This window comes from Brucella tritici (assembly GCF_902825325.1).
In the GTDB taxonomy this organism is placed as follows: Bacteria; Pseudomonadota; Alphaproteobacteria; order Rhizobiales; family Rhizobiaceae; genus Brucella.
Genome location: NZ_CADEAR010000006.1, coordinates 1 through 57,317, shown reverse-complemented (window position 1 = coordinate 57,317; position 57,317 = coordinate 1). Strand labels below are relative to the sequence as shown.

Sequence of the window (57,317 nt, the reverse complement as noted above, 5' to 3'; positions counted from 1 at the left end):
GCTGGCAGACGTCCTGGTCGCAAGAGAGATAGTGTCGTTGCAGCCGACACTATTCGTTGGGGACTGCCAATCATGCGCTCGGGCATTTCAACCATCACGGATGGTCGGCTTCTCTATCGTGGGTTTGACGCTGCCGAACTATCTGAAACCGCTACATTGGAAGAAGTGGCGGCATTACTATGGCAGATGGATTTCGACAACATAACTAGCGGTGACAATGAAACGAATTTGGATGGCCACCAAATCGGCAGTACACCACTAGAACGGTTGTTTGCTGTTTTTGGCCTTCGCGCTGCAAATGATCTGCCGAGTTCAGGACGTTCAGCAGCAATTCTGCAGCACGAAGCTTTCGATTTGCTGCGGCTGTTCCACAATACCGTTCTTGGTGTTTCTGCATCCAGTATGCCAATGCATGAGCGCATTGCGCTGGCCTGGAAAAAGCCGCAGGCAAGCGATGTTATCCGACGCATTCTGGTGCTTCTGGCGGATCATGAACTCAATGCGTCGGCATTCGCCACCCGCGTTGCCGCTTCAACAGGTGCGCCGCTTTCGGCGACAGTTCTCGCAGGATTATCAACATTGATCGGCCCTCGGCATGGCCGTGCCGCAGCCGCGGCGGCTGCGATAGTTATAAAGACCCGACAGATCGGAGCGGAAGCGGCAATCAAAGACAAACTCAGACAAGGCACGCAATTACACTTCTTCGGTCATCCGCTCTATCGCGAAATGGGGGATGCTCGCGCCTCCGCATTGCTTGAACATCTGGAGCTACCTGCACCCTACCGCGATCTGGAACAAAGCGCAGCGAACATTCTTGGTGAGAAGCCGAATGTCGACTTCGCGCTTGCAGCCGCAACAGAAGTCTACGATCTGCCACCGGACGCGCCACTGCTTCTGTTTGCGCTTGGGCGTATCGTCGGCTGGCTGGCCCATGCATTGGAACAGGTGGATAGCGGATCGCTGATACGACCAAGAGCGGAATTCACTCCGCCTCTTGAATAGAGAAGTTCACTAAATCTTGTTCGCAAGGCCAGTATTTTCCGCCTGTAAAAAGTGGACATATGCACCCATGAACCAGAATCCGGTTGATCGGACCGCTTGCTTGGTGGCATGTCTCTAAAACTTGAACAAAATGCGAGGATCGAGCTGTGGACTTGGGCCTGAAGGGTCGAAAAGCAATTGTGTGCGCTTCGAGCAAGGGGCTTGGACGGGCCTGTGCGGAGGCGCTCGCCGAAGCCGGATGTGATCTCGTTCTTAACGGACGAAATAAAGAAACCCTCACTGCAACAGCGGAGAGAATGCGCCATATGTTTGGCGTGAAGGTTGAGGCGGTTGCTGCGGACGTATCTACTGCTGAAGGACAGGCTGAACTGCTTTCCGCCTGCCCTGCACCAGACATTCTCGTCAACAACAATGGTGGTCCGGCTTTCAAGGATTTCCGTCTTCTTGATCGCGACGCCATCCTTCAAGGTGTGACGCAAAATATGGTTACGCCCATAGAGCTGATCAAAGCGGTTATCGATGGGATGGTCGAGCGTCGTTTTGGCCGCATCGTCAACATCACATCGACATCCGTATACGCTCCTATTCCCGGACTGGATCTCTCATCGGGAGCCCGTGCTGGCTTGACGGCATTTCTTGCTGGTGTTGCCCGCACGGTCGCTGCCTCGAATGTGACGATCAACAATATCCTTCCTGGCGCCTTCGATACGGATCGTCTGCGCGGTGGTTTTGCATTCTCGGCCCAGAAAAATGGTACGACACCGGAGGCAGAGGCTGCGAAGCGGGCATCGGCGATTCCCGCAGGAAGAATCGGTCAGCCAAAAGAATTCGGTCAGGCCTGCGCTTTCCTTTGCTCGGAACATTCCGGGTTCATTACCGGGCAGAATCTCGTTATCGATGGCGGCGCGTATCAAAGTGCGTTTTAACAGCATCAAACGATAGATCTGCAAATTTGGAAAAACTCATTCTCGAAAACGGGCCTACTGAGATTTGAGCTAATGGACTAATAACAATAATGGCCCAGTGTGCGGAAGTCGTGTGCGGAACTTGTAAGCAAATACCACACCCGCCGAGTGCAAACGAGCTTTTGCCCTGCACAAAAGATTTTGGAAAGCGATGCGACCATGACCAAGAAAACACCTTCCACTTCCCGTTCGGATTTTGATGAAGCAGCTCTGTTCTTCCATCGTTATCCGAAGCCCGGGAAGCTGGAAATTCAGGCGACGAAGCCGCTTGGCAACCAGCGCGATCTGGCGCTGGCTTATTCGCCCGGCGTAGCCGCTCCCTGCCTCGCAATCCACGAAGATCCGGCAACTGCTGCTGAATACACTGCCCGCGGCAATCTCGTTGCTGTCGTATCAAACGGCACCGCGGTTCTTGGCCTTGGCAACATTGGCGCTCTCGCTTCCAAACCGGTGATGGAAGGCAAAGCCGTTCTCTTCAAGAAATTTGCTGACATCGACGTATTTGACATCGAAATCGATGCTCACGAAATTGATCGCATTGTTGACGTTGTGGCTGCTTTGGAGCCAACTTTCGGTGGGATCAATCTGGAGGATATCAAAGCGCCTGAGTGCTTCGAGGTTGAAGAACAGCTTCGCGCAAAGATGAACATTCCAGTCTTTCATGATGACCAGCACGGCACGGCGATCATCGTCGCATCGGCGGTCTTGAATGGTCTCGAACTTGCCGGCAAGAAAATCAGCGACGCCAAGATTGTTACGTCAGGCGCCGGCGCTGCGGCCCTTGCGTGTCTCAACCTTCTCGTCAATCTCGGCGCGAAGCGCGAAAATATCTGGGTCTGCGATCTTGAAGGCGTTGTCTACGAAGGCCGCAATACGCTGATGGATCGCTGGAAGGAAGTCTACGCACAGAAGACCGACGCGCGCGTTCTGGCCGATGTCATTGGCGGCGCTGACGTTTTCCTCGGTCTTTCGGCTGCCGGTGTGTTGAAGCCTGAACTTCTGAAGCAGATGGCTGAGAATCCGCTTATCATGGCGCTCGCCAATCCGAAGCCGGAAATCATGCCGGAAGAGGCTCGTGCGGCGCGCGCCGATGCCATGATTTGCACCGGACGTTCGGATTATCCGAACCAGGTCAACAACGTTCTCTGCTTCCCGTATATCTTCCGCGGCGCACTCGATGTTGGTGCGACTGCAATTAACGAAGAGATGAAGCTGGCGGCTGTTCGCGCAATTGCCGCGCTTGCCCGCGAGGAGCCTTCAGATGTTGCTGCACGCGCTTATTCCGGCGACACGCCAACTTTCGGGCCAGACTATATCATTCCGTCGCCGTTTGATCAGCGCCTGATTCTCCGTATAGCCCCGGCAGTGGCCAGGGCGGCCATGGATACTGGCGTGGCCACACGTCCGATCGAAGACATGGAAGCCTATCTTGATCGTCTGAACCGCTTCGTTTTTCGCTCCGGCCTCATCATGAAGCCGGTTTTTGCCGCAGCCCGTGCGCAGGAAAAGCCGAAGCGTATTATTTATGCTGACGGTGAGGATGAACGCGTGCTCCGTGCTGCGCAGGTCGTGATCGAAGAGCGCATTGCGGCTCCGATTCTCGTTGGACGCCCGCAGGTCATTGAAACCCGTCTGCGTCGCTACGGCCTCAAGATTCGTCCGGGAACGGATTTTGAACTCATCAATCCTGAAGACGACCCGCGCTATCGCGATTATGTCGACCTGTACCTCTCATATACTGGCAGACAGGGCGTAACGCCGGAGGCGGCACGCACTATCGTCCGCACGAATTCCACTGCGATTGCAGCTCTTGCCGTTATGCGCGACGAGGCGGACGCCATGATCTGTGGTCTTGAAGGTCGCTTCGAACGCCATCTGCGTGTCGTGCGCCAGATTATCGGCAAGGTTCCCGGTATCCGTGACTATTCCGCTTTGAGCCTGCTCATTTCGCAACGTGGCGCCCTCTTCCTCACAGACACTTATGTAAACGTCGAACCGAGCGCAAACGAAGTGGCTGAAATGGCAATTCTCGCTGCAAAGGAAATCAGCCGCTTCGGCATCGAGCCAAAGGCAGCTTTGGTATCGCATTCGAATTTTGGGTCGAAAGAATCTGCCAGCGCAGAAAAGATGCGTGAAGCTGCGGCAATTCTCGCAGAAAAAGCGCCGGAACTCGAATCCGATGGTGAAATGCATGGTGATTCCGCTCTCTCGCAGGCGCTGCGTGATCGCGTGTTCCCGAATTCGCGATTGAAGGGCGAAGCCAATCTTCTTGTTTTCCCGAACCTTGATGCGGCAAACATCACGCTGAACGTGGTCAAGATGGTTACGGACGCCCTGCATGTGGGCCCAATTTTGCTTGGCGCGGCACGCCCCGCACACATTCTGACCCCTTCGGTCACTTCGCGTGGCGTCGTCAATATGACTGCGCTGGCGGTGGTAGAGGCCTTGCAGAAATCAGGCGAAACACTTCGGAAGAAAAGGTAACCTCAAATAAATTAAGTTAGTAATACCTAATATAAAATTCCTTCGGCGAGTATAGTTGAATATACTCGCCGTTAGCATTTAATTTACTATATTTTTCAAACATGATATCGCCAGCATCGATTTCGAGGTTATCATGTTTTTTATTTCAATTAATTCTAATAGAACGCTGTTTTATTCAACACTCTTGATATTATCTGGAGCATTGGCTGGCTGTACGACTATACCGCCCGCAGAATTGTGCACGCCTGCAGAACAAAAACAGCTTAAGAAGCAACACCTCATCACCCAGTCAGCTCTTGATCGCAAAGAAGCGGAACTTTCTCGCTTGAAAAAGACCTCCGCACAGAATCGTTGCGTGGGCAGCTTGTTTACCCCTGCGGTCAAATCAGCGCAGTGCAAGGAATTGCTGACCAGAACAGATCGTGTGGTAACTGAATCCCAGACTTTGCGCGAGCGCCTCAATGAACTGAACATGGCGCTTGCTGGACGTCCATCCCTATCCAAATATGTTAAATCGTGCAAAGCTTCCTGGGTCGCATCCCCTAAGAAACCTCAATCGAAAACTGTCCTCGTACCACGGCAGAAATTCAAAGCGACAGCCAGGCCGCACGATGAGATGGCCAGCACCATTGCAATGCCTGCCTATGAAACTCCTGCTTCTGCCGAAGTAGAGAAAGTGGATTACACGTCGTCTGCGACGGTGCAGACCTCGAATACTACACCGGCCTATGTTGCGCCTGTCAAATTAGCTCCACCTGTGGAACGCCCCTATACGGCGAACGCAAAAGTCAGGGTTGTCGGGTCAGAGTTCTTTCCGGACCAATCAGTACCAGCAAGTCAGCCAGTTCCGGACCATGCGCCTGCCCCGTAAGCGCCAGTCGCAAGGGCATGAAAAGGTTCTTGCCCTTGCGTCCCGTTGCAGCTTTCACTGTATCCGTCCAGAGCCTCCAGGTTTGATGGTCCCAGGGAGCAGGCGGCAGCAAGGCAAAAGCCTCTTTCAGGAAAGCACGATCCTCTTCCGGAAAATCCGGTATTTCTGGCAGGTCGTCATCAACGATAGACCACCAATGAGCCGCATCCTTGAAACGATCAAGATTTCCCCGTACCGCCAGCCAGAAGGGCTCAGCCTTGTCGCCAGAAATGCCCAATGTTGCCAAGCGTGGCTGAGCTTCTGAAAACGGCATCTCGTGCAGAAGAGCGCGATTGAGCGTATCCAGTTCGGCAGGATCGAATTTTGCCGATGATTTCGATATGGATGCCAGATCGAAGCGCTCTGCCAAGCTTTCCATATTGGATGCCGCCGATACACTTTCCGATGTGCCAATCAGGATCGCCAGTGATGCCACTGCCATGGGCTCGAAGCCAGCTTCGCGCAATGATCCGACGGACAGAGCGCCGGTTCGTTTTGAAAGCCCCTCGCCCGAAATTGTCGTCAGCAGATTGTGGTGTCCGAAAATAGGAGCCTTGGCCCCCAGCGCCTCGAAAATCGCAATCTGTACGCCGGTATTGGTCACATGGTCGTCACCGCGGATGATGTGTGTAACACCAAGATCGATATCATCGACGACCGATGGCAGCGTATAGAGATAAGTGCCGTCTTCGCGCACGAGTACAGGGTCGGACATTGAGGCCAGATCGACAGTCTGCGGACCGCGAACCAGATCGTCCCAATGGACCTCCGTGCGTTTGGTATCGAATGGATCGGTTTCGAAATTGGGTAACAGGAAACGCCAGTGTGGCTTGCGTCCCTCAGCTTCGAAAGCGGCCCTCTCATCTTCGGTCAGCTTCAGTCCCTCGCGGCCATATACCGGTGGCAAACGACGCGCGAGACGTAGCTTGCGACGGCGCTCCAACTCATCCGCCGTTTCATAACAGGCATAGAGCAACCCGGCCTGTTTGAGCTTCTCCACTGCCTTACTGTAAACATCGAAACGCTTCGACTGATATTCGATGCGATCAGGTTTTACACCGAGCCAGTCGAGATCGACTGCAATTGCCTGCGCATATTCTTCCCGGGAGCGTTCAACATCGGTGTCGTCATAGCGCAGAATGAACTTGCCACCATTCTTCTGAGCGAACAGCCAGTTTGAAAGTGCTGTGCGCGTATTGCCAATATGAATATAGCCCGTCGGCGACGGAGCAAAACGAACGGTTACGGTCATTTTATTGTCTTTCAGCGGTCGCGGAAGCGGTTCGTTATAGGGTAGCGGCGATCGCGTCCGAAATTCTTCTTGGTAATTTTGACACCCGGCGCCGATTGTCGGCGCTTGTATTCAGCCAGATAGAGCAGATGCTCGATCCGCTGAACGGTCTCCAGCGGATGCCCGCGTTTGGCAATCTCTGTATTGCTCATTTCATTTTCGACGAGGCATTCAAGAATATCGTCGAGAACCGGATAAGGCGGCAAGCTATCCTGATCCGTCTGATTTTCACGCAGTTCAGCGGATGGCGCCTTGGAAATGATATTGTGTGGAATCACCTCAGCCGACGGGCCAAGCGCGCCGTTCGGTACATGGCTGTTACGCCACGCCGACATCGCGTAGACCTGCATCTTGTAGACATCCTTGATCGGATTGAACCCGCCATTCATGTCGCCATAAAGCGTCGCATAGCCGACCGACATTTCAGACTTGTTGCCGGTGGTGACAACCATCGAACCAAACTTGTTCGAAACGGCCATCAAAATCGTGCCGCGTGCACGGCTCTGCAAGTTTTCTTCCGTAACACCGCTCTCGGTTCCTTTGAAAAGCGGATGCAGTGCTTCAAGAAAGCCTTCAACTGGCGCAGAAATAGGAACAATATCGTAACGAACGCCGAGCGCCTTCGCACAATCAGCCGCGTCTTTCAGAGATTCATCGGATGTATAGCGGTAAGGCAGCATGATGCAGCGCACGCGATCCTTGCCCAATGCATCGACACCCAGAGCCGCACAGATTGCCGAGTCGATGCCGCCCGAAAGGCCGAGCACAACATCCTTGAAGCCGTTCTTGTTCACGTAATCCCGCAAGCCCAGCATGCAAGCGGAATAATCAGCTTCAAGCCCTTCTGGAAGAATGGCCTTCTCACCTTCTTCACAGCGCCAACCGCCATTCTCTCTGTGCCAGACGGTCAGCGTGATCTGCTCCGCGAATTGCGGCATTTGCAGGCAAAGCGACCGGTCAGCGTTGAATGCGAACGATCCACCATCGAAAACCAGCTCATCCTGGCCGCCAACCTGATTGGCATAAACCATTGGCAATTCGGTTTCGATCACCTGCTTCAGGACAACCTGATGGCGCCGGTCCATCTTCGCACGGTGATAGGGAGATCCGTTCGGTACAAGTAAAATCTCCGCGCCACTCTCGGCCAGCGTTTCCGCCACACCGAGTTCACCCCAAATGTCTTCACAGATTGGAATCCCGATGCGAACGCCACGGAAATTGATTGGTCCTGGCATTGGGCCTGCCTGAAATACGCGCTTCTCGTCGAACTCGCCATAATTCGGCAAGTCGACCTTGAACCGTTCGGCAATAATCTCGCCGCCATCCAGCACTGCAATGGAGTTATGCAGTCCACTTTCACGGCTGAGCGGTGCTCCTATGATGACACCGGGACCGCCATCGGCGGTATCGCTTGCAAGTTCGCGCACGGCCTGTTCGCATGCCGCAAGGAAGGAAGGTTTCAGAACCAGATCTTCCGGCGGATAACCGGAGATGAACAACTCTGTAAACAGAATGAGATCGGCCTTCATCCTGGCGGCCTCAGCGCGTGCCGCGCGTGCCTTGGTCAGGTTTCCGGCGATATCGCCCATGACGGGATTAAGCTGCGCAACGGCAATACGGAGCATGGCAAGATTCTCGTGAGAGGCTAACATGCCCAAGCTTTAGCGCGCTTGGGTAAGCAAATGCAACGGATGCAATCAATCGACCGCTTTGTTTGTCAGACCAGATATGTCTTGATGAGGATATAGCCCCATACCGCGGCGACGAACACGATGGAAATCAGAACAGCGAGCGACCCGCAATCCTTTGCAATCTGAATTTCCTTATGAAAATCCCGCGAGACGGCATCACAAGTCGCCTCGATGCCGGTGTTCAACACTTCCACGAGGATAAGAAACAGGATCGATCCGGTCATAAAAAGGAAAGCAAGCCCGGTCGGCGCAAGGAAAAAAGCCACTGGCAGAGACAGAAGAAAAAGCACCAGCTCCTGTTGAACTGCCTTTTCATGTCCTGCGAGGTACTTCAGTGCTCGCATGGAATTAAGAAAAGCCAGGAAAATCCGCTGCATCATTACCCTCAATCAAAATGGTTACAGCTTGGCCCGAAAATCAAAGCCGATTTTCAGAAAGCATAAAGCGTTCCTCGTGCATCCATTCGGACACATGCCGCTCCAAGGCAATCAATAGGTGAGTTTCCCCGAAATGCAACAGGGCGGAGATCGAAACCTCCGCCCTGCAAGTTCTGGAATGTTGGAAACCGTCAGGCGCTCGCGACCTGCTTGTCCGTACCGGCATCGCGCTCCTTCTTGAGGAGTTCGGCCAGCAGAAACGCCAATTCCAGCGCCTGATCGGCATTGAGACGTGGATCGCAATGCGTATGGTAGCGATCGTGCAGATCTTCTGCTGAAATCGCGCGCGCGCCGCCCGTGCATTCCGTCACGTTCTTGCCGGTCATTTCAACATGGATGCCACCTGGATGCGAGCCTTCGGCGCGATGAATCGCGAAGAAGGACTCCACTTCCTTGAGGATACGATCAAACGGACGCGTCTTGTAGCCACCGGCAGTGATCGTGTTGCCATGCATCGGATCACATGACCATACGACCTTGCGACCTTCCTTTTCGACAGCACGAATGAGCTGCGGCAGGTGATCGCCAACCTTGTCGTAGCCAAAGCGTGCAATCAGCGTCAGACGTCCTGCTTCGTTTTCCGGATTCAGAAGATCAATCAGGCGAATGAGATCATCCGGCTGCAGCGACGGCCCACACTTGAGACCGAGCGGATTCTTGATGCCGCGGCAGTACTCGATATGCGCATGGTCAGCTTGACGTGTGCGGTCACCGATCCAGATCATGTGGCCGGAGGTGCCGTACCAGTCGCCGGATGTCGAGTCCACACGGGTCAGCGCTTCTTCATATCCAAGAAGCAACGCTTCATGGCTGGTGTAGAAATCGGTTTCACGCAGCGAATGATTGCTATCAGCTGTGATTCCGATTGCCCGCATGAAATTCATGGTTTCGGAAATACGCTGCGCCAAAGCTGCATATCGTTCTGCCTGCGGGCTCTTGCCGACAAAGCCGAGCATCCACTGGTGAACGTTCTCCAGATTAGCGTAGCCGCCCTGGGCGAATGCACGCAGCAGGTTAAGCGTCGCCGCCGACTGACGGTATGCCATGTCCTGGCGCTGCGGATCAGGAATGCGCGAGGCCGCGTCAAATTCGATCCCGTTGATGATGTCACCACGGTAGGATGGCAGTTCCACGCCATTTAACGTTTCCATGTCCGATGAGCGCGGCTTGGCGAACTGACCGGCGATACGGCCAACTTTCACCACCGGCTTCGAAGCGCCAAATGTCAGCACGACGGCCATCTGAAGAAATACGCGGAAAAAGTCGCGGATGTTGTCCGCGCCATGTTCAGCGAAGCTCTCGGCACAATCACCGCCCTGAAGCAGAAATGCCTTGCCTTCCGCCACTTCGGCCAGTTGCTGCTTGAGCTTGCGCGCCTCACCTGCAAAAACCAGCGGCGGATAGGTGCGAAGACGGGCCTCAACGTCGTTCAGAGCCTGTGCGTCCGGATAAAACGGCACTTGCTTGATCGGTTTGTTTCTCCAGGAATGCGGGGTCCAGTTCTTCGTCATTTGTGCACCTGTTTGCTTCTATCCGCTCGATTTCTCTCGGATTATATCCTCCTTACACGAAAGCCGGAATCCCTTAACGGACAGCCCACATCTGACAATGATGGCAGCCTGCCCCGGAAAACCGGCGTGCGTGGTCGCGCTGATATAATGCAGGCTGAGACTTTATGCCAGCAATATTCGTTAACCGAAGAAACCGGTTGCGAAAGATTTAGCCGTCGACTTTCTCACCGTTCACGACACGATAGGTCGGCTTGTACATGGTGACCAGTTCTTCGGCCGCGGTCGGGTGGACCGCCATGGTGCGATCGAAGTCATCCTTGGTCGCACCAGCTTGAAGGGAAATACCCAGAAGTTGAGCCATTTCACCGGCATCCGGCCCCATGATGTGAGCGCCGACGACCCGACGGCTTGCTGCATCAACGATGAGCTTCATCAACATTTTCTCATTGCGGCCGGAAAGCGTGTTCTTCATCGGACGGAACAGCGCTCTGTAAACCTCGATTTCCGGATACTTCTTTGCAGCCTCATTCTCCGGCAAACCAACCGTGCCGATCTCCGGCTGCGAAAATACGGCGGTTGCAATCAGTTCGTGGTCAGGTTTCGTCGGATTGTCCTTGAAAGCCGTTTCGAGGAAACACATGGCTTCATGAATTGCCACCGGCGTAAGTTGAACGCGGTTCGTAACATCGCCCACGGCCCAGATATTCGCAATATTGGTACGCGAATAATCATCGACCGGTATAGCGCCGAGTTCGTCCGTCCTTACACCAGCTCTTTCCAGACCGAGACCAGTCGTGTTGGCCTTGCGCCCAATAGCCATCATTGCCTGGCCGACTTCCAATGTTTCGCCGTTGTTCAGCGAAATTTTCAGATTACTGTCGGACTGCTTCTCTATTTTCTCGAAAACCGCTTCACAAATGATGCGGATACCTTTTGCTTCCATCGTTTCATGCAAAAGATGTCGCAAATCCGGGTCGAAACGGGAGAGGATTTCCTTGCCTCGATAGACAAGTGTCGTTTCTACGCCAAGGCCATGGAATATGTTTGCGAATTCAACAGCAATATATCCGCCACCCGCAATGGCAATCGCTTTAGGCAGTTCAGCAAGATGGAACGCTTCATTAGAGCTGATGCAAAATTCATGTCCGGCCATAGTTTCAGGCATGCTCGGATGACCGCCGGTGGCGATCAGTATTTGATCTGCAGTGACGCGACGACCATCGGCCTTCAGTTCGATAGTATGCTCGTCAATCAATTCGGCACGGCTCGAAAAAATTTCAACTTTGGAATTCTGGAGACCCTTGGTGTAGAGCCCCTCAAGCCGGGTTATTTCCTTGTCCTTGGCATCGATCAGCTTTTTCCAGTCGAATGTTGATGCGCCAACATCCCAGCCATAACCGGCCGCATCTTCGAAATGCTCAGGAAACTGCGAAGCATAGACGAAAAGTTTCTTTGGCACACAACCGCGAATAACGCAGGTCCCGCCCATGCGATATTCTTCCGCAAGACCGACCTTCTTACCCATCGCTCCGGCGAGACGAGCTGCCCGCACGCCGCCGGAACCGCCGCCGATAACAAATAGATCATAGTCGAAGCCGGTCATGGGATTCTCCAATAAAACATTACGTTGGCCGATATGTAGGCAAAAGAAAAAGCCCGGCCAAGAGACCGGGCTTTCAAATTCAGCGTTACCGCAACAAATTACTGCTGTGCAGGCTGTGCTGGAGCTGCTGTTGCCCCCGCCTGAGCGGCCAGAACTTCAGCCACGCTGGTTGCCAGGTCTCGAGCGATGCCGTTCTGCCAGATATTTGCGGCTTTTACGACTTCACGCGTTACAATCGGGCCTTCCGACAGAAGCTTCTTGCCTGCAGCCGACGTATAGAATGCTGCAATGGCCTTTAGTTCGTCTTCTGAAAAAGCCTTCGCATAGGCGCGCGCGGATTCGGTTTCGAGGTCCGCGCGGCGAGAAGCGAGAGCCAAAGCCTTGTCATCGACAGTCTTGGTGATCAAAGCCTCCAGATTCGGGTCCTTCTGGATCAGCTCACCCTTCAGGGAGCGCGCTGCATTCGGCAGAATTTCGTCGAATTGCTCGGTAGCGTTAATTGCAGAAATAGCAGCACGAGCAGCTTCCAGGTGAGCTTCAGTGATTTCCTGTGCCGATGCTGCATGAATGCCCGACATCAGTACGAGCGCGGAAAACGGTGCAATCAGACGGCGAAAGCCAGTTGCCGGGATCATAAGGACAGTACTCCGTTCAATCAGTTCAAGACCGGTTCATGGTGCGGATGCCGTCGTTGCCGGCAATCACTGCCGCACGCGCCAGTCCGATGAAAAGTCCGTGCTCGACAACGCCTGGTATTGCGAAGAGAGCGTCAGATAGTGTCTTTGGATCGGGAATGCGGCCAAAAGATGCATCCACGATATAATGCCCACCATCTGTTACGAAGGGTGAGCCATCTTTTAAACGCAGTGCCAGCGGGCCCGCAAGACCACACTTTGCAGCTGCCTCTTCAATTGCGCGTATGGTTGCGCCGAGACCGAAACGGTTGACCTCCACGGGCAGTGGAAAACGTCCTAGCGTCTCGACCACCTTTGAACCGTCGGCAATAACGATCATCGCATCCGACGCGGCAGCAACGATCTTTTCGCGAAGAAGAGCACCACCGCCGCCTTTAATGAGCGAAAGATCGGTGTCGACTTCATCGGCACCATCCACAGTAAGATCAAGATGAGGCGTTTCATCAAGCGTTGTAAGCGGGACCCCGAGTTCCTCGCAAAGTTTCGCGGTGCGTTCGGAGGTAGGCACTCCAATGATCTTGAAGCCATTGCTTACCTTGTCGGCAAGCAGACGTACGAATTCCTCGGCCGTTGAACCTGTACCAATCCCCAGATGCATTCCGTCCTTGACGTGTGTGAGAGCTTCTGCGGCGGCAGCGATTTTCAGCTTGCGAGCTTCGTCCATACTTGAATTCCCGATATTCCCCTGCGGATTCTAATTGTAGTCTGGTTCGCCTCTAGCACGCGGATGCGGTACAACAAAGCGCCTATTCGAACTAGGGCGCAGAATTTCGGTTTTTGGAGCGTTTACTGATCGCAAGGTTGAGCGGGAGGCGACAATCAGATAGGAATTTCATATTCCCCATTTCACACACGAGAAACTAATGTCTGCTGCCAATCCCAAACCCATCATCGTTTTTGATCTCGACGGAACTCTTGTTGATACAGCACCAGACCTTCTCGATAGCCTTAATCACTGCCTCGCAATATCGGGCCTGAAGACAGCCGACCGTGAATCGTTGCGGAGATTCGTGGGGCAAGGTGGTCGCGTCATGATCGAACGTGCTTTTGCCGCACAGCAAAAACAGGCCAACGAAACGCAGCTCGACAATCTGGTCGAAGAGTTCCGTGAGCATTATGCCGATAATATGCCGGGGCATTCATCCTTCTTCCCGGGTGTTCTGGAGGCAATGGACCGCTTTTCGGCAAGTGGTTACGAGTTGGCGGTTTGCACGAACAAATTCGAGGCCTTGTCCGTAAAGCTCTTGACTGCCATGGGCGAAGCTGGACGATTTGCTGCAATCTGCGGAGCCGATACATTTGCTTATCGCAAGCCTGACCCGCGCCATCTCACCGAAACCATCGCACGGGCTGGCGGAAACCGCGAACGGGCCATTATGGTCGGAGACAGCCGAACCGACATCGACACCGCAAAAGCGGCTGGCATTCCCGTTGTTGCCGTAGACTTCGGTTATACCGATCTTCCAGTGCAGCACTACGATCCAAGCCGCGTGATTTCGCATTTTGATGAGTTTACTCTCGAAATGGCTGGAGAACTCATCGATGCGGTCATCGATCCCGTGTAATGGGAGAATGGCATTTGATTATGCAGCGTTTTCTTATAGTTGGCTTAGCGTATTCAGCCATCGTATCAATAGCGTCTGCAAACGACGGATCGCCGGGCTTGCCCGGCGTACAGCCACAGAAACCTATCGTGTCCGACCCACCCCCTGCTCCCGAACCGGATCAGAAGCCCAGTGGCAACTGGAAGAATTTTCGCGTCGGCAATACTGACGTGACTATCTCAGGCAGCGTCACCGTTGATGTCGGCACCAAGAACAGCAGGACGTCGGGTCGCTAATTCCGATAGGACCGTGCCAGCGCCGACAAAACCGCGGGCAGTTGAGCAGGCAGATCTTCGGCGACAAGTCCGTGACCGAAGCGACGCGCGGCATCGGCATGTATCCATACGGAAGCACAAGCCGCAGCGAACACGGGCATTCCCTGCGCAAGCAAGCCGCACATAATTCCCGTCAAGACGTCGCCTGATCCCGCTGTGGCGAGCAACGGCGTTCCATTGGAATTGACGATGGCCACGCCACCCGGTTCTGCGACCACGGTATCCGGGCCTTTATATATAATGACGGCATTGGCACGCTTTGCAGCCTCACGAGCCTTTCCGATCTTCGATACGGAACTCCGTGCAATGTCCGGAAACAGCCGTCGAAACTCTCCTTCATGCGGCGTCAGCATAAGCGCAGTCTTGGCGTTCTGCCGCCTATCGAACAGCTCATTTGGTTTCTGTTCAAAAGCCGTAATCCCGTCGGCATCCAGAACCAGACCGTGAAATCCTTCCAGTTCGCTGCTTGCGAGAAACAAGGCGTGGTCACGCGCGAATACCCGATTTCCATATCCCGGCCCAAGTACTGCGGCTGCGACCTTGCGTTCGGCAAAGAACTGCCCAACATCCTTCAAACCGCGAGTTTCACGGAGCATGATACTGGTCAGATGTGCAGCATTGACTGCCATTGCATCGGGTGGAGACAGAAGTGTTACCGCACCCGCTCCGCTGCGGGCCGCAGCGAGCGCTGACAGGCGAGCGGCACCGGTCGAATGAGCATTGCCGGAAAACACAGCAACATGACCGCGGCTATATTTATAAGCGTCAACGCCAAGTACCGGCAGGCTGCTTTCCCACAGGTCTGGAGCATTCTCGAAAACATGCGGTTCGATCGCGGCAAGTATGTGATCAGGAATACCGATATCTGCGACATGAAGAACACCGCAATGCGCCCTTCCCGGCTGTAGCAGATGACCGAGCTTCTTGCGAAAGAACGTAACTGTTGCGCGTGCTCGGATCGCCGTTCCGAGGATATCGCCGCTTTCGCCTGATATACCGCTTGGAAGATCAACTGCCACAACCGGCACATCAGAATTGTTGAGGGCGTCGATCGCGATGGCTTCTGCTCCACGAATGTCACGAGCCAGCCCTGCGCCGAATAAAGCATCTATTACACCGCCGAAACTTGCGACAGAGAATTCGCTGAAATTGGTAACGGACCCCTTGTAGAAAAGCGAGGCGCGCATGGCATCTGAACCTTTTTGCGGGGGAGCCGATGCGAAACATACGACTTCTAAGCCCGCTTCCAGTAGAAACTGCGCCGCGATGTAGCCATCACCACCATTGTTGCCGGGTCCGCATAGAACAGCGACGGGTGTATTGCGCGGAAACATCCGTTGCGCGACCTCTGCGACGGCACGCCCTGCCGCAAGCATCAGCGAGAAACCGTCCCTAACTCCTGTCTCAATTGTCTGGCGATCTGCTTCTGCCATTTCCTGCGGATTCAGCAACTCGTACATCGCATACCTTTTTCAACGTCGGTTCCCGGTGTGATTAAATACGCGGCACCGAACTTTATGCAAGTATGCTCTATTTTAAGGCGTAGTGACTAATTTTTAATCAGTGAAACTGGGGCTTTAAATCCTATTTCATGGTTCGCATGCAGAGACCTGCTTGCACAAGCATCGCTATTAGTGCCACTCTGCCTGCGGACGAATGAAATCGAAGAAAATTCATACACCACTTCAAACTGGCACACTTCATGCTTCTCTATTGGTGAAGCGGGCACAATGTCCATTTCCGAAGAAAAGCGGAGACCATTCTCTGATGAAAAAGATCGAAGCCATCATTAAGCCTTTCAAGCTAGATGAAGTGAAGGAAGCCCTTCAAGAAGTCGGCTTGCAGGGGATCACTGTCATCGAAGCCAAGGGCTTTGGACGACAGAAAGGTCACACCGAGCTTTACCGCGGCGCCGAATATGTCGTCGACTTTCTTCCCAAGGTGAAAGTTGAAGTCATCGTCGCAGACGAAACCGTGGACAGCGCCATCGAAGCCATCCGCAAGGCTGCCCAGACGGGACGCATCGGCGACGGCAAGATTTTCGTCTCTAACATCGAAGAAGTTATCCGTATCCGCACCGGTGAATCCGGCGTGGATGCCATCTGATAAGACCTGCGTACAATCCATCGTCGTGCAAACAGGGAATTAAAATGACGACTGCCAACGATATTCTCAAACAAATCAAAGACAACGACATCAAGTTCGTAGACCTTCGATTCACCGATCCGAAGGGCAAGCTGCAGCACGTTACGATGGATATCGGCCTCGTTGACGAAGACATGTTTGTTGACGGCGTGATGTTCGACGGCTCCTCTATCGCCGGCTGGAAGGCCATCAACGAATCCGACATGGTTCTGATGCCTGATCCGACGACAGCCCATATAGATCCATTCTTCGCTCAGTCGACACTGGTCGTTCTTTGCGATATTCTGGACCCGATCTCCGGTGAAGCTTACAGCCGTGATCCGCGCACGACCGCGAAGAAGGCCGAAGCCTACATGAAGTCGCTCGGCATCGGCGACACGGTCTATGTCGGTCCGGAAGCCGAATTCTTCGTCTTTGACGACGTGAAGTACAAGGCCGATCCGTACAATACCGGCTTCAAGCTCGACTCGACCGAACTGCCGTCGAATGATGATACTGATTATGAAACCGGCAATCTCGGCCACCGCCCGCGCGTCAAGGGCGGCTATTTCCCTGTTCCGCCGATCGACAGCGCACAGGACATGCGTTCCGAAATGCTCACTGTTCTGACGGAAATGGGCGTAACGGTTGAAAAGCACCACCATGAAGTGGCGGCGGCACAGCATGAACTCGGCGTCAAGTTCGACTCACTCGTTCGCAACGCCGACAAGATGCAGATATTCAAGTATGTCGTGCATCAGGTTGCCAACGCCTATGGCAAAACGGCAACCTTCATGCCAAAGCCGATTTTCGGCGACAATGGCTCGGGCATGCATGTTCACTTCTCGATCTGGAAAGACGGTAAGCCGACGTTTGCCGGCAATGAATATGCTGGCCTTTCTGAAAACTGCCTGTTCTTTATCGGCGGCGTCATCAAGCACGCCAAGGCTGTAAATGCATTCACCAACCCATCGACAAATTCGTACAAGCGTCTGGTGCCGGGCTATGAAGCTCCGGTTCTGCTTGCCTATTCGGCTCGCAACCGTTCGGCCTCCTGCCGTATTCCGTTCGGCAATTCGCCGAAGTCCAAGCGCCTGGAAGTTCGCTTCCCTGATCCGGCTGCGAACCCGTATCTGTGCTTTGCTGCCCTGCTGATGGCTGGTCTTGACGGCATCAAGAACAAGATTCATCCGGGCCAAGCCATGGATAAGGACCTTTACGATCTGCCTGCCAAGGAACTGAAGAAGATTCCGACCGTCTGTGGTTCGCTGCGTGAAGCCCTACAGTCGCTCGACAAGGATCGCGAGTTCCTGAAGGCTGGCGGCGTGTTCGACGACGATCAGATCGATAGCTTCATCGAACTCAAGATGGCCGAAGTTATGCGTTATGAAACGACGCCACATCCAGTCGAGTACGATATGTACTACTCGGTCTAAGAAAACTGCGCGGACGCCAATCCGTTCGCGCGATTTCTTTTGCTTTTACCGAGGGGAACGACGCGCAACATTTGATGATTGCGCGCGCAAAGAAACCCCGGAATTTCCGGGGTTTCTTCATCAGATAAAAGCGATAGTTTTGATATTTAAAGTGCTTGGAGCACGCGAGCGGCCATCATCATTTCGATTGCCCGCTTCTCCCGTCGTTCCACGGCTTCCGCGTCCGCCCCCCAATGCTCGATAGTCCAATCTTCATCGAGATGGGCCAGATTCCAGCCTTGTTCTGCGGTGACTTCGCCTTTCGCAATAGCAAGTGCAATAATCGCTGACCCGGTCAGCGTCGTCATCGTATGCAGTGACGCCAGCGCGATTGGATCTTTGTAGCCAGCCAGATGAACGCCGAATGCGGCTATGGCTTCCCGTGGTTGTTCGATATGCATCACACCTTCTGCAAGCGAAAACCTGGCGCCGAGGCCTTCCATCCAATCGATGAGGGGATCCCATAGCTTGGTCTGCCGAGAAACGAGTTCCTGCGGACTATCCGCACGATAGCAAAGCATATCCGTACCTGCGAAACGTAGAATATCCTCGAAAACCGCTTGTGGGTCCTGCGCAATTCCGTCGATCGCTGTGTTCACCAGGCGGGTCGCAGGCATCTTTCCCGGATCGATGACCTTTTCCTGAGCCGCGAATTCGTCCGCCACGATCAGGGCAGCTGCTTCGGTCGGCAATAGCAGAAGGTTGCGCGCCGGTGTCTTGACGGGGCGACCATCCAGATGGACGGCAAAGCCGCCTTCAACTTCTGCAACGTCTGCTTTTTCGTAGAAACGTTTTGGCAGCGGTGCCAGCATCTGCTTTTGGGCTCGCACAATCGGATTTTCATCCGAAAGCTGCTTTCCGGCTTCGAGATCGCTCAATATATCACGCATAGATTTATCCAGTTCTATATCGCTGGCTTGGTGGAGGCTCAACAATTAGAGAACCTGTTCATCCATAGCTTGCAGCAATGCATGGAGTTCGGATGGCGCTTCCAGAATGTGATGCGCGCCAGCATCTATCAATCCCTGCCTGTTATGATACCCCCAGGAGACGCCCGCCGCCATAGCGCCCGCCGAGCGAGCCATCTGCATATCATAAACGGCATCGCCGATAACAATCGTTCGGCTGGGTTCTATCCCCATTTCCAAACAGGATTCAAGCACCATTGCCGGATGTGGTTTTGACGGGCAATCGTCGGCGGTACGTGTCACCACAAAATGATGTCCGATACCATGACGCTCGAAAACAGACCGCACACCGCGCTGGGATTTTCCGGTCACAATGCCAAGCAGGAGGTCATCCCTCGCCCCAAGCTCGGTCAGAAGCGGTAGAATGCCATCGTAGAGCGGCTCTGCGAAATCGGGAGCCTGTCGCAACATCACAAAGTTTTCCTTGTAGCGTTGCGTCAGCCAATGCACCTGCTCGTCCGGTTCGCGCTTCAAAAGCTTCGCAATTGCCAGATGTAGCGACAGGCCGATAATCGAATGGGTCTCCTCGATTGCAGGAGGTTCCAGACCGGCATCGGCAAAACTCGTTGTCATGCATCTGTGAATGAAGTCACCGCTGTCGACCAGCGTACCGTCGCAATCAAAAAGGACCAGTTTCATCGGGCGTTGGAAACCTTTGCCGGTTTGTTGATAATTATCAGTCCGCAACCGATCAGTGCAAGAGCTGCGAATATTTTCCAGCTCAGAGGCTCGTTCAAGATGAGACCGCTCAATAACACGCCGAACGCAGGTGTGAGGAAAGCGAAATTCGAAAGTTTCGACGCGGGATACCGGCGCACCATCCAGAACCAGAGTGGATAGGTGAAAGCCACTACGAATATAGCCTGAAAAAGGAAAGCGGATATAGACAGTACATCCGGATTGCGAAGCAACGGACCGCTCAACGTGATGAACGGTAGAGGCACGAGGGTCGCGACCACCAGCTGATAGAGAAGCGTTTTTTCCGGAGCCGTATAGGCTAGCCGGGTTCGCTTGATGACCAGCGTGGTAAGTCCCCACAGCACGCCAGACACCAGTGCAAGCATATCGCCATAGATCGCATGCGGTCCTGGTCGGCTGACATGATCGGAGAAGACGAGAAACACACCCAAAAACGCGATGCACATGCCAATGAAAGCACGCACAGACATCTTCTCGCCGAGAAGGAAATGACTGCCAATAGCGACCCAGAATGGCATGACATTCATCATAAGCGTAACACGCCCCACGCTCGTCAGCTCCATCGCCAGAAAAATCAGAACGAATTCGCTTCCGAACAGCAGCCCGGCGGCAATTCCGGCCCAGAGCGTACCATCACGTTTGAAAAGAGGGATGTGACGCCAATAGCACCAGAGAAAAACGCATATACCGCCGAGCGCAGCCCGCCCCGCCGCCATCAACATGGGATTGAATCCTCGGTTGCCTATCTTGATGGCAACCTGATTGAGCCCCCAGCTGAACATGATGAACATGACCAGCATGATGGCCAGCCCATCGAACGAAACTCGTCCTTCGGACGATCCCCCCGCTTCGCCTGACATTTTTAATCTTCCGCACTTTCCTCATCGAAGCCAAGCAGGTTCCATGACTGCACCATATGTGGCGGCAATGGCGCCGTCACATCGATAATGCCGCCCGACGGGTTTGGGATGCGAATACGCCGCGCATGAAGATGCAGTCGTTTTTGTATCCCGCCCGGAAACTCCCAATTCTGGTCAGCTTCAAAATATTTTGGATCACCGATGATGGGATGACCGATATAGGCGGCATGAACGCGCAGCTGGTGCGTCCTGCCGGTATAAGGTTCCATCTCGAGCCAGGTCAGGTTGTTCCCGGCCTTCTCGATGATGCGATAATACGAAACAGCATGATCGGAATCCGGTTCGCCGTGCTGGCAGACCCGCATCTTGTCTCCGTCCGGCGTCTGTTCCCTAACCAGCCAAGTGGAAATCTTGTCCTCGCGCTTACGTGGAACGCCTTTAACCAAAGCCCAATATGTCTTCTTGGTATCACGTTCACGGAAGGCGGCAGTCAGGGCCTGTGCTGCGCCACGCGTGCGCGCTACAACCAGTACCCCTGAAGTGTCACGGTCGATACGATGCACAAGACGCGGCTTTTCGCCCTTCTTGTTGCGCCATGCCTCCAGCATTCCATCAACATGTCGCGTTACGCCTGAACCGCCCTGCACGGCGAGACCTGCGGGCTTGTTGAAAACGTACACTTTCGGGTCTTCATAGAGAAGCATCTGCGAAAGCACGTCGCCGTCCTGCTGGCTGCGGATTGTCCGCGCCGTAACCGGTCCGGTGGCTTTTTCATCAACGCCAAGAGGTGGAATACGAACCGTCTGCCCGGCTTGCACGCGCGTATCTGCCTTGGCCCTTGAGCCGTCGATACGAACCTGCCCCGACCGCAGAAGCTTCTGCAGATGGCCGAAACCCAGCCCCGGATAATGGACCTTGAACCAGCGATCGAGCCGCATTCCCGCCTCGCCTGTATCCACAATCTTCTGTTCAACGCCTGCCATGGAGAAACCCGATCAACTCTTGCAATTGCGGTGCGTACGCGCGCGCCGGTCATTTAGTCCTGTCAATAGACGCGAGTTCCGACGATTGCTAGGCAGAATTCCCGAAAACTGCAATTTGGCTACATTCGCGGAAAACAGCTCAGCTTTCACCAAAGAGTTCGATTCCAGCTGCTGAATCTTCACACTCGGTTACATGCGTTTTTAATTTATGGTCGATCTTGACACCCAATCGCCACTTCTTCCCGCCATCAGATATTGATAGAACAACGGGCCTATACCATTTAGTCCCGTGAAATAGAACGAGCGGGAGTGCGAAAGTGTCATTGCTCAAAATCTACTGGCGAGCCATGGAATACCTTGCTGTCGAGAAGACTGCAACGATTACCATGTGTGTTGCCAGCGTGCTGGTTGCCCTGGTTACCCTTGCTGAACCAATTCTGTTCGGCCGGGTCATTCAGGCTATCTCTGACAAGGGCGATATTTTCTCGCCTCTTGCGATGTGGGCTGCACTCGGCGGCTTCAACATCGTTGCCGCAGTCTTTGTGGCACGGGGAGCGGACCGTCTCGCACACCGTCGCCGTCTGGGCGTGATGATCGATTCCTATGAGCGTCTCATCACGATGCCGCTTTCGTGGCACCAGAAGCGCGGTACGTCCAACGCACTCCATACACTGATCCGTGCAACGGACTCACTTTTCACACTCTGGCTCGAATTCATGCGCCAGCATCTGACGACAATCGTTGCTCTGGCGACGCTTATCCCGGTTGCCATGAACATGGATATGCGCATGTCGCTGGTGCTTATCGTGCTCGGCGTCATTTATGTGATGATCGGCCAGCTCGTCATGCGCAAGACCAAGGACGGCCAGATGGCTGTCGAGAAGCATCACCATAAGCTGTTCGAACATGTCAGCGATACGATCAGCAATGTCTCGGTCGTGCAGAGCTACAACCGTATCGCTTCGGAAACCCAGTCCCTGCGCGATTATGCCAAGAATCTTGAGAAGGCGCAGTTCCCTGTCCTTAACTGGTGGGCGCTGGCCAGCGGCCTGAACCGCATGGCATCGACCTTCTCAATGGTGGTGGTTCTCGTTCTCGGTGCCTATTTCGTAACCAAGGGCCAGATGCGCGTCGGTGACGTGATTGCCTTTATCGGCTTTGCGCAGTTGATGATCGGTCGTCTCGACCAGATCAGCGCTTTCATCAACCAGACGGTTACGGCACGTGCCAAGCTTGAAGAATTCTTCCAGATGGAAGACGCCACGGCTGATCGTCAGGAACCACAGAACGTTTCGGACCTTACCGACGTCAAGGGCGACATCGTTTTCGACAATGTTACCTTCGAGTTTCCGAATTCCGGTCAGGGCGTCTACGACGTGTCCTTCGAGATCAAGCCGGGACAAACGGTAGCTATCGTCGGCCCAACCGGTGCGGGCAAGACCACGTTGATCAATCTACTGCAGCGTGTTTTCGATCCCGCAGCTGGCCGCATCACGATTGATGGAACGGATACGCGTACCGTCAGCCGTCGCTCGTTGCGTCATGCTATTGCAACCGTCTTCCAGGATGCGGGCCTGTTCAATCGTTCGGTTGAAGAGAATATTCGTGTCGGTCGCGAAAGCGCTACGCATGAGGAAGTGCATGCCGCAGCGCACGCGGCTGCAGCCCATGACTTCATTCTGGCCAAGAGCGCCGGCTACGATACCGTCGTCGGTGAACGCGGCTCGCAGCTTTCGGGTGGGGAACGCCAGCGTCTGGCAATCGCTCGAGCAATCCTGAAAGATTCACCGATCCTCGTTCTTGACGAAGCCACGAGTGCGCTCGATGTCGAAACCGAAGAAAAAGTGAAGCAGGCGGTTGATGATCTCAGCCACAACCGCACGACTTTCATCATTGCGCATCGTCTTTCAACGGTTCGCTCTGCTGACCTGGTTCTGTTCATGGATAAGGGACATTTGGTCGAGAGTGGCAGCTTCGATGAACTTGCCACACGCGGTGGGCGCTTTACCGACCTTCTCCGTGCAGGTGGTCTCAAGCTGGAAGACACCGCACCCAAGGCAGCTGAGGGTAGTAATGTGATGCCCTTCCCGTCTAAAGGTGCAGTTGGTTAAACTGTAAAACTATTAAAAACCCGCGATGATTTCATCGCGGGTTTTTCGTGTTCAGTATGAGGGCGGAAACTAGAAGTATGCTCTAATATATTGTTTTATTTATATATTGTGCGTTGACGTATCGAAAAGACTATAACAATTACGGCCTTTACCCTTCGCTTCATAGAGCGCAACGTCCGCATTGCGGGCCAGCGCTTCTGGCGTCGAACCGTCGCGGGGTGCGAGTACTGCGCCAACGCTTGCCGAAATACCCAGATTGACGCCGTGAATGACAAAGGGTTCACGGAAAGCTTTAACGACCCTTCCTGCCACCACCTCAATGATTTCGACGCAATCTTCATCAGGAAGAATGACAGCAAATTCGTCACCGCCCACACGTACAGGGATGTCGCTTTCTCGCAAGGCAGAACGCAAACGTTGCGCTGCTTCAATCAGAAGCGCGTCGCCCATCAGGTGGCCATAAGTGTCGTTGACTGCCTTGAACCGATCGAGATCGATCAGCAGCGCACCAATCGGCTTTCCCTCTCCTAAGGCTTTTTCGATCAGTGGAACGGCAAGCTCGGTAAGAGCCCCGCGATTATAAAGCTTGGTCAACCGATCGGTCAGCGCAAGGCGCTTGAGAGCGGTGGAATCATCGCTTAAAAATTTGTTGGCCCTTTGCAGGCGTAGCAGCCCGCTGGCAACGCGGGCGAAGTCCTCGAGCTTGGCTCGCTCTGCATCCGAGATTTTTCGTGGCTTGCTATCGACAATACATAGCGAGCCGACCGTCAATCCGGCATCGATAGACACCGGTGCTCCGCCATAGAAACGGAAACGAGGTTCCCCGGTCACATAGGGCATCGAACAGAAGAAATCGTTCTCAACCATATCTTCGATCACGAAGAACTTGCCGCTTTCCACGACGAAGGTGCATGCGGTCAGTTCGCGCGGACAACTGCTGACCTTTTCGCCAGCGTTGGCCGCGATGCGCTGCCAGTCCTCATCGATAATGTTGAGAGCAGACGTGCTGACGCCAAAGACCTCTTTCACAAGCGATACGAGCGTATCCAGTTCTGGCAGTCCGAGGCTGGAGACGGAAATGAGGCTGCGGACGCTTTCAAGTCGCTCGACTTCATTTGCAGGAACAGAAAAAGGCTTCTTGTCTGTCATCGAACTATAGGTATCCGCATTCATCATTTTCACCGTCATCCGCGCTCCCTTCCCAAGCTATAGATAGTGATGAGCATCTCGACAGCAAGCCAAGCTTGCCCGGACAGGCAGAGTTCGAACAGGTTTTCGTCAGGCGGAAGCATGAACGTGAAACAGGTGTTTCACTATAAAACACATAAAGGCGGCGACCGGATGGGTCGCCGCCTCTGTCGCTAGAAACATGGACTGGAGGTCATCATAGTTCTACGACAATGCGTGTGCCAAAACCGGCACTATCCGCCAGAATATTAGAACGAGCGCTGGAAGCGGATCTTGCCCTGCCAGGCGTCTTTGCCGTCCATGCTCGTGTTCTTGTCCTGCCACTTGGTGTAGGAAACTTCAGGCGTGATGGTGAAGCCGGGAACCAGCTGATAGGCAACGTTTGCCGTTGCAGCGAAGGTTTCGCTGTCGTCATAAGCGGCCTGTACGTTGAAGGTCGCCTTGCTGGTTGCCTTATAGGCTGCACCGCCCCAGACTGCCCAGTCACCGCCCCAGGTGCCATAGAACGAGTCAATGATACGAACGCGATAACCGCCCGACGTGCCGTAATGATCGTCGTTGGACTTGTAAGCGCCCTGCAGCCAGACCGAGAACTGATCGGTGATGTTGACATCGCCGCGAACCTTACCGGCCCATTCTTCGTTACGGGCGTCATAGGCGACGACACCGGCGAGCTTGCCCCAGCTCTGCTCGTATTTCAGGCCACCGACCACGTGCGGCATGTAATCCTTGATGGTGACATCTACGTTGGAGTCGGAATTGCCACCTTCTTCGAACGAGACAATGGCTGAGAAGCCGTTTCCGCCCTTGAAGGTATAGCTGATGAGGTTGGTGCGGTAACCGCCAGCGAGGATCACGTCATCGCTGATGACGTTGCCGAGATAGCCAGTGAAGGTGACGAAGGCCGATTCATCAAGACCAACGCGCAGGCCGCCGAGCTGGATATAGGCATAACGCAGCGAAGTGCTGGTAGAGCCGCCATTATAGTTGTCAGCCTTGCCATTGCCGTCACCCGTCTAGTCGTAACGCAGTTCGCTATAGGTCTTCAGCGTTCCGAGATCCGTTTCGGAAGCGGTCGAGAAACGCAGGCTGACGCGGGCCAGCTTGTTCCAGGTGTCGCGCTCCAGCTGGGCCGGGGTGCGAGCGTAGTTGTTGTCGCCGCCGCTTGCGTCATAGCGAACATAGCCATGAATACGCAGGCAGGTTTCCGTTCCCGGAATGTAGAAATAGCCAGCACCATATGCGTCGCATACGCGGACATATTCAACGGCTTCTGGCTCGGGCGCCACGATAGCATCGGCTGCTTGCGCGCCAGAAATCGCTACGAGCGATGCTGCCGAACCGAGAAGAATTTTTCTGATAATCATTCATGCGTCTCCAGTAGATGAGTTAGACGCTATCGTCTATATTTCTTCACGATAATTTGATCAATGTTTATTCTATGTATATTTTGTGAATTATTTATATATGATGTATGAGTTACTTCATATATATTTTATATTTACTTCATTAATCAGAAATTTGGCAAATAAAATCCCCTGATCGTCACAACATGCAACGAATCCACAACATCGGATATTTTCCTATTCTGCCCCTTATGCCCGTCCAGCCCGCACAAAAAGCGGACGCCCTCACCTATCCAGCAACGGTGAAGGTTTTATAACAGCAACAATAAATATACGTCGCAGCGCCGATGATTGCCGATATTTTCCAGTCGGACAGCGAACGCCGCAAAGCGCGACTCGTCAATTCAAATGCATGGAATGTTGATTCGTCATTGTGGACCTGACGAAGTGGTTTTCCTCGGTCATTCTCCCGCACAATAAAGAAAACGAAGGCAGCAGGGGTAATACAATGGTTCTATTCTCTATTGTCATAGGCGTGCTGACGTCTGCGGTGGTAATCGCCGCGTGCATCATGCTTTGGAGATATGAACGTCCCTGAATTTGCCACGAAGAAAGTGCGCAACGACCGGCCAACTTCAACGGTCAAATCCATAACAGCGCGGCCTGTTTCGCTACGCTGAAACATCTTTTATCAATTCGCTTCAAAATATTTTCATTTGCCTTCAGGCGTATTGCATTGCCAAGATTAGGCTCAAATCCAGTTCGCTGATATGTTCCGTCTGTTGCCAGACCTTCAGCCACTCCCTTTGCGAACATTTGTAGCTTTGCATTTTTCAATATTGGCTTATGCCCATCACCATAAGGATACTCTATGATGAGATCAGAAGACGCTCTGTTGCTGAATGCTATTAGCGCCCAGGCCGACCGGGCTGAATTGATTATGCCCAAGCCCCTCTCGCTGAATCCGATTGCCGAACGTCTACACGACGAATTCCCGCACCGATCCACTGCCGGAATAGAAACTCAGTGCCGGGTTGTCTGGCAGGATCGTTACCTGTTCTGGAATTGATATCGCCTTTACAACAGCTTTTGGTGCAGGCGCATCGCAATCGTTACCCCGCTTCGGCGGGGTTTTTGTTAAGACAATAAGGCAATGGCTGCGCGATAACGCGGATGCCTACGCCCCGCTTACTTCGTTCTTCTTTTTCTTTTTATCTTCGTCGTAATGCCACTTGATGGCGAAGAACATGGCGGCGCCCAACACAACGACCTTGAACGCTACGAAGAATACAGGAATCCATTCCATTTTTTGAATATTTCCATACCGCTATCTATCGAGTAGAGCATTACCCTAGAACGGCTGTTTCAGCATCTTCTTTTTACTTCAATGGTGCCAGGAAAATCAGGCCGTGCGGATTTGCCGCTGGACTGACTTGGCATCTGTGGCCGGATACAAGAACGACAACACCCGCGTAGCCAAAGCAGCAAAATAGGCGCCTATTTTCGCTCGCGTTGGCGTTCAACACAGGTTTTCGAATCTTTTCCAGGCGCGCATTCATCCTCCTCTGTTTTCTTTATGCGGTCCTGCTTCTGTGACTCAGGATTTAAAGGAACATGAACCGCATCTGGGTCAGAGGGCGGCTGATTGGGAGCCGGAGGTGGATTACCTGGCACCTCTGGCTCTTGCGTGCCGGACTGGGTTGGCATGCCCGACTCCTGAGCAACAGTAAAATTCGGGGCCATAAACAGTAGCGCAAAAACGATAATGCGTTTCATTTCTCTACTCCGAATTGAAATAGTGGAATTGTCTTGAATCCTCTCTCCAAAAAGAATGAAACGAACTTCGGCCCATCATGTTCCTTCACCTTGCCTGACTGGCAGCGCTTGCAGGGTGTCGAGAGCCGATGCGTTGCACCGACCGGTCATGCGTGGAAACGGTGTGGGAACAGGCGCTTGGACAGAGATAACATAGGCTAACCGTTATGGACACGTGGTCGCAATTGACGAGGCAAAACGTTCCCATCATTGCCAGGTTCAATGATGTGATAAATACGGAATAATGCTGAATTTAGATTGTTGAATGGTGGGCGTGACAGGGATTGAACCTGTGACCCTTCGCGTGTGAAGCGAATGCTCTCCCGCTGAGCTACACGCCCGATGAGCAAAGCTCGATCAAGGTGGTGCGGATATACTGGCCAGCGGCTGCATAAGTCAAGCGTCTCGCAAGCCTGTTTCCAAAGAGATTTCTATCTTTCCCTTGATAGCTCTCGCCCCAAAAAGAAAAACGGCAACCACCCATCGATGATTGCCGTTCTGTTTCGATGTGGAAAAGACTTCAGAGCGCTGCGAGACGCGAACCTGCCGTCTTGTCGAATGCTTTCTGCAGTCCCGAATCTCGGTCGTAGACATCGCCGTAGTAATGGACTTTCCCGTCCGCTTCCGGCCATGCAGTGAAATAGGAAATAAAGACAGGCACGGGTTCCTTGACCTTGATGCCGCGCTCATTCTTTCCGAAATATTTTTCGAGATCCGTCACCGATGTTCCAAGAACAGCCGCCGCCATGTCACGTGGACGCTCCAGACGGATGCAGCCATGGCTGAGGGCGCGCATGTCGCGGCTAAAATAGGATTTGGCCGGCGTGTCATGCATGTAGATATCATGCGTGTTCGGGAACAGAATCTTGAGTTCGCCCAGTGCGTTGTCGAGGCTCGGCTTCTGGCGGATACCGACATGGGCCTTGCCTGCGGCAACCGCGCTCCAGTTGACGGTGCTTGCCGAAACCTTCTTGCCGTCTGCGTAGACTTCATAGCCATTGCGGTCGAGATAACTCGTATCGCGCATGACCTTGGGCAGCATCTCGTTCAGGATGATCGAACGTGGCACGCCCCAGGACGGATTGAAAACGACTGTCTGGACCTTGTTGTAGAAGAAGTAGGTCTGATGGGTCGGCGAGCCGATAACCACATTCATGGCCAGCTTTTCTTTTCCGTCCTCGAAATATTCGGCACGGTAAGCCGGCTGATTGACCATCACGTAGCGCGTGCCAAAATCATGCGGCAGCCAGCGCAGACGTTCCATGGAATAAAGGATGCGGTCGCGCTTGATGGATGACTGCTCGCCCTGAAGGGCTGAAACCGTATTGCGGCCAATGATACCATCGGGTGTGCCACCGGAAAGCTTCTGGTAGTCCTTGATGGCTGCAACCAGTTCCGGATCGTAGACGTCGCCGCTCGCATGGGCATCCAGCACTTGCTTGTGCTGTGCCAGATAGCTGGCGGGCGCGTGTCTCGAAATCAGCGCAACCACCTTGCTGAGCTGGTCATTGATATCGCCCGGCTTGATGATGCCATTCAGCGAGATGCGGACTGGTTCGGCAGACGGCGGCTCGGTATTCGCCAACTCGCGCTTCAATGCTGCATATTGCTCATTGCTCGGCTGGAAACCATGCAGATAGGCAGCCGGATCGTTTTCCGATGCCAGCTTCTCGAGAACAGCATTCGGATCGACGCGGTTGCGTGGCAGATCGTGGAAGCCGCTGAGGCGGTCGGCGATGACACGTCCTTCGCCTGCATCAATGGCATAGCGCAGCGCGCGGGCAGACATGCGAATTTCAAACTCGGCAAGCTTCTGCTGGCGTTCAGCTTCCGCAGTAGTGTCGAAGCTGTCAGCCGGAATCGTGACTGCATATTCATCGGGATTGAGCCCGTCCTCATCGGCGCGAGCAAAGAAGGCCGCGACATTCTTGGCGCGGTCGAGCACCTTGTCATCGGCCGACCACATGAAGGAACGCTGACTTGAGTAATAATCGACGATTGCCTGAGCGATCTCTTTCTCGGCTTTGACATTGACGGATTTTAGATAATTCGCCGCCGCATCGAATGCCCGCTCGCCCGGTGTTTCTTCCCGAAGCTGCGGGCGGATCGGCGACATACCCGATGTCAGCGGGTCGACGGTGGTGGGTTCGGTGGCTGCAGTTACCTGCATATCGAGCGCGCTGAAATCGATATTGACCAGAGAATCCGGCTTATAGTCGTAAATCTGCGGTCCCTTCACGGTCACGCGCTGGACTGGCGGGAGGCTGCGCACAGCAGCACGAGGGGCAGAGACAGCATTCGGCGCTGCAGGAGCGCGGGGAGCGACTTGCGGCTGAACCGGCTGGGCTGGTTGCACCTGCTGTTGGCGACGTTGCTGGAAAAATTCCATCAGCGAATTTGCGGCCTGAGCCTGCGCCATCGGGAGAAACACCGAAGCCGCCAGAGCTATCGCGGCTGCGCGGCGGATATTTTGTCCGCGCGCGGCGTTGCTCATCTGATCCATCTGCGAGTGTCTGGAAAACTGCATTTCAAACCGCCAAAGTTGATGCGTTCGCTCAAAAGCGAATCCGTCCGAATCTCACCCGTAGAATTTACCAATCTCGTATAGAAACTTTTAACGCTATTGTTTCCTGAAGCAATTTTCTGATTTGCGTTTATCACAATTGTTTGAGGCATCTTCTCGGGAGGCAAATCCGGAATGCCTTAATGAACAATGTGACGCAGTGGCATCCACCCCGCATCGCGCTAAAAGCCCCACAGACTATGGTTCCTAAGCTCTTCTTCGGAACTTCGATCAACATATCGCGCGAGCCGGAAACAATGACGACCTCCGGCTGGCGTAGCTGGCAAGCAAGCGAGGTACCGCGATGGCAGAAGCAAGCGCCGCCGATCTTTTCCCTCTTGGTGAAGACGACACCCCTTACCGCAAGCTGACTTCCGATCATGTCTCTGTCGATACGTTCAAGGGACAGGAAGTCCTGACCGTCGATCCGGAAGGGCTTCGCCTGCTTTCGGAAGCGGCCTTTGCCGATATCAATCATCTGCTGCGCCCCGGACACCTGCAGCAGCTCGCCCATATTCTCGAAGACCCCGAAGCAACGGACAATGACCGTTTCGTCGCCTACGATCTTCTGAAGAACGCCAATATTGCCGCTGGCGGTGTTCTGCCGATGTGTCAGGATACCGGAACGGCCATCATCATGGGCAAGAAGGGCCGTCGCGTCTGGACCGAAGGTGGTGACGCCGATGCGCTGGGCGCCGGTGTGCTGGACGCCTACAACAAGAAGAACCTGCGTTATTCGCAGCTGGCGCCGCTTTCTATGTTCGAGGAAAAAAACACCAAGAACAATCTGCCTGCGCAGATCGACATCTATGAAGAAGGCGAAGACGCCTACAAGTTCCTTTTCGTTGCCAAGGGCGGCGGTTCGGCGAACAAGACATTCCTCTATCAAGGAACACCTTCTCTTCTGACGCACGACCGCATGATCGACTTCCTCAAGGACAAGATCCTGAGCCTCGGCACAGCCGCCTGCCCGCCTTACCATCTGGCAATCGTCATCGGCGGCACTTCAGCTGAAATGAACCTGAAGACGGTCAAGCTCGCCTCGACGCGTTATCTGGACAGCCTGCCGACCGAGGGTTCCGAAACCGGACACGCTTTCCGTGACCTCGAAATGGAAGCTGAAATCCATAGACTGACGCAGTCTCTCGGCGTCGGCGCCCAGTTCGGCGGCAAATATTTCTGTCATGACGTCCGAGTCATTCGCTTGCCGCGCCATGGCGCTTCGCTGCCAATCGGCATCGGTGTTTCCTGTTCGGCGGATCGTCAGGCCAAGGGCAAGATCACCAAAGACGGCATTTTTCTGGAAAAGCTGGAAACCAACCCAGCCAAGTACATGCCGGATATCGACGAGGAAAAACTGTCGTCGCATGTGGTCAAGATCGACCTCAACCAGCCGATGCAGGACATTCTCAAGGAATTGTCGAAACATCCGGTCAAGACGCGCCTGTCGCTCTCCGGTCCAATCATCGTGGCGCGCGATCTGGCCCATGCCAAAATTCGCGAGAGGCTTGAAAACGGCGAAGCCATGCCGGATTATTTCAAGAACCACCCGATCTATTATGCAGGCCCGGCCAAGACGCCTGCCGGTTACGCCTCCGGCTCATTCGGACCTACTACGGCAGGCCGCATGGATTCCTATGTGGACCAATTCCAATCCTTCGGTGGCTCCATGGTGATGCTCGCCAAGGGCAACCGTTCGCGTCAGGTGCGCGAAGCCTGCGGTCAGCATGGCGGGTTCTATCTGGGTTCCATCGGCGGTCCGGCTGCCCGTCTGGCACAGGATTGCATCAAGAAGGTCGAGGTCGTCGAATATCCGGAACTCGGCATGGAAGCGATCTGGCGTATCGAAGTGGAAGATTTCCCGGCCTTCATCGTCATCGATGACAAGGGCAATGACTTCTTCAAGGAACTCAATCTGGGTTAAAGCATTTCCAGCAAAAGTGCGAAGCGGTTTTGCGTAGGATAATGCGACGAAACAAACACTTAGAGCGCAGATCTGATTGAATCAGATCTGCGCTCTAAGCAAATAAAAGGGCGGCGCAAGCCGCCCTTTCTGTTTCAGGCATTTGTGCCGCCATCAATGGTGAGCTTAGCTCCAGATACGAAACGCCCCTCGGGGCTGGCAAGCCAGGCCACCAGACTTGCAATATCATCAGGCGAACCGAAACTGCCGGTTGCGATAAGCTCGCGTTGCTGTTCGGCATGTTCCCCAGCCGCCGGATTCATATCCGTATCGGTGGAGCCGGGTTGAACGACATTGACCGTGACGCCCTTTGGGCCGAGGTCACGCGCCAGACCTTTCGTCAAACCGATCAGCGCCGCCTTGCTTGCCGCATAAAGGCTGATGCCCGGCCACGGCACGCTTTCGGCGAGGTTTGAGCCGATGGTGATGACGCGTCCGCCGGCGCCGAGGTGTGGTGTGGCCGCTGAAACGGCGGCAAAGACAGCCCGGAAGTTGACAGCCATAACCTCGTCGAAGTCGGCAAGCGTGACCTCTTCCAGCGGTGCTGCATGCCAGATACCAGCACTGTTGACCAATATATCCAGACGACCGAAATCCTTGACCGTTTTCTCGATTGCCGCCGTAATCTGGCTCGCGTCGCGATTGTCAGCCCTCAGCGCGAGAGCCTTGCCACCATTGGCTACGATTTCGGAAACCACGGCTTCGGCTTTTTCCTTGCCGTTCACATAAGTGATGACAACTGCCGCACCATTTTTCGCGAGACGGTGTGCAATCGCAGCACCGATGCCGCGACTGCCGCCGGTGACGAAGGCAACCTTTCCGTTCAAAGCTTCCGCTGACATACCATTTCCTTTCTGTATCGATTGATACATAATTGCTGACAGGCTTGCGCATAACCGTCAAGAGATTTATTTAGTGATCGATACAGAAAGGTTCAGACGTGGCGGAAAAAGGACGACCCCGCAGCTTCAACCGTGAAACAGCGCTTCGTGCTGCCATGCTTATATTCTGGGAAAAAGGCTTCGACGGATCGTCGTTGGCCGATCTGACGACGGCTATGCGCATCAATGCGCCAAGCCTTTATGCGGCATTCGGAAGCAAGGAAGAGCTCTATCTTCAAGCCCTCACTCTCTATGCTGGTGAAATCGGCGTTGAAATCTGGTCGGCATTGGATGAAACGCCGGATGTTCACGCGGCTTTCGAGCGCTTTCTGCTTGCCACGATAGATGCCTATTGTGAGGAATCCGTGCCCCGAGGCTGCATGATTGCGCTGGATGCGCTGCATCGGACGCAGTCAAGCGACAAGGTTTGCGGCGTGCTGCGCAATCACCGCCAAACTAATATCGAAACCCTGAAAAAGCGGCTCGAGCGCGGCATTCGTGATGGAGATATTCCCGCATCCGTCAATTGTGAAGCGGTCGCAACCTTTTACGCGACTGTCCAGAACGGCATGTCCATTCTCGCGCGTGATGGCGGAACGCGCGAAGATCTCACAGCAACGGCATTGGGCGCCATGGCTGCCTGGGAGAAACTGGTTTTCCCAAACGCATAATCACGCAACTAGCCTTAACCTCGGGGTATCATCAAGATAGTCCGCCACGAGCGATACCACTTCGGCGCTCGCGATGATGCGGCGATGCCCAAGGCCATCCGCCCAGTGCACCTTGACATGTGAGCCTGCCTTACCGGCCATTTCCGCGCAGATGGCGGGCACTTCCTTGTCATCATGGGCATGGATAACCAGCGTTGGAATGGTCATGCGCCGCAAATGAACATCGGTGTCGAAATCCGTGATCGGGCGCGCCGCCATATAACGGACTTGTTCCTTCATTGCGTTGCGCACATTACGACCGAGCCCAAGCACTTTGCCGAAACCGTCAAAGACGCCTGCCATGGAGTGCGGGGAAGCAATAGTCACCAGCTTTGCCGGGCGATGTGACTGGTAGCACCCGAGAGAACCCGCTGCGGCATTGACGATGACCGCACCGCCGAATGAGTGACCGATCATCGCATCGAACGGACCATACTGGCGCCACGCAACATCAACGGCGGCGATTGCCTGTAACATGTTGAGGGTGCGGCCTGCCGATGCGCCATGCCCCGGCAGGTCGATGGAAACAACTCGTTCGCCACGCGCAACAAGCTCGCGAATGATCGTCATCATATCCGCAGTGCGTGATCCCCAGCCATGGACGACGAGCGACGTTCTTCCCACGTAGGTGTCCGGTTCGAACAGATAGGTGGCGATAAGTCCGCGATCTATAATCAGATCGAGCCGCTTTGCCTGGTTGAGTTCATTGCTCGCCTGCTCAAGCCGCGCGGCATAGGCCTTGGTCTTCGGCTTGCGGCTTGGCGTTCGACAGAAAATCCTGAATGCTGCACGACCTGCCTTATCGGCATCAATGCGCCCGAGCACACCCAGGCCGAATCGCGTAACCTGCAAAGAAAACGACGTCATGACAGGGCCTCAATTATGTTCAATCCTGAACAAATAATTGTACAAGAATGAACAAAATGCAAGACAAGACTCAAAAATTGCCATGGGACAATCCGCGTTTCAAGAACTGGATTGCCGTTGCACGTGCCGGCAAGGCGGTGGAACGCGCCCTCGCCCAGGGGCTGTCGGCCTTCGACCTCAAGATCGCCGATCTCGATGTGCTGATGAATATTTACCGCCATCCCGGTGAATCCCAGCACGATCTTGCGCGGCGCATTCTCGTCGGGCGTTCGAACATTACCATGTTGCTGCCGAAGCTCGAAAAGCGCGGCTTGCTGGTGCGCGAGGGCGACCCGGCAGACAAGCGCGTGATGCGACTAACGCTAACCGCCAAGGGCGAAAAGCTTCTGGGACATGCGCTGACGATCTATACCGACCTGATCGACCGCGTCATGGCGCAATCGACGAACGCACAGTGCAACGCGATGGGCGATGTGATGCGACGCATATCGGAAATGCTGGAGAAAGAATGACCGGCAGGTGGGATCAACGATCCCGCTTCAGACCTTTTTCGGCAAGCTCATCGAGATAGGTTTGCCATAAGGTGTCCTTCTCCGTGCCGAGCTTGTGAAGATAGGTCCACGAAAACAGGCCGGTATCGTGCATATCGTCAAACGTTATGCGGACTGCGTAATTGCCGACTGGCTCCATCTTCATGATTTCGACATTTCGCTTGCCACCGACCGTTATGCGCTGTTCCGGCGAATGCCCCTGCACTTCTGCCGAAGGCGACAGAACACGCAACAGCTCGGCGGTCAGCTCGAATTTCTGGCCATCATCGAACACCACAGTCAGCAGTTTGCGATCGTACGAAACACGCAACTCAGTCGGCCAGACCTCACTCATCACCATTCTCCAGCTTGGTTCTTTGCCAGCTTTTGATAGGCCCCGCGTTAAAATATCGCAATAGTCGCGGGTATTATTGAAAGAGCTTCGCGCGCGTGAAACTGGACATTGAGGCTCGCAGATCCTATTTCTAGTCAGACGACGCGGATATTCCTCCGCATCCTGTGGAAACAACGGCTTAATGATGTACACAAACGAAGCCCGGCCACTTGTTTCCCCGACTGGACCCATGATTGATCCTTTCGGGCGTGCCATTACCTATCTTCGCGTTTCAGTGACGGATCGCTGTGATTTCCGCTGCACCTATTGCATGGCGGAACATATGACGTTCCTGCCCAAGAAGGACCTGCTGACGCTTGAGGAACTGGACCGGCTCTGCACCGCCTTTATCGAAAAGGGTGTCAGGAAACTGCGCCTGACCGGTGGCGAACCATTGGTGCGCAAGAATATCATGCACCTGATACGGCAGCTTTCGCGTCATCTGAAATCAGGTGCGCTGGATGAATTGACTCTCACCACGAACGGATCGCAGCTTTCGCGCTTTGCCGAAGAACTCGCGGGATGCGGGATACGGCGTATCAACGTCTCGTTGGATACGCTTGATCCTGAAAAATTTCATCAGATTACCCGCTGGGGCGACCTCGCTCGCGTTCTTGAGGGCATTGAAGCTGCGCAGCGCGCCGGTATCCACGTCAAGATCAATGCGGTCGCGTTGAAGGATTTCAATGACCGCGAAATTCCCGAGCTGATTCGCTGGGCCCATGGTCGCGGCATGGACATGACCCTCATCGAGACAATGCCGATGGGTGAAATCGAGTTTGACCGCACCGATCAGTATCTGCCACTCTCGCAGGTGCGCGAGGACCTCTCGCAGCAATTCACGCTATCCGACATTCCTTACCGCACCGGTGGCCCTGCCCGCTATGTGACGATCGCCGAAACGGGTGGTCGGCTCGGTTTCATCACACCGATGACGCATAATTTCTGCGAAAGCTGCAACCGCGTCCGGCTTACCTGCACCGGCATGCTCTATATGTGCCTCGGCCAGAACGACGATGCAGATCTTCGCAAGGCCCTGCGGGAAAGCGAAAGCGATCTGCTGCTCACCCAGGCCATTGATGAAGCTATTTCGCGCAAGCCGAAAGGCCACGATTTCATCATTGACCGCGATCACAATCGCCCGGCAGTCGCTCGCCACATGAGTCTTACCGGCGGCTGAGCCGTTTATACTTAAAAAATCTAATGGACTGAAATAATTGTCGCGAGATCGACTTTAAAACGGTATGCAGTTGCAAGGCTTAGTGCCTAAACTGGATTCTGTATCGTGCCGCAGTCAGCAAATTTTCGCGCAAGTATTTTCATGCTTCTCGCCATGGGAACTTTTACCATCGGCGATACGATCACAAAATACCTCCTGACCGAGATGAACAGCGGACAGTACATGCTGATCCGAGGTATATTCGCAACGGTTCTGATCGGTTTGCTGGCCTGGCGCCATGGCGCATTGCGCAGTCTTTCGCTTGAAAAGATGACCGTCTTGCGCGTTGCTGGGGAAGTTGTGGCCACCGTCACCTATATTTATTCATTGGGCCATCTCTCACAGGCATTCTGTTCGGCTGTCTTTCAGGCAACACCGCTCGTCGTAACGCTGGGAGCTGCACTCTTCCTCAAGGAGAAAGTGGGCTGGCGCCGCTGGTCCTGTATTCTTGTCGGCCTTGTCGGGGTTCTCATCATCATCCGACCGGGAACAGATGGCGCTGCAAGCCTTGTTGCCATTGCAGTCCTTCTTGCCAGCGTAGGTTTTGCCGCCACGCGGGACATTGCCACCCGCCGGGTGCCCAAACATGTGCCTACGCTCTTTCTCTCCTCTGTGACGTCGATTGCCATAACGCTGACCGGCGGTGTACTGACGGCTCCTTTAGGCGGGTGGCAGCCTGTTGGAATAACCGTAATTGGTGCTGCAGCCGTAGCGGCAGTTCTCCTTCTCGTCGGATATCACTTCATCATTCTTGCCATGCGCGAGGGTGAGGTGTCGTTCGTGTCGCCGTTCCGCTATTCCAGCCTGCTATGGGCAATCGGCCTCAGCACGCTGGTTTTTGGCGAAGCGCCTGACATGTATACGATAGCAGGATCGATTCTGGTGGTCGGGAGCGGCGTCTATATGGTTTATCGCGAGAATGTGCTGAAGAAGCGGGAGCGCAACAAGAGTACGCTTGCGACGATCCCGACCGGCGTGGAACCATCATGATTGCAGGCACCATCATTGCTGGCGGACTTTCAAGCCGAATGCAGGAAGGCGGCGTTGCGGGTGACAAATTCCTTCAGCCGCTAGGCAGCACTGGCACCATCATTTCCCATGTCGTCAGAAGGATCAAACCGCAGGTCGACGCTCTAGTCATCAATGCGAATAGCGATGATCCCCGCTTGACTGATCTCTGCGTGCCGGTGATCAAGGACCTGCCAACGAAGCACGGCGGTCCGCTGGTCGGTATTCTGACTGCGCTGACGCAGGCGCAAGGAGCCCCGGTGCTGCTGACGACAGCTGCGGATACGCCATTCCTGCCCCATGATCTTGCTCGCCGCCTTCTTTCACGTCGGAACGAAACCGGAGCGCGCGTCGTTCTCGCCAGTTCCCGTAACCGGGTCCATCCAATTTTTGGCCTGTGGGAGACAGGGCTGGCCGACGAACTTGCAGCCTGGCTCGCTAGCACCAGCAGAGCCAGCGTCTTCGCATTTGCCGAGCAGATCGGGTTTGAGACGGTCGATTTTCCGCTTGCGTTCGTTGGCGATAGCCCGGAAACATATGATCCGTTCTTCAATATCAACCGGCCCGACGACCTCGTCGCCGCCCGAATACTGGCTGAGGTAATGGAATGAACCAGAAACTGTTCGGCATCACCGGCTGGAAAAACTCCGGCAAGACGACGATGACCGAACGTCTGGTCGCATGTCTTACGGCACGCGGATACCGCATCGCCACCATCAAGCACGCTCATCATAATTTCGATATCGACCATGAAGGCACCGATTCCTGGCGTCATAGAAAGGCCGGAGCAGCAGAGGTGGCTATCGTCTCGTCGCAACGCTACGCAATCATGCACGAAGGCTTGGGCGAGGAAGAGCCTTCCCTATGGGAGATTGCGGCCAAGCTGGCACCTTGCGATCTGATTCTTGTCGAAGGCTACAAGCGCGAGACGCACAAGAAAATCGAACTGCGTCGCGAGGGTGGCCATGCCGGACCACCTCTCTCGACCGACGATCCTGCTATTGTCGCCATTGCCAGCGACCAGCCGCAACCCGGCGAAAACGTGCCGGTGTTCGGCATTGACGATATCGAGCAAATAGTCGATTTCATCGAAGGTGAGATGGGCCTTTGAGAGACTCCCTATAATTACCCTATTTTACGACACAATTCCCCATACTCTGGCAAGTATCTGCTGAAAACGCCGAGAAATCCACCTTTGGGACACACAATTTAATTACGCAGACCATCTTGCCAATCGTCTCAAAATGGTGGGAATATCGTTGTCAGATTTGATGGTGGGGATGGAAGCGCGAAAAAATATTGCGCATGATCGGCTCAACCATCTATTGGTAGTGGCCGGGGGAAATCACTACCAAACGTGCAATTTAAAGTTTCACGGTCGTGACTACCCCTTAAGCGGCTGAACCAGAAGAAATAATCAGGGAACCAGCCAGAACAAAACGAGAGGACTAAAAATGCGCGTATTCAAGCGTATCGCCGCTGCGGCATCTGTTGCTGCGCTGGCAATCACAATCGGCAGCATGACTGCCGGTGTTGCAAATGCAGAAGAGCAACTCAAGCTCAAGATCGGCACCGAAGGCGCCTATCCTCCCTTCAACTTCATCAAGCCGGACGGCACCCTCTCGGGCTTCGACGTCGATATTGCCAAGGCGCTTTGCGATGAAATGAAGGCGCAGTGCGAATTCGTCACCCAGGAATGGGACGGCGCTATTCCCGCCCTTCAGGCCGGCAAGTTCGATGCCTTCATCGCCTCCATGTCCATCACGGACGAGCGCAAGAAGCAGGTCGACTTCTCCAACAAATATTACAACACGCCTCCCGGCATTGCCGCTCCGAAGGACACCGACATCAAGGGTGTGACCAAGGAAGACCTCGCTGGCAAGACCATTGGCGTTCAGGTTTCCACGACGCACGCCAACTACTCGGAAAAGACCTTTACCGACAGCACGATCAAGGCTTATCCGACCGCTGAGGAATACCGTCTCGATCTCGCCAATGGCCGTCTCGACGCCGTCAACGACGATAGCGTGACACTGGCCGAGTGGCTCAAGACGCCGGATGGCGCATGCTGCAAGATGGTCGGCACCTTCCCGCCAGTTATCGAAATCCATGGTCCGGGCGCTGGCGTTGCCTTCAAGAAGGGCCGCCCGGAGCTGGTTGAAAAGTTCAATGCAGCCATCAAGGCGATCCGCGCGAACGGCAAGTACAAGGAAGTCAACGACAAGTACTTTGACTTCGATGCCTACGGCGCCGAAAATTAATCAAAACTGACACCTATGCGCCGGTTTGCTTTCCCGCAAGTCGGCGCAAAACATTTGTACGGGCATGCCGCACAAAGCCTTGCCGGGCCGATCCTCGCAGGCGATAAAAACATAGGCAAATGCCTTTAGGAAAAAGAATAGGCGCATGGAACATTACGCCACTTTGTTGAGTTTCGGTCCCGACGGTTGGGGCGCAAGTATTGCGTGGGGCCTTTTGGTTACCGTCTCACTGGCTCTCGCAACACTTCCCGTCGGCCTTGCCTTGGGGTTTCTGGTCGCCATCGGCAAACAATCTAGCGAACCGTCGATACGGCTGGCCGCGAACATCTACACCACGATCTTCCGTGGCCTGCCTGAGCTTCTCACGCTCTTTCTTGTTTATTTCGGTGCTTCCCTTGGGTTGCAGCGGCTTTTGAGCCTGTTTGGCATCGAGGCCAACGTCGAAATCAATGCGTTCGGCGCAGGTATGGTTGCGCTGGGTTTCGTCTTCTCATCCTATTCGAGTGAAGTCTTCCTTTCGGCATTCCGCGCGATCCCGCGCGGGCAATATGAAGGCGGATATGCGGTTGGCCTGTCGCACTGGCAGACCATGCGCAAGGTCATCCTGCCCCAGCTGATCCGCATCGCCCTGCCCGGCCTTGCCAATCTGTGGCTGGTGCTGCTCAAGGATACGTCGCTGGTCTCGGTCATTACGTTGTCCGATATTCTGCGGCAGACCTCCATCGCGGCACGCGTAACCAAGGAGCCATTCCTATTTTTCGGCGTAGCCTGCCTGCTCTATCTGGTTCTCGCAATCATCTCCTCCTACTTCATCGATCGCATTGCCCGCTGGGCTGATGCCGGTGGCAACCGCTCGCGAGGTGCATGATATGAATCAGACGGTTTCCAATACTACAAATGACGTGATGGCTCCGCCGCCTGTGATAAAGCAATGGACGCGTATGCGCATCGCTGGCCATATCATCGTCGCTCTCTGGTTCCTTCTATTCGCTGGTCTTGCGATCTATCTCTACAATGCATGGCGTATCGATCTGTTTGAGACCTATGGGCCACGCTACTGGTCGGGGCTTCTGATAACACTGAAACTGGTTGCCGTATCGATTGTCATAGGCGCCCTGCTCTCGCTGCCGATCACGGCAGCGCGCATGTCCAACAATCGGTGGCTGCGCGGAATAGCTTTCGGCTATGTCTATTTCTTCCGCGGCACGCCGCTGCTGGCGCAGACATTCCTTATCTATTACGGCTTTGGTACTTTCCGTCCGTTTCTTGAAAGCATCGGGCTCTGGGTGTTTTTCCGCGATGCGTGGAATTGTGCCATTCTGGCGTTTTCACTCAACACGGCGGCTTATCAGGCTGAAATCCTGCGCGGCGCTATCCAAAGCGTGGCTCAGGGCCAATGGGAGGGCGCTGCGGCACTTGGTATTTCCAAGCGCGTAACCTTCTGGAAGGTTATTCTTCCGCAGGCACTTATCGTGGCATTGCGTCCTTACGGCAATGAAATCATCCTGATGATCAAGGGGTCAGCTATCGTGGCTATCATCACCGTGCTCGATCTTATGGGTGAAACACGCCGTGCTTATTCGCGGACATTCGACTTCCAGACTTATCTCTGGGCTGCGGTCATCTATTTGCTGATTGTTGAATGCCTGCGGCACATCTGGGACTTCCTTGAGCGACGCCTCACCCGGCATCTCGTTCGCTAGAAACCCCTGAACCGCAAAAACTCAAAATATCGCCCTCGGCAGCCTTGCGGCTTCCGGGGGCGATCTGTTTAGAATGCAGCTTCTAACAGTAATGTAACAGGTTGAGTCATGTTGAAAATCTGGGGTCGTATCAATTCCACAAATGTGAAAAAGGCGCTCTGGACAGCGCGCGAACTTAATCTCGACTATGAACAGATCAATCTCGGCGGCCAGTTTGGTGGATTGAAAGACCCGGCCTATCTCGCCCGCAATCCGAATGGGCTGATCCCCTTGCTGGAAGACGGCGACACGGTGCTGTGGGAATCCAACACCATCACGCGTTATCTTGCAGCGGCTTACGGTAAGGGGACGCTGTGGATCGAAAACCCGGCCAAGCGTGCGCAGGCCGAAAAGTGGATGGATTGGGCGTCCTCATCCTTCTACACCAATTTCAGCAACGTGATGAAACACTTGATCCGGTTGCCAGAAGCCGAACGCGATCCAGTCCTTCTGGAACAAAGTCTCCAGGGCCTTGCGCAATCGATGCAGATTGCCAATGAGGGCTTGAAGGAAGCGTCGTGGTTTTCGGGCGAGAACTTCGGTATCGGTGATATTCCCACCGGATGCTACGCCTATGCCTGGTTTGCGTTTCCGATTGAGCGCCCTTCTCTTCCGCACCTTGAAGACTGGTATGGCCGTCTCAAGCAACGCCCGGCCTATCAGGCGGCCGTTATGACGCCTCTCACCTGATTTTAGAATTATCCAGAGGAATGAACGAATGACGACACCCGCTAAAGTCGCCTTTCTGGGCTTAGGTGTCATGGGTTATCCCATGGCAGCTCACCTCAAGAACAAGGGCGGTCACGATGTCACGGTTTATAACCGCACAACGGCAAAGGCCGAAAAATGGGCCAAGGAATTCGGTGGCAGCTTTGCCGCAACGCCTGCCGAAGCCGTGCGCGATGCAGACTTTGTTTTTGCCTGCGTTGGCAATGACGACGATCTCCGTTCCGTGACTATCGGCCCGGATGGCGCCTTCTCCACCATGAAGAAGGACGCAATTTTCATCGACAACACGACCGCATCTGCGGAAGTTGCTCGCGAACTGGATGCCGAAGCGCAAAAACTCGGTTTCCATTTCATCGACGCTCCCGTCTCCGGCGGGCAGGCTGGCGCTGAGAACGGTGTGCTGACCGTCATGGTCGGTGCGCCGGAGGCAGTTTTTGAGCGTGCCCGGCCAGTTATCGATGCTTATGCGCGCATGGTTGGCCTCATGGGGCCAGTCGGCTCAGGCCAGCTTTCCAAGATGGTCAACCAGATTTGCATTGCCGGTCTCGTTCAGGGTCTGGCCGAAGGTATCCACTTCGGCAAGAAGGCCGGTCTCGATATTGAAAAACTGATCTCGGTGATTTCGAAAGGCGCGGCTGGCTCGTGGCAGATGGAAAACCGGTCCGGCACCATGAATCAGGGCAAATATGATTTCGGCTTTGCCGTTGACTGGATGCGTAAGGACCTTGGTATCTGTCTTGAGGAAGCCGACCGGAATGGCGCGCTTTTGCCGGTTACGGCACTCGTGGACCAGTTCTACAAGGAAGTGCAGAAAATCGGCGGCAATCGCTGGGACACGTCTTCATTGCTTGCGCGGCTGGAACAGTCCTGAGACAGGCAGTTTCCAACAAAAAAGCCCGGCAGCGATTCCGGGCTTTTTTATTAGTATCCTGAGCTTAGAACTTCACTTTGGCAGTCAGTGAAAGCGCACCGACGAAATCGTTGCCGAATTCGCCCTTGGAACCGGTCGGGCTCGATTTACCAGCGACGACGGTGTCGTCGAGCTCACCCGAAGAAAGCCAGCCAGCAGCGCCAGCCAGACGTACCTCAAATTGATCGTTGGGCTTATAATTCGTGCCCAGACCAAAGAGCCAGATATCGGTCTGAGAAGTCAGGCCCGTGCTGGTGCCGCGATCCCAGGTAACAGTTGCAGCAGTCGACCATTGGTCATTGAACTTGTGCCCAACACCACCGCTAACTGTCCAACCATCTTGATAGTACAGGTTCAAGCTGGTGATTTTCGTCCCCTGCGGAGCGACTTTACTATCCGCGGAGACGAAGTCCACCGATTCAATGCTGGACCAATCAGTCCACTTTACCGAACCAAATGCGAGCCAGTCAGGAGCAATGCCGGTTTGAAACTTGAATTCCACCGATTGAGGTGTAGCGACGTCGCTTTCGACATTAATTGGTATTCCGCGACCCGTGAGCGGGTTGAGTGCGAGATTATCAATCGTGCCTTCGAGATCGTATTTGACCTTTGACTGATAGACGAGTGTGGCACGCATTGCATATTCAGGAATTTCATAGGCCGCACCAAGGCGCCAACCTACAGCCTCGTCTTCAACATCCAGCGACGCAATGCGAAACGAGCCGCCGAAAGCGGAGCCCGGAGGAACCATCTTGGTCTGCTCACCTTTGAGCTCCTGATAGCTCACACCGCCGAGGATGCGGAAGTAGCTCTTTTCACCGGCGGCAAAACGATACGAGCAATTCACACCGTAATCATTCGAAGAAATCTTCTGCTCGATAGCGGTGAACATACGAACGGTGCTAGTGCCAACGTCGGTTTCGATACCCCAAGGCTGACGATATTGCGCCGCGCAGGCAAGATCGTCGGTCAGGTCGAACTTTGCAGAAGCTTTAGGAACCCAGTAGCTTTTGGCCTCATCGACTTCTGTTTCATACGGCTGTCGGGTAACTGGATTAATCCCACCTGTGCCTCTGGGCGGAGGAGCATCTCCAATCGCTGAACCGTGGATGTTCTTCAGCTTGCGCTGTGGCGCTACGAAGGTACCGCCAGCTTCCACTGCATTGCCCTTTTCGAAAAGAATATCGAAGTCCTGCGAGCTACGCTCGAAGCCACCTGCATTGGCAGCAACCGCGCTTCCAAGGAGAGCTGCAACCATTCCTGCTATTTTCACGCGCTGTACACTCATTAATGTCCTCCCACACAGCAACGATATTAACGTTGACGAAAACGTAAATCAGGAAGGATTCAGGCCGCAAGTCGCATTAATTTGGATTAGCCCCATCGAATTTTCGATGCATCTGTCGAAATTGGCTAAAACATCAGTTACTTCATCGTTTCATAAGCTAAAATGGGTTGAGCACACGGCAAAATATGCGTAAATCGGCCAATTTTCGGCCGCTTTTTCGCCTTGTTGCGAAAGCGCAACATTGCTCAAAAACAATCGACACAGCAGTTCGATCAACTGTTCCGACGGTTGAAACGCTCCGAAATTCACCTATCGCGTAGAAAAACACCCGGCAGCGAAATGCACTGCCGGGTGTCTGATTCGAACGAGAATCGTTTTCTTACGTTAGGTCAATTCAGCCTGCATCACGGATGCGTGACTCTGCTGTCGCCACTCGCTGCGCGGCTTCCTTCAGCTCAACCAGCCGCTCGCGCTCTGCTTCAACGACTTCTTCGCGCGCATTCGCAACAAATTTCTCGTTGGAGAGCTTCTTCTCGATACGGTCCATTTCGGCGGCAATCTTGCCAGCTTCCTTGGCGAGGCGTGCAGCTTCAGCCTTGAGGTCGATCAGATTGCCGAGCGGAATGCAGATCGTCGCCTCGCCGAGCAGCATCTGTGCCGAACCCTTGGGCGCCTGTGCTTCAAACGAAACACTCTCGACGCGTGCAAGACGCTTGATCGCTGCGTCGTGACGAGCAAAACGATCAACGCTTGCCGCATTGGCATCCAGAACAACGACCGGGGCAATAGCGCCTGCTGGAACGTTCATTTCTGCACGAACCGAACGAATTCCGGTGACGAGATCAACCAGCCAATTGATATCCGCCGCTGCTTCCTCGTCCTCGAATGATAGTTCCGGCCAGGCTGCAAGCGCCAGCACCGTATCGCGCTTCAGCCCCTCGCCCGCGGTCAAGGTCCAGAGCTCTTCCGTCATGAAAGGCATGAAGGGATGCAGGAGCTTGTAGATCTGATCGAGGCAATAGGCTGCCGTAGCTTGAGCTTCAGCCTTCGCAGCTTCATCGTCGCCCATGAAAATCGGCTTCAAAAGTTCCAGATACCAGTCGCAGAACTGGTTCCAGACAAAGCGATAGGCAGCGCCTGCAGCTTCGTTGAAGCGATAGGCGTCGATGCCTTCCGTAACAGTGTGCGTTGCCTTGGTCAGCTCCGTCAGAATCCAGCGATTGACGGCAAGCTTGGCATTTTCCGGCTTGAAACCGGCGTCGAGCTTCACGCCGTTCATCTGGGCAAAGCGCGTCGCGTTCCAGAGCTTGGTGCCAAAATTGCGATAGCCCGCAATACGCGCCGGATCGAGCTTAACGTCACGGCCCTGAGCAGCCATGATTGCAAGGGTGAACCGTAGCGCGTCGGCACCATATTCATCCATCAGCTCCAGCGGATCGATGACATTGCCTTTCGACTTCGACATTTTCGCGCCGTGCTTGTCGCGAACCAGAGCATGCAGGTAGACCGTGTGGAACGGGATCTCCTTCATGAAATGGAGGCCCATCATCATCATGCGGGCAACCCAGAAGAACAGAATGTCGAACCCCGTAACCAGAACGCTGGTTGGATAATAGGTTGCGAGTTCCGGCGTCTTGTCCGGCCAGCCGAGCGTCGAAAACGGCCATAGTGCCGATGAGAACCATGTGTCCAGAACGTCGGTATCACGCTCCAGTACAACATCTTCGCCATAGTGAGCGCGTGCGGAAGCCTTTGCTTCCTCTTCGCTCTTCTCGACGAAGCATTTGCCGTCTGGGCCGTACCAGGCCGGAATCTGGTGTCCCCACCAGAGCTGACGCGAGACGCACCACGGCTGAATGTTTTCCATCCAGTCGAAATATGTCTTTTCCCAATTCTTCGGGACGATCTGCGTGGTGCCGTCGCGAACAGCCGCCATCGCAGGCTTGGCAAGTTCGGCAGCGTTTACGTACCACTGGTCGGTCAGATAAGGTTCGATCGGAACGCCGCCGCGATCACCATGCGGAACGGCATGCGTATGATCCTCGATCTTTTCCAAGTAGCCTCGTTCGTCCATCAATTCGACGATGCGCTTGCGAACAGCAAAGCGATCCTGACCGTCCAGCTCGGCGATAAGCGCCTTGAGCTCCGGCGTCAGCTGGAGACCTTCGAGGAAATCATTATTGTCCTTGAGGATAACTGCCGCCGCAGGCGTCAGAATATTGATGGCGCGCAGATCATTGCGCTTGCCGACCTCGAAATCGTTGAAGTCATGCGCAGGCGTGATCTTGACGGCGCCGGAACCGGCTTCCGGATCAGCATAATCGTCGGCAACAATTGGAATATGACGACCGACAAGCGGCAGCACGACGTCATTTCCAACCAGAGCGTGGTAGCGTTCATCCTTGGGATTGACCGCAACACCCGTATCGCCCAGCATGGTTTCCGGACGGGTCGTCGCAACGACGATATAGGTATGCGGGTTTTCCGGATCGAACGGCACATTCTCAAGCGGATAACGGAAATGCCAGAGATGGCCTTTCGTTTCACGCGACTCGACCTCGATGTCGGAAATCGCCGTCAGCAACTTCGGGTCCCAGTTGACCAAGCGCTTGTCGCGATAGATGAGATTCTGCTTGTAGAGCGAAACGAAAACTTCCAGAACCGCGCGCGACAGCCCTTCGTCCATGGTAAAGCGCTCGCGCGACCAGTCGCACGAGGCACCAAGACGGCGGAGCTGGTTGGAAATCATGCCGCCGGATTCGGCCTTCCACTGCCAGATCCGTTCGATGAACTTCTCGCGGCCCATGGCATGACGGTTTGGTTCCTGCCGTTCAGCCAGCTGGCGCTCGACAACCATCTGCGTTGCAATGCCCGCATGGTCCATGCCCGGCTGCCACAGCACGTTCTTGCCGCGCATGCGCTCGAAGCGAACCATGATGTCCTGAATCGTGTTGTTAAGCGCGTGGCCCATATGCAGCGATCCGGTAACGTTCGGCGGCGGAATGACCACAGCGAACGGATCAGCTCCCGGCTTCGCGCCCGCACCTGCCTTGAATGCACCCGCTTCTTCCCAGCGTTCAGCAATTTTCGGCTCTATCGCCGCGGCGTCATAGGTCTTCTCAAGCATGGAATTATCCGGTCTTTATGCGCGATGAATGGATTGAAGGCTCAATAGCAACTAACAGCTGACAAATCACTTTAAAAGTGATTGTGCCCCCTGCGGCCACTTTAAAAGTGAAAACCCGCCTGTTGCACAGACGGGTAACATTTCAACAGATCGGTTTATGCCGCTTATCGTTCGCCGCGAACCACGCGCTCGATTTCTTCCCGAACTAATCGCTCAACAAGCGTCGGCAGATTATTGTCGAGCCAGTCCTGCAACATCGGGCGCAAAAGTTCCGCTGCGATATCGTCAAACGAACGGCGCGGTTCGGCCCGAACTGCATGATTCAAGTCCTGAAATGCCGCTGCGACCTGACGTTCGGCGATCTGGGACAACATATGGGCAGCAGGCTGCATGTTTGCAACGGGCTCCGCAATCGGCGCTGCAGCCTCGGACTGAACCGAAGCCTCCGACTCGGCGGCAGCAGGTTCCAGTTCCATGTCTGCATCAAGTTCAGGTTCAAGCAGTTCGTCAACTGCTTCAGCAATCCCGGCTTCGACCGAAAGGTCGACTTCATCCAGCGATACATCCGCCTCATCTGACTGCTCCAGGAGTGAAGTAGCCTTGGCATGGGAATGATCGTCGTTCCCGGCATCCAGGATGACTTCGTCCTCGTCATCGGCTTCGATTTCCGGTTCAGGCGCTACCTGTGACGGCTCGCTGATGGGGCCGCGCAATATCGGCTCTTCCTGGAACACATTGCGCATCATTGCTGGCTTTTCAGGCTGGGCAACGGGCTGCTCGGTGACTGGGCGACGGAATTCCGCAACCTCTCCACGAACTGGAGATGCCGCCGCGACCGGTGCTGGCTGGCGGGTGACATCGCTATCTTCAATGATCCTGCGAATGGAAGCGAGAATCTCTTCCATCGACGGTTCACGTGCTGCGCTGGATGTCTGTGCCATGGCTACTATCCGCTTTCCTGTATTGCGACATTGTCTGCAAAAGACAGAGAATCAATGGATTAAGGGTAGCGGACGATCCCCCGTTTGAGAATCCCCGGCCAAGGTGCAACGGTTCAAACTCACAGCTTTATGGATTTGTTAAGAATTGGCAGTGCCAACAAGTGTCGAATCGACGGCAAAATAAAAGGCACCCGAAGGTGCCTTTTCAAGTCTCATACAACGGCGAACAATCAACGACCGTCCGGCGTGCGCAGGCCGAACCACTTGTCCTTGACGGCCTTGTAATGCTCTTCCGGCTTGTACTCGGCAACCTGCAAGCCCATCTGGCTGGCGGTCATGCGACCGGTGGCATTCAGAAGAGCGTAGCTGGCAACAACGACGTTACGTTCGGATTCGACCAGAGCGATCTGCGCCGTGATGAGATCGTTCTGTGCATTCAAGACGTCGAGTGTCGTGCGCTGTCCAACCTTGCGCTCTTCGATGACGCCATCGAGAGCAAGCTGTGCAGCGGAAATACCGTCGCGATTTGCCTTGACCGACGCGCGGGCAGCTTCGAGCTGCGACCAAGCCGATCCGATTGCCTGACGAACCTGATCGCGGACGACGTCGACTTCGATGCGGGCCTGACCGAGTTGTTCCTTGGACTGACGAACCTGAGCCGACGTGCGACCGCCAGTATAGATCGGAATGCTGACGCCAACGCCGATCGAAGCCGAGTTGCCGTCTGTCTGCGAACCGCCTTCACCGGAATAAGTATCGAGGCGGCTAGCGCTTGCTGTGAGACCGACGGACGGAAGCAATGCGCCTTCCTTGGCCTTCACGTTATATCCAGCGGCATTGACGGCGTACTGCGTGGCGAGAATGCCTGGATGCCCGGCCGTCGCAATAGAGAAGGCCTGATTAGGTGAGCTCGGCAGGTTCTTTGCTGCCGCTGCAGTTGCAAGCTTGTCCGGCTGAACGCCGATCACCTGCACATAGGTTGCTTCTGCCGATTTGACGTCAGCGCGAGCAGAATTCAGCGCAGCAACTGCGGTGGAACGGCTGGCATCTGCTTGTGCAACATCCGTACGGGTACCCTCACCCACATCGAGGCGAGCGCGAGCAGCACGAACCTGTTCATTCAGGGCTGCGAGGTTACGCTCACGCAGAACCGCGATCTGGCGAGACTGGTAGACATCCATATAAGCGGTTACCGCCTCGTAGAGTCGGTTCTGCTCTTCGTTGCGGAGGTTTTCACGCTGGGCGAAGACCTGCGTTTCTGCGGCGGCAACATTGTTCTTGGTTTGAAACCCATCGAACAACATCTGGTTCAGCTCGATGCCGAACGTGCCCGTCGTACGATACCCCCGACTTGAAGGTGTCTTGCCATGCCCTACGTTGTAAGAACCGGTAATCTGCGGACGATAACCCGACTTGGCGATGGCCACGCCTTCATCCGTAACGCGGACGCCAGCGCGGGAGTAGTTCAGGTTAGCATTGTTCTTGTAGGCCTTCACGAGAGCGCCGGTTAACGTCTCCGAGAACGCCGCCTGCCCCGTTAAAATGGTGCCAGACAACAATGCTGCGGCCGCTACCAGTCCTTTGCACGTTTTGAACACCGGGTACCTCATATTAAGAACAAACGAATCCAACTATCGAACCGATCGGTTCGGGCAAATCCTAATAACCTCTAAATTCGGTTATTTCTATTGCCCCCGCCAGAGCTTGCACAAACAAATTCCGCAGCGTTGCAGAATTGTATCATCCGCTAAAATTAAAATTCGAACTGCGCAACGCGCTCGAATCCCGGCAGCGGACGAACCGCAGTGTTGAACACACCGCGTCCCGATGCAACACCATTTTCTTTAACATAAATCCGCGCAACGCCAGCATTCCCGCGGCCCTCGACGGCGACCAAGCGTCCGCCATCCTTCAACTGGCCGAGAAGCGCGTCCGGAACGAAATCGACGGCGCCCTCAATGACGATCACATCATAGGGTGCTTCGGACGGATAGCCTGCCTGCAGTTCACCTGAAACGATCACAACATTGTCATAGCCCAATTCAGCGAGACGGGCCGTCGCAGCAGCCGACAATACGGAATCACTTTCCAGACCGATCACCGAACCAGAGAGCCTGGAAAGGATGGCTGCCGAATATCCGGTACCGCAGCCGACATCGAGAACCACGTCGGTATTCTTGATGCGCGCAAGCTGCACGAGCTTGGCGAAAGGCGAAGGTTCCATGATGTAGCGCTGCTGCTTGCCTTCGCTTTCAAGAAGCTGGTCTTCGTCGATATAGGCCAGAACCTGACGGGCGGCGGGAACGAAAGCCTCGCGCGGGACGGTCAGGAAAGCATCGATAACCGCCAGATCGGTTACGTCCGTCGTGCGGATCTGGTTGTCGACCATCTTTGTGCGAAGATCCTGGAAATCGGCTGCCATAGCCCTAAACCCTTCCTTGTCGCGGAATGCGATGTTTCATGCCATTGGAGCCCGCGCGTCTTTCTTGACGTACAAGGAGCACCATAAACGAGATTTGCCGTTGATGTGGCAAAAATCGCGGGTCCAGTCAATGAAACACAGCATTTGCGGCATTTATGCTCACTGATACCCGCTTCTTGTTACCAGCATCTGGATATGGAAATGCCGGAAAGCTTCCGCTTCCCGGCATCTCGGTGTCTGTTTTGACACAAGGCCTGCCCGAAACCGTTTTACGCTTTTCGGGATGGGCTCTATCGTTCGCAGCACTTTGAAACAAGCGCCCTTGAAATCACATTATTGAGCGTTCGATGCCGGATAACCGGCTGCAGCCAGTGCGGAAAGAACGGCGTCCTGCGAAACATTGCCGCCGAATTCGACCTCTTTCCTGTCGAGATCGATTTCGATTGGTGCCGTTGCATCAAGCTTGCGCAGCGCGACGGTGATGTTATCGGCACAACCGCCGCACTTCATCTTGGGAATGGAAAACTTCATCAACTCAGTCACTCCTTGTAGGACTGACCATAAGATGGGGCTTCCCATCGTGGTAAGGTCAAGAGCCAACCCGCCAATTCTTTTTATGGCGCTTCGCAAGTCTCCGGAACGCTCTTTTCCAGCTCCAGCGGCGACTTGGTCAACGATCCCGTCATAATCTGCATCGGCTTGAAAGGCGGTTCTTCCTGCATGCCGGGATTTGTGAGATGAATCGTGTAGCAGCCTGTAAAGACTTCCTTTTTGCCATCCGTCGTTTCAGATTCGATGGCCAGCGGCTGGCTCCAGTAGATCTGGCCAGCGCCGGGGTCCGGATCAGTCTTGCGCAGCGCGACCTTTACACTCTTGGTGTTCTCATAGCCCTTTACAAAGGTGTTGAAGTCGGGCTCCCGCCCCTCCTCGGAATAATAGCCATAGGCTCGGGTATATTCCTTGCGATTGATTGCATTGTAATAGGATTCGATCAGCGCCTGCGGTGTGGAGCGATCATCACGATAGTCCGGGACCGTCACACCTCCGGCTGCATCCTGCGTCTGCTCGGAAGGTTTCGTTTCCTCAACCGGCTTGGCAGCTTTATCGTGCTTCTCTTCAACGTTTCTGGGTGTTTCTTCGGGCGCGGCCTTCGGCGGATTTTGCGCCAGAGCAATTCCGGCCGAAAAGCCTGCCAGCCCCGTGCCCAGAATGCCGATCACAGCAGCCAGCATCAGAGGTTTCATCCGGTCATTCGACATTCGCTTCTCCTCTTCCTAGCAAACTTATTGTGGAACGCTTCAGTGGCGCTCCCGATTTGGTGTATTGCAGTAATGATGTTACAACACTAACTATAGTGAAAACGTGGCAGACGCAGAGGAAACTCAGCCTGTTGCGACATGATTGGACGATTCTTCGTCCATATTCCAGCACGATACCGGAAGAGAGAAAATGGGCCGTTTCGCAGTCATGACGCTAACTGACAAGGCAGCTGATCGCGTTCGCGAGATCATCGCATCACGGGACGGCGCTCTTGGTATCCGGGTGGGTGTAAAAAAAGGCGGTTGCGCAGGGATGGAATATACTATCGATCTCGTCACCGAAGCTAAAGCAGGCGACGATGTGATCGAAAAAGATGACGCGAAAGTCTTTATCGCGCCTGAAGCCGTTCTGTTCCTGCTCGGCACCCAGATGGATTTCGAAGTGACGACCTTACGCACGGGTTTTGTCTTCAACAATCCAAACCAGACGTCCGCATGCGGTTGCGGCGAATCCGTCGAGATCAAAGCCGCTTCGCCGGAAAGCCTTCGCCAGATGCAAGGTGCAGCCTGATCCAGGACAAGGTGTTCGCCGATGGATGACGAAGCTCTTCGCGATTTGTTGCAGGACTTCGGACCCATCAGCATCCGCCGCATGTTTGGCGGCAAGGGCATTTATCACCAGGGCCAGATCTTTGCACTCGTCGTCCGCGACGAGTTGCTCTTGAAAGCTGACGAAGTAACAATCCCGGATTTCATCGAAGCAGGCGCCACCCAATGGACCTATGAAGGTCGTAAGGGTGGCGATCCAATTGCCATGCCTTACTGGAGTGTGCCAAGCGAAGCTTTCGACGATCCGGAAGTAATGACGCACTGGGCGCGCCTTGCCTATGATGCAGCCCTGCGGAGCGAGAAAACAAAGCCAAAAAAGAAATCGGCTGCGAAGCGCTAGCCTGCAGCCGATTGATCCGTTTCCCTACTGCTTCCGTCAGATTCCCGTTGGAATCAACATGAAAGCAGGAATATCGTTGCCGAAACCTACAGGCGTCGGGCCGTCATCGTCACGATCACGGCGACGCTTCTGCTCATGCTGCGGCTTGCCGCGGCGCTCATCATTGGAAGCGCGGATCGCATCGCGGCGCTCGCTGGATTCGATGACTGGCTGCGGCTGTTCGGCAGGATCGAGAACTTCGACAGGCTTTGCCTTCGGCTTGTCTTTTGGCTTGTCCTTGCCCTTGGCATCCTTGCCTTTGCCGCGAGCATTCTTGCCCTTGCGCTGATCGTCTGCCTCGTCAACGGCAGGCAGCGTCGACAGATCACCGTCGAGCCATTCGATCTTTTCCCCGATCATATTCTCGATAGCTGCGAGATACTTCGTATCGGAGGGCGTCACGATCGTGAATGCCTTGCCGGAACGTCCAGCGCGACCGGTACGGCCAATGCGGTGAACATAATCTTCCGAATGAATCGGAATGTCGAAATTGAAAACGTGGCTCACATCGGGAATGTCGAGACCGCGTGCAGCAACATCGGACGCTACCAGCAACTGCAGCTTGCCTTCCTTGAAGTTTGCCAGCATGGTCATGCGCGCGCGCTGATCCATATCGCCATGCAAAGCACCGGCATTGAACTCGTGTCGCGTCAGCGAGCGGAACAGTTCGGATACGTCTTTCTTACGATTACAAAAAATAATCGCGTTCTTGAGCGTGTCGCCTTCCGCACGGATGAGATCGCGCAGAACCGCGCGCTTGTCCCAATCCTTCTTGCTGGATTTCACCAGACGCTGGGTCACGGTTTTGGCCGTGGAGGAAGCTTTTGCGACTTCGATGCGCGTTGGCGAATGCAGGAACTGTTCGGTCAGTTTCGTGATTTCCGGCGGCATGGTGGCCGAGAAGAAAAGCGTCTGACGCGTAAACGGAATGAGCTTGCAGATGCGCTCAATGTCGGGGATGAATCCCATGTCGAGCATACGGTCTGCCTCGTCGATGACGAGAATTTCAACACCAGTCAGGAGCAGCTTGCCGCGTTCGAAATGATCGAGCAGGCGACCGGGCGTTGCGATGAGAACATCGGCACCACGTTCCAGCTTGCGTTCCTGTTCATCGAACGACACGCCGCCAATCAAAAGGGCCACGTTCAACCGATGGTTCACACCGTACTTGACGAAATTTTCCTCGACCTGCGCTGCGAGTTCGCGGGTTGGCTCCAGAATGAGGGTACGCGGCATGCGCGCCCGCGCCCGGCCCTTTTCCAGAAGCGTGAGCATCGGAAGCACGAAAGACGCAGTCTTTCCGGTTCCCGTCTGCGCGATACCGAGAACGTCCTTGCGTTCAAGGGCTGGAGGAATGGCTCCTGCCTGAATAGGTGTGGGCGCAGAATATCCCGCCGCTTCTACAGCAGCGAGCACTTTCGGGGAAAGACCGAGTTCGGCAAATGTCGTCAATGGAGGCGCAGCTCTCTGGTTTGGAAATGATTTCCACCCATCCTGTCATTGCAGCCGCGTCATCGGGCGCAGGAACCAAGGCAGAATAAGGCGTCTGCAACGCATTATGCGTTTTCTTGCAGCATCGCGTACGTCCACAGCGTGCAAAAGTCAACTAAAATACCATCGAAAGATATCAAATTGCTTCGATTGTGCTGCAACAATCGAAATCAATGCGGAACTTGAACAAATTTATTCAAATTATCAAAAGCTAAAGAGCATTTGCGTAGCTGAACCGGTGCGCCACTTATCTGCCAAAACTAATGCCTGAACTGTTCTGTCAGGATGCGCTCGTCCCAGGAATGATTTCGGTCAAAAAGGATGGCGACCTGACTGTTCGGCGCCTCCCGCACGGTTACAGACTTCACCGACTTGACCTCGTTATTGTCAGCGACCGCATTGACCGGGCGTTTTTCGGTTTCCAGCAAATCCATGCGAACGGTCACGTGCTTTGGCAGAAGCGCACCGCCCCAGCGGCGCGGACGGAAGGGGCTTACCGGGGTCAACGCCAGAAGCGGCGCTTCAAGCGGCAGAATGGGGCCTTGCGCCGAAAGATTATAGGCAGTGGAACCCGCAGGCGTCGCGACCATAACGCCGTCGCAAACGAGTTCGTTCAACCGCACCTTGCCGTCAATCGTTATCCGGATCTTGGCGGCCTGATAGGACTGGCGGAAAAGGGAAACTTCGTTGATGGCCAAAGCCTCGAAAGATTGTCCTGATTCAGTTTCTGCGACCATGACAAGCGGGCGAATAGTTTCCATTTGGGCGGCAAGAATGCGCTTCGGCAGATCATCGACGCTGAACTCGTTCATAAGGAAGCCGACAGAGCCGCGATTCATGCCATAGATCGGAGTACCGCTGTTCATGAAGTCGCGAAGCGCCTGCAGCATGGTTCCATCGCCGCCAAGCGCGACGATGATATCGGCATCTTCGGCAGCCACATGGCCATATCGAGCGACAAGCTCTTTCTGGGCGACAAGTGATTCTTCGGTTCCCGATGACAGAAAATGAAGCGCGAGCGATTTATCTTCCATATTTACAGTCCCGAATCTGGCCCAACTCTGACAAGTTTGCCACTGTTTCCCCAACCAGCTATTGGCTATCACATGAAAAACCCGGTTGCCATGACCTGCATGCGATGAATTTTCGTTTTACACGCGCCGCATTTGTGCTAATCGGGCGCAAGTGCCCTTATAGCTCAGTTGGTAGAGCACCTGATTTGTAATCAGGGGGTCGGGAGTTCGAGTCTCTCTGGGGGCACCAAATATTCTCACTTTTTGAGACTATTTAGCGATTTAAAACAATCGCTTATTGCTTGAATGCGCTTCAACAATCCCCTCACCTAAAGACCCAAAACGCGGCATTGATTCTGTTTAACAATCCCGTTTCTGTTCCCTCACCTTTTCAGACCGATCCAACGCATCTCACCGTGATCGAATCAATATGGTTTCGAATCTCTGTTGACTCCCATTTCAGATGAGAACATTTTAGGAACATCGGAATGCGGCCCGATAACCTAACAGGCATGCTTGGTGGCGTGTGTGTCTGCTTCGCTGGAGCAGAACAATGAATGCAGTTGCGCAGGGAAATGAATATGACGACGAAATTGAATTGGTTCTCGCCTACCACAAGGGCGATGTGCGGGCTGCGATAGAATCACTGCTTAAGGACCGGGATTTTCTCGTCAAAGAGATCGAGTACGCCAGTCTGGCTATGTCGATGGGCTTTGCGCGAGGCTGGAAACCAACGGTGTTCGTGAAATGAGCGGAAGATCGCGTGGTGAACCGCCGAAGACGCTCATTAATAAGGAATACCCGTTTCAGGTCGTGCTGTTCCTGACTGATGAACTGCGCATAAGGCTTTTGGAAGTGATTGCGGACGAACACCGGCTCGGCGCTTATCCCTTGCATGGCTGCGTAAATCATAAAGGCCGTTACTTCTCGATTGTGAAATTCCCAACCAAGGAAGGCCAGCAAGAGTTCATCCA

54 protein-coding genes, 2 tRNA genes and 1 pseudogene (1 of these 57 running past the window's edge) are annotated in these 57,317 nt (G+C 54.4%); 26 read left to right on the top strand and 31 right to left on the bottom strand.

Going from position 1 to position 57,317, the window contains the following annotated elements:
- From HWX93_RS10225 to HWX93_RS10210, 4 genes are all read left to right on the top strand, one after another.
- Positions 1-1,002 carry the 3' portion of a citrate synthase gene (locus tag HWX93_RS10225; RefSeq protein ID WP_176037309.1) on the top strand. It extends 153 nt beyond the left edge of the window, so the window shows 1,002 of its 1,155 coding nt (coding positions 154-1,155); the start codon falls outside the window, past its left edge; its stop codon occupies positions 1,000-1,002.
- Positions 1,003-1,148: 146 nt separating this feature from the next.
- Complete coding sequence (locus tag HWX93_RS10220) at positions 1,149-1,928, top strand: SDR family oxidoreductase (RefSeq protein WP_176037308.1); 780 nt, start codon at positions 1,149-1,151, stop codon at positions 1,926-1,928.
- A gap of 198 nt (positions 1,929-2,126) precedes the next feature.
- Entirely contained in the window at positions 2,127-4,451 is a 2,325-nt protein-coding gene (locus HWX93_RS10215; protein ID WP_176037307.1) for an NADP-dependent malic enzyme, read from the top strand.
- A 133-nt stretch (positions 4,452-4,584) separates the two neighbouring features.
- Positions 4,585-5,322, top strand: coding sequence for a hypothetical protein (locus HWX93_RS10210; protein WP_176037306.1), 738 nt, complete (start codon positions 4,585-4,587; stop codon positions 5,320-5,322).
- On the opposite strand, the gene gltX is transcribed toward HWX93_RS10210, so the two are convergent.
- The 7 genes from gltX to rpiA all read right to left on the bottom strand — a co-directional run bounded on the left by gltX (position 5,240) and on the right by rpiA (position 13,253).
- Positions 5,240-6,613, bottom strand: a complete 1,374-nt coding sequence (gltX, locus tag HWX93_RS10205) for a glutamate--tRNA ligase (protein WP_176037305.1) — start codon at positions 6,611-6,613, stop codon at positions 5,240-5,242. The genes HWX93_RS10210 and gltX overlap by 83 nt on opposite strands.
- A gap of 11 nt (positions 6,614-6,624) precedes the next feature.
- Entirely contained in the window at positions 6,625-8,304 is a 1,680-nt protein-coding gene (locus tag HWX93_RS10200) for an NAD+ synthase (protein WP_176037304.1), read from the bottom strand.
- 65 nt (positions 8,305-8,369) lie between these two features.
- A complete protein-coding gene (locus HWX93_RS10195) occupies positions 8,370-8,720 on the bottom strand; it encodes a diacylglycerol kinase (protein ID WP_109988175.1) in 351 nt (116 codons plus the stop codon).
- A gap of 191 nt (positions 8,721-8,911) precedes the next feature.
- Positions 8,912-10,291, bottom strand: coding sequence for a class II 3-deoxy-7-phosphoheptulonate synthase (locus HWX93_RS10190; protein ID WP_061346255.1), 1,380 nt, complete (start codon positions 10,289-10,291; stop codon positions 8,912-8,914).
- Between the two features lie 208 nt (positions 10,292-10,499).
- A complete protein-coding gene (gor, locus tag HWX93_RS10185; RefSeq protein WP_176037303.1) occupies positions 10,500-11,894 on the bottom strand; it encodes a glutathione-disulfide reductase in 1,395 nt (464 codons plus the stop codon).
- Positions 11,895-11,992: 98 nt separating this feature from the next.
- Positions 11,993-12,529, bottom strand: coding sequence for a DUF2059 domain-containing protein (locus HWX93_RS10180; protein WP_109988178.1), 537 nt, complete (start codon positions 12,527-12,529; stop codon positions 11,993-11,995).
- A 25-nt stretch (positions 12,530-12,554) separates the two neighbouring features.
- Entirely contained in the window at positions 12,555-13,253 is a 699-nt protein-coding gene (rpiA, locus tag HWX93_RS10175) for a ribose-5-phosphate isomerase RpiA (RefSeq protein WP_109988179.1), read from the bottom strand.
- A 199-nt stretch (positions 13,254-13,452) separates the two neighbouring features.
- On the opposite strand from rpiA, the gene HWX93_RS10170 reads away from it, so the two are divergent.
- On the top strand, positions 13,453-14,154 hold the full coding sequence (locus tag HWX93_RS10170; RefSeq protein ID WP_109988180.1) for an HAD family hydrolase: 702 nt from the start codon (positions 13,453-13,455) through the stop codon (positions 14,152-14,154).
- On the top strand, positions 14,154-14,429 hold the full coding sequence (locus HWX93_RS23205) for a hypothetical protein (protein ID WP_328700170.1): 276 nt from the start codon (positions 14,154-14,156) through the stop codon (positions 14,427-14,429). Before HWX93_RS10170 ends, HWX93_RS23205 begins: the two co-directional genes overlap by 1 nt.
- Here the strand turns inward: HWX93_RS23205 and HWX93_RS10160 are convergent.
- Positions 14,426-15,928: an NAD(P)H-hydrate dehydratase gene (locus HWX93_RS10160; RefSeq protein WP_176037302.1), complete on the bottom strand. Its 1,503-nt coding sequence runs from the start codon at positions 15,926-15,928 to the stop codon at positions 14,426-14,428. The genes HWX93_RS23205 and HWX93_RS10160 overlap by 4 nt on opposite strands.
- A 307-nt stretch (positions 15,929-16,235) precedes the next feature.
- Between HWX93_RS10160 and HWX93_RS10155 the strand changes: the two genes are divergently transcribed.
- Positions 16,236-16,574, top strand: coding sequence for a P-II family nitrogen regulator (locus tag HWX93_RS10155; RefSeq protein WP_002964122.1), 339 nt, complete (start codon positions 16,236-16,238; stop codon positions 16,572-16,574).
- Positions 16,575-16,618: 44 nt separating this feature from the next.
- Positions 16,619-18,028 carry a type I glutamate--ammonia ligase gene (gene glnA, locus HWX93_RS10150; protein WP_109988182.1) on the top strand — a complete coding sequence of 470 codons (1,410 nt, stop codon included), beginning with the start codon at positions 16,619-16,621 and terminating at the stop codon, positions 18,026-18,028.
- A gap of 146 nt (positions 18,029-18,174) precedes the next feature.
- On the opposite strand, the gene HWX93_RS10145 is transcribed toward glnA, so the two are convergent.
- Genes HWX93_RS10145 through HWX93_RS10130 form a run of 4 tightly spaced genes read right to left on the bottom strand, consistent with a single transcriptional unit; the run spans position 18,175 to position 21,577 of the window.
- A complete protein-coding gene (locus tag HWX93_RS10145; RefSeq protein WP_109988183.1) occupies positions 18,175-18,957 on the bottom strand; it encodes an ATP12 family chaperone protein in 783 nt (260 codons plus the stop codon).
- 45 nt (positions 18,958-19,002) lie between these two features.
- Positions 19,003-19,674 (bottom strand): HAD-IA family hydrolase, encoded by a 672-nt coding sequence (locus tag HWX93_RS10140; RefSeq protein WP_109988184.1) that lies wholly within the window; start codon positions 19,672-19,674, stop codon positions 19,003-19,005.
- Complete coding sequence (locus HWX93_RS10135; protein WP_109988185.1) at positions 19,671-20,594, bottom strand: DMT family transporter; 924 nt, start codon at positions 20,592-20,594, stop codon at positions 19,671-19,673. The genes HWX93_RS10140 and HWX93_RS10135 overlap by 4 nt, the downstream gene beginning before the upstream one ends.
- A gap of 2 nt (positions 20,595-20,596) precedes the next feature.
- The gene (locus HWX93_RS10130; protein ID WP_061346245.1) at positions 20,597-21,577 is read right to left on the bottom strand and encodes an RluA family pseudouridine synthase; all 981 of its coding nucleotides are present in this window, start codon (positions 21,575-21,577) and stop codon (positions 20,597-20,599) included.
- Positions 21,578-21,894: 317 nt separating this feature from the next.
- Here HWX93_RS10130 and HWX93_RS10125 point away from each other — a divergent pair, with 317 nt between their 5' ends.
- On the top strand, positions 21,895-23,688 hold the full coding sequence (locus HWX93_RS10125; RefSeq protein ID WP_109988186.1) for a glucan ABC transporter ATP-binding protein/ permease: 1,794 nt from the start codon (positions 21,895-21,897) through the stop codon (positions 23,686-23,688).
- 99 nt (positions 23,689-23,787) lie between these two features.
- Here the strand turns inward: HWX93_RS10125 and HWX93_RS10120 are convergent, their stop codons facing one another.
- The 7 genes and pseudogenes from HWX93_RS10120 to HWX93_RS10095 form a co-directional block, all read right to left on the bottom strand.
- Positions 23,788-24,876 carry a sensor domain-containing diguanylate cyclase gene (locus HWX93_RS10120; protein WP_109988187.1) on the bottom strand — a complete coding sequence of 363 codons (1,089 nt, stop codon included), beginning with the start codon at positions 24,874-24,876 and terminating at the stop codon, positions 23,788-23,790.
- A 248-nt stretch (positions 24,877-25,124) separates the two neighbouring features.
- Positions 25,125-26,243, bottom strand: a pseudogene (locus tag HWX93_RS10115) (porin).
- Positions 26,244-26,864: 621 nt separating this feature from the next.
- Positions 26,865-27,170 carry a hypothetical protein gene (locus HWX93_RS10110; protein ID WP_146206486.1) on the bottom strand — a complete coding sequence of 102 codons (306 nt, stop codon included), beginning with the start codon at positions 27,168-27,170 and terminating at the stop codon, positions 26,865-26,867.
- A 229-nt stretch (positions 27,171-27,399) separates the two neighbouring features.
- Complete coding sequence (locus HWX93_RS23170) at positions 27,400-27,528, bottom strand: hypothetical protein (protein WP_268904578.1); 129 nt, start codon at positions 27,526-27,528, stop codon at positions 27,400-27,402.
- A gap of 191 nt (positions 27,529-27,719) precedes the next feature.
- Positions 27,720-27,998, bottom strand: coding sequence for a hypothetical protein (locus HWX93_RS10105; RefSeq protein WP_109988189.1), 279 nt, complete (start codon positions 27,996-27,998; stop codon positions 27,720-27,722).
- 305 nt (positions 27,999-28,303) lie between these two features.
- Positions 28,304-28,378: transfer RNA gene (locus HWX93_RS10100), tRNA-Val, on the bottom strand.
- Positions 28,379-28,557: 179 nt separating this feature from the next.
- Positions 28,558-30,540: a L,D-transpeptidase family protein gene (locus HWX93_RS10095; protein WP_235969100.1), complete on the bottom strand. Its 1,983-nt coding sequence runs from the start codon at positions 30,538-30,540 to the stop codon at positions 28,558-28,560.
- 364 nt (positions 30,541-30,904) lie between these two features.
- Between HWX93_RS10095 and HWX93_RS10090 the strand changes: the two genes are divergently transcribed.
- A complete protein-coding gene (locus HWX93_RS10090) occupies positions 30,905-32,524 on the top strand; it encodes a fumarate hydratase (RefSeq protein WP_109988191.1) in 1,620 nt (539 codons plus the stop codon).
- Positions 32,525-32,658: 134 nt separating this feature from the next.
- Here the strand turns inward: HWX93_RS10090 and HWX93_RS10085 are convergent, their stop codons facing one another.
- On the bottom strand, positions 32,659-33,405 hold the full coding sequence (locus HWX93_RS10085; protein WP_109988192.1) for a 3-oxoacyl-ACP reductase family protein: 747 nt from the start codon (positions 33,403-33,405) through the stop codon (positions 32,659-32,661).
- 98 nt (positions 33,406-33,503) lie between these two features.
- On the opposite strand from HWX93_RS10085, the gene HWX93_RS10080 reads away from it, so the two are divergent.
- Positions 33,504-34,115: a TetR/AcrR family transcriptional regulator gene (locus HWX93_RS10080; RefSeq protein ID WP_109988193.1), complete on the top strand. Its 612-nt coding sequence runs from the start codon at positions 33,504-33,506 to the stop codon at positions 34,113-34,115.
- On the opposite strand, the gene HWX93_RS10075 is transcribed toward HWX93_RS10080, so the two are convergent.
- Positions 34,116-35,021, bottom strand: a complete 906-nt coding sequence (locus tag HWX93_RS10075) for an alpha/beta fold hydrolase (protein ID WP_176037300.1) — start codon at positions 35,019-35,021, stop codon at positions 34,116-34,118.
- A gap of 47 nt (positions 35,022-35,068) precedes the next feature.
- Between HWX93_RS10075 and HWX93_RS10070 the strand changes: the two genes are divergently transcribed.
- Complete coding sequence (locus HWX93_RS10070) at positions 35,069-35,533, top strand: MarR family winged helix-turn-helix transcriptional regulator (RefSeq protein ID WP_061346363.1); 465 nt, start codon at positions 35,069-35,071, stop codon at positions 35,531-35,533.
- A gap of 13 nt (positions 35,534-35,546) precedes the next feature.
- Here HWX93_RS10070 and HWX93_RS10065 read toward each other — a convergent pair whose 3' ends face one another.
- Positions 35,547-35,906: a gamma-butyrobetaine hydroxylase-like domain-containing protein gene (locus tag HWX93_RS10065; RefSeq protein ID WP_109988195.1), complete on the bottom strand. Its 360-nt coding sequence runs from the start codon at positions 35,904-35,906 to the stop codon at positions 35,547-35,549.
- Between the two features lie 229 nt (positions 35,907-36,135).
- Here HWX93_RS10065 and moaA point away from each other — a divergent pair, with 229 nt between their 5' ends.
- The 9 genes from moaA to HWX93_RS10020 all read left to right on the top strand — a co-directional run bounded on the left by moaA (position 36,136) and on the right by HWX93_RS10020 (position 43,775).
- Entirely contained in the window at positions 36,136-37,125 is a 990-nt protein-coding gene (moaA, locus tag HWX93_RS10060; RefSeq protein WP_235969097.1) for a GTP 3',8-cyclase MoaA, read from the top strand.
- 141 nt (positions 37,126-37,266) lie between these two features.
- Positions 37,267-38,154: a DMT family transporter gene (locus HWX93_RS10055; protein WP_109988197.1), complete on the top strand. Its 888-nt coding sequence runs from the start codon at positions 37,267-37,269 to the stop codon at positions 38,152-38,154.
- Entirely contained in the window at positions 38,151-38,783 is a 633-nt protein-coding gene (gene mobA, locus HWX93_RS10050) for a molybdenum cofactor guanylyltransferase (protein ID WP_109988198.1), read from the top strand. Before HWX93_RS10055 ends, mobA begins: the two co-directional genes overlap by 4 nt.
- A complete protein-coding gene (gene mobB / locus HWX93_RS10045) occupies positions 38,780-39,283 on the top strand; it encodes a molybdopterin-guanine dinucleotide biosynthesis protein B (protein ID WP_109988199.1) in 504 nt (167 codons plus the stop codon). Before mobA ends, mobB begins: the two co-directional genes overlap by 4 nt.
- A gap of 343 nt (positions 39,284-39,626) precedes the next feature.
- Positions 39,627-40,433 carry an ABC transporter substrate-binding protein gene (locus HWX93_RS10040; protein ID WP_109988200.1) on the top strand — a complete coding sequence of 269 codons (807 nt, stop codon included), beginning with the start codon at positions 39,627-39,629 and terminating at the stop codon, positions 40,431-40,433.
- 145 nt (positions 40,434-40,578) lie between these two features.
- Positions 40,579-41,301 (top strand): ABC transporter permease, encoded by a 723-nt coding sequence (locus HWX93_RS10035; protein ID WP_109988201.1) that lies wholly within the window; start codon positions 40,579-40,581, stop codon positions 41,299-41,301.
- Between the two features lies 1 nt (position 41,302).
- The gene (locus HWX93_RS10030; protein WP_109988202.1) at positions 41,303-42,136 is read left to right on the top strand and encodes an ABC transporter permease; all 834 of its coding nucleotides are present in this window, start codon (positions 41,303-41,305) and stop codon (positions 42,134-42,136) included.
- Between the two features lie 108 nt (positions 42,137-42,244).
- A complete protein-coding gene (locus HWX93_RS10025) occupies positions 42,245-42,865 on the top strand; it encodes a glutathione S-transferase family protein (RefSeq protein WP_109988203.1) in 621 nt (206 codons plus the stop codon).
- Positions 42,866-42,893: 28 nt separating this feature from the next.
- Positions 42,894-43,775 carry an NAD(P)-dependent oxidoreductase gene (locus HWX93_RS10020; protein WP_109988204.1) on the top strand — a complete coding sequence of 294 codons (882 nt, stop codon included), beginning with the start codon at positions 42,894-42,896 and terminating at the stop codon, positions 43,773-43,775.
- A 64-nt stretch (positions 43,776-43,839) separates the two neighbouring features.
- Here HWX93_RS10020 and HWX93_RS10015 read toward each other — a convergent pair whose 3' ends face one another.
- The 7 genes from HWX93_RS10015 to HWX93_RS09985 all read right to left on the bottom strand — a co-directional run bounded on the left by HWX93_RS10015 (position 43,840) and on the right by HWX93_RS09985 (position 52,851).
- The gene (locus tag HWX93_RS10015) at positions 43,840-45,072 is read right to left on the bottom strand and encodes an OmpP1/FadL family transporter (RefSeq protein WP_268904581.1); all 1,233 of its coding nucleotides are present in this window, start codon (positions 45,070-45,072) and stop codon (positions 43,840-43,842) included.
- Between the two features lie 424 nt (positions 45,073-45,496).
- On the bottom strand, positions 45,497-48,229 hold the full coding sequence (locus HWX93_RS10010; RefSeq protein ID WP_109988205.1) for a valine--tRNA ligase: 2,733 nt from the start codon (positions 48,227-48,229) through the stop codon (positions 45,497-45,499).
- A gap of 164 nt (positions 48,230-48,393) precedes the next feature.
- Positions 48,394-49,170 (bottom strand): PopZ family protein, encoded by a 777-nt coding sequence (locus HWX93_RS10005; RefSeq protein ID WP_109988206.1) that lies wholly within the window; start codon positions 49,168-49,170, stop codon positions 48,394-48,396.
- A gap of 230 nt (positions 49,171-49,400) precedes the next feature.
- Positions 49,401-50,780 carry a TolC family outer membrane protein gene (locus HWX93_RS10000; protein ID WP_061346376.1) on the bottom strand — a complete coding sequence of 460 codons (1,380 nt, stop codon included), beginning with the start codon at positions 50,778-50,780 and terminating at the stop codon, positions 49,401-49,403.
- A 143-nt stretch (positions 50,781-50,923) separates the two neighbouring features.
- On the bottom strand, positions 50,924-51,592 hold the full coding sequence (locus HWX93_RS09995) for a protein-L-isoaspartate O-methyltransferase family protein (RefSeq protein WP_109988207.1): 669 nt from the start codon (positions 51,590-51,592) through the stop codon (positions 50,924-50,926).
- Positions 51,593-51,925: 333 nt separating this feature from the next.
- Positions 51,926-52,126, bottom strand: a complete 201-nt coding sequence (locus HWX93_RS09990; protein WP_109988208.1) for a heavy-metal-associated domain-containing protein — start codon at positions 52,124-52,126, stop codon at positions 51,926-51,928.
- 80 nt (positions 52,127-52,206) lie between these two features.
- Positions 52,207-52,851 carry a hypothetical protein gene (locus HWX93_RS09985; protein ID WP_109988209.1) on the bottom strand — a complete coding sequence of 215 codons (645 nt, stop codon included), beginning with the start codon at positions 52,849-52,851 and terminating at the stop codon, positions 52,207-52,209.
- A 190-nt stretch (positions 52,852-53,041) separates the two neighbouring features.
- Between HWX93_RS09985 and sufA the strand changes: the two genes are divergently transcribed.
- Together sufA and HWX93_RS09975 are read left to right on the top strand one after the other, a co-directional pair.
- Positions 53,042-53,422: a Fe-S cluster assembly scaffold SufA gene (gene sufA / locus HWX93_RS09980; protein ID WP_109988210.1), complete on the top strand. Its 381-nt coding sequence runs from the start codon at positions 53,042-53,044 to the stop codon at positions 53,420-53,422.
- Positions 53,423-53,443: 21 nt separating this feature from the next.
- A complete protein-coding gene (locus tag HWX93_RS09975; RefSeq protein ID WP_109988211.1) occupies positions 53,444-53,800 on the top strand; it encodes a TfoX/Sxy family protein in 357 nt (118 codons plus the stop codon).
- Between the two features lie 36 nt (positions 53,801-53,836).
- Here HWX93_RS09975 and HWX93_RS09970 read toward each other — a convergent pair whose 3' ends face one another.
- On the bottom strand, positions 53,837-55,291 hold the full coding sequence (locus tag HWX93_RS09970; RefSeq protein ID WP_176037299.1) for a DEAD/DEAH box helicase: 1,455 nt from the start codon (positions 55,289-55,291) through the stop codon (positions 53,837-53,839).
- Positions 55,292-55,590: 299 nt separating this feature from the next.
- Positions 55,591-56,364 carry an NAD kinase gene (locus HWX93_RS09965; protein WP_109988213.1) on the bottom strand — a complete coding sequence of 258 codons (774 nt, stop codon included), beginning with the start codon at positions 56,362-56,364 and terminating at the stop codon, positions 55,591-55,593.
- A gap of 153 nt (positions 56,365-56,517) precedes the next feature.
- On the opposite strand from HWX93_RS09965, the gene HWX93_RS09960 reads away from it, so the two are divergent.
- From HWX93_RS09960 to HWX93_RS09950, 3 genes are all read left to right on the top strand, one after another.
- Positions 56,518-56,593: transfer RNA gene (locus tag HWX93_RS09960), tRNA-Thr, on the top strand.
- Positions 56,594-56,896: 303 nt separating this feature from the next.
- A complete protein-coding gene (locus HWX93_RS09955; protein WP_109988214.1) occupies positions 56,897-57,094 on the top strand; it encodes a CUE domain-containing protein in 198 nt (65 codons plus the stop codon).
- Positions 57,091-57,317, top strand: a 227-nt coding sequence (locus tag HWX93_RS09950) for a hypothetical protein (RefSeq protein ID WP_176037298.1), incomplete at its 3' end; no start/stop codon positions are given. The genes HWX93_RS09955 and HWX93_RS09950, both read left to right, overlap by 4 nt.

Excerpts from the sequence above, each read along its gene's own strand:
- HWX93_RS10010 (WP_109988205.1), bottom strand. The coding sequence starts at position 48,229 with ATGCTTGAGAAGACCTATGACGCCGCGGCGATAGAGCCGAAAATTGCT.
- HWX93_RS10195 (WP_109988175.1), bottom strand. The coding sequence starts at position 8,720 with ATGCAGCGGATTTTCCTGGCTTTTCTTAATTCCATGCGAGCACTGAAG.
- HWX93_RS10130 (WP_061346245.1), bottom strand. The coding sequence starts at position 21,577 with ATGGCAGGCGTTGAACAGAAGATTGTGGATACAGGCGAGGCGGGAATG.
- HWX93_RS09985 (WP_109988209.1), bottom strand. The coding sequence starts at position 52,851 with ATGTCGAATGACCGGATGAAACCTCTGATGCTGGCTGCTGTGATCGGC.
- HWX93_RS10145 (WP_109988183.1), bottom strand. The coding sequence starts at position 18,957 with ATGCGTGATATATTGAGCGATCTCGAAGCCGGAAAGCAGCTTTCGGAT.
- HWX93_RS10000 (WP_061346376.1), bottom strand. The coding sequence starts at position 50,780 with ATGAGGTACCCGGTGTTCAAAACGTGCAAAGGACTGGTAGCGGCCGCA.
- HWX93_RS10200 (WP_176037304.1), bottom strand. The coding sequence starts at position 8,304 with ATGTTAGCCTCTCACGAGAATCTTGCCATGCTCCGTATTGCCGTTGCG.
- HWX93_RS10020 (WP_109988204.1), top strand. The coding sequence starts at position 42,894 with ATGACGACACCCGCTAAAGTCGCCTTTCTGGGCTTAGGTGTCATGGGT.
- HWX93_RS10075 (WP_176037300.1), bottom strand. The coding sequence starts at position 35,021 with ATGACGTCGTTTTCTTTGCAGGTTACGCGATTCGGCCTGGGTGTGCTC.
- HWX93_RS10210 (WP_176037306.1), top strand. The coding sequence starts at position 4,585 with ATGTTTTTTATTTCAATTAATTCTAATAGAACGCTGTTTTATTCAACA.
- HWX93_RS10180 (WP_109988178.1), bottom strand. The coding sequence starts at position 12,529 with ATGATCCCGGCAACTGGCTTTCGCCGTCTGATTGCACCGTTTTCCGCG.
- mobA (WP_109988198.1), top strand. The coding sequence starts at position 38,151 with ATGATTGCAGGCACCATCATTGCTGGCGGACTTTCAAGCCGAATGCAG.
- HWX93_RS10215 (WP_176037307.1), top strand. The coding sequence starts at position 2,127 with ATGACCAAGAAAACACCTTCCACTTCCCGTTCGGATTTTGATGAAGCA.
- HWX93_RS10065 (WP_109988195.1), bottom strand. The coding sequence starts at position 35,906 with ATGAGTGAGGTCTGGCCGACTGAGTTGCGTGTTTCGTACGATCGCAAA.
- sufA (WP_109988210.1), top strand. The coding sequence starts at position 53,042 with ATGGGCCGTTTCGCAGTCATGACGCTAACTGACAAGGCAGCTGATCGC.
- HWX93_RS10155 (WP_002964122.1), top strand. The coding sequence starts at position 16,236 with ATGAAAAAGATCGAAGCCATCATTAAGCCTTTCAAGCTAGATGAAGTG.
- HWX93_RS10090 (WP_109988191.1), top strand. The coding sequence starts at position 30,905 with ATGGCAGAAGCAAGCGCCGCCGATCTTTTCCCTCTTGGTGAAGACGAC.
- HWX93_RS10095 (WP_235969100.1), bottom strand. The coding sequence starts at position 30,540 with ATGGATCAGATGAGCAACGCCGCGCGCGGACAAAATATCCGCCGCGCA.
- HWX93_RS10035 (WP_109988201.1), top strand. The coding sequence starts at position 40,579 with ATGGAACATTACGCCACTTTGTTGAGTTTCGGTCCCGACGGTTGGGGC.
- HWX93_RS09995 (WP_109988207.1), bottom strand. The coding sequence starts at position 51,592 with ATGGCAGCCGATTTCCAGGATCTTCGCACAAAGATGGTCGACAACCAG.
- gltX (WP_176037305.1), bottom strand. The coding sequence starts at position 6,613 with ATGACCGTAACCGTTCGTTTTGCTCCGTCGCCGACGGGCTATATTCAT.
- HWX93_RS10135 (WP_109988185.1), bottom strand. The coding sequence starts at position 20,594 with ATGTCAGGCGAAGCGGGGGGATCGTCCGAAGGACGAGTTTCGTTCGAT.
- HWX93_RS10105 (WP_109988189.1), bottom strand. The coding sequence starts at position 27,998 with ATGAAACGCATTATCGTTTTTGCGCTACTGTTTATGGCCCCGAATTTT.
- HWX93_RS09965 (WP_109988213.1), bottom strand. The coding sequence starts at position 56,364 with ATGGAAGATAAATCGCTCGCGCTTCATTTTCTGTCATCGGGAACCGAA.
- HWX93_RS10040 (WP_109988200.1), top strand. The coding sequence starts at position 39,627 with ATGCGCGTATTCAAGCGTATCGCCGCTGCGGCATCTGTTGCTGCGCTG.
- HWX93_RS10190 (WP_061346255.1), bottom strand. The coding sequence starts at position 10,291 with ATGACGAAGAACTGGACCCCGCATTCCTGGAGAAACAAACCGATCAAG.
- HWX93_RS10160 (WP_176037302.1), bottom strand. The coding sequence starts at position 15,928 with ATGTACGAGTTGCTGAATCCGCAGGAAATGGCAGAAGCAGATCGCCAG.
- HWX93_RS23170 (WP_268904578.1), bottom strand. The coding sequence starts at position 27,528 with ATGGAATGGATTCCTGTATTCTTCGTAGCGTTCAAGGTCGTTGTGTTG.
- HWX93_RS10085 (WP_109988192.1), bottom strand. The coding sequence starts at position 33,405 with ATGTCAGCGGAAGCTTTGAACGGAAAGGTTGCCTTCGTCACCGGCGGC.
- HWX93_RS09975 (WP_109988211.1), top strand. The coding sequence starts at position 53,444 with ATGGATGACGAAGCTCTTCGCGATTTGTTGCAGGACTTCGGACCCATC.
- HWX93_RS10120 (WP_109988187.1), bottom strand. The coding sequence starts at position 24,876 with ATGACGGTGAAAATGATGAATGCGGATACCTATAGTTCGATGACAGAC.
- HWX93_RS10025 (WP_109988203.1), top strand. The coding sequence starts at position 42,245 with ATGTTGAAAATCTGGGGTCGTATCAATTCCACAAATGTGAAAAAGGCG.
- HWX93_RS10170 (WP_109988180.1), top strand. The coding sequence starts at position 13,453 with ATGTCTGCTGCCAATCCCAAACCCATCATCGTTTTTGATCTCGACGGA.
- HWX93_RS10005 (WP_109988206.1), bottom strand. The coding sequence starts at position 49,170 with ATGGCACAGACATCCAGCGCAGCACGTGAACCGTCGATGGAAGAGATT.
- rpiA (WP_109988179.1), bottom strand. The coding sequence starts at position 13,253 with ATGGACGAAGCTCGCAAGCTGAAAATCGCTGCCGCCGCAGAAGCTCTC.
- HWX93_RS10140 (WP_109988184.1), bottom strand. The coding sequence starts at position 19,674 with ATGAAACTGGTCCTTTTTGATTGCGACGGTACGCTGGTCGACAGCGGT.
- gor (WP_176037303.1), bottom strand. The coding sequence starts at position 11,894 with ATGACCGGCTTCGACTATGATCTATTTGTTATCGGCGGCGGTTCCGGC.
- mobB (WP_109988199.1), top strand. The coding sequence starts at position 38,780 with ATGAACCAGAAACTGTTCGGCATCACCGGCTGGAAAAACTCCGGCAAG.
- HWX93_RS10070 (WP_061346363.1), top strand. The coding sequence starts at position 35,069 with ATGAACAAAATGCAAGACAAGACTCAAAAATTGCCATGGGACAATCCG.
- HWX93_RS10030 (WP_109988202.1), top strand. The coding sequence starts at position 41,303 with ATGAATCAGACGGTTTCCAATACTACAAATGACGTGATGGCTCCGCCG.
- HWX93_RS23205 (WP_328700170.1), top strand. The coding sequence starts at position 14,154 with ATGGGAGAATGGCATTTGATTATGCAGCGTTTTCTTATAGTTGGCTTA.
- glnA (WP_109988182.1), top strand. The coding sequence starts at position 16,619 with ATGACGACTGCCAACGATATTCTCAAACAAATCAAAGACAACGACATC.
- moaA (WP_235969097.1), top strand. The coding sequence starts at position 36,136 with ATGATTGATCCTTTCGGGCGTGCCATTACCTATCTTCGCGTTTCAGTG.
- HWX93_RS09955 (WP_109988214.1), top strand. The coding sequence starts at position 56,897 with ATGAATGCAGTTGCGCAGGGAAATGAATATGACGACGAAATTGAATTG.
- HWX93_RS10055 (WP_109988197.1), top strand. The coding sequence starts at position 37,267 with ATGCTTCTCGCCATGGGAACTTTTACCATCGGCGATACGATCACAAAA.
- HWX93_RS10015 (WP_268904581.1), bottom strand. The coding sequence starts at position 45,072 with ATGGTTGCAGCTCTCCTTGGAAGCGCGGTTGCTGCCAATGCAGGTGGC.